Genomic DNA, 57671 nt, shown 5'->3' with positions numbered 1-57671 from the left:
ACCGCGACCAGTTGGCCGCGCGTGGGCTGACCACCGGCGATGTGGAAACCGCCCTGCGCAACGAGAACGTGGAACTGCCGGCCGGCCGCATCGAATCGGCCGACCGCGATTTCACCCTGCGCGTGGAGCGCAACTACGTCAAACCCGAAGACTTCGCCACCATCCCGCTGGGCAAGGGCGCCGACGGCTACGTGGTGCGCATGGGCGACGTGGCCAAGATCGAACTGGCCTCGGCCGAACGCCGTGCCTATTTCCGCAGCAACGGCGAACCGGGCGTGGGCCTGGGCATCGTCAAGACCTCCACCGCCAACTCGCTGGACGTGGCCCGCGCCGCGCGCGCTGAAGCAGAAAAGGTCGCCGCCACGCTGCCCGAAGGCACCCAGATCGTGGTCACCTTCGACAACACCACCTTCATCGAAGCGGCGGTGGACCGCGTGTACGCCACGCTGGTGGAAGCGATGCTGCTGGTGCTGGCGGTCATCTGGCTGTTCCTGGGCAGCTTCCGTGCCGCATTGATTCCGGCAGTGACGGTGCCGGTGTGCCTGGTGGCTGCGTTCATCGCGCTGTACGCCTTCGATTTCTCGATCAACCTGCTCACCCTGCTGGCGCTGGTGCTGTGTATCGGCCTGGTGGTGGACGATGCGATCGTGGTGGTGGAAAACGTGCAGCGCCGCATCGACCTGGGCGAGCCACCGCTGGTGGCGTCCAAGCGCGGCACCACCCAGGTCGCCTTCGCGGTCATCGCCACCACCGCCGTGCTGGTGGCCGTGTTCCTGCCGGTGGGCTTCCTGGAAGGCAATACCGGGCGCTTGTTCCGCGAACTGGCGGTGGCGCTGGCCGCGGCGGTGGCGCTGTCGGCGTTCGTGGCCCTCACGCTTACCCCGATGATGGCCTCCAAGCTGCTGAAGCCGCATACCGGGCAGGCACCGCGCGGCCTGCATGGCTTCATCAACCGCAACCTGGACCGCCTGGCCGCCGGCTATGGCCGCGTGCTGGACCACCACGTCGATCGCACCTGGATCTACCTGGTGGTGATGGCCGCTGCGCTGCTGGCCACCTGGGGGCTGGTGAAGATCCTGCCCTCGGAACTGGCGCCGGCCGAAGACCGCGGTTCGTTCCAGATCATGATCGATGGCCCCGAAGGCGCCGGCTACGACTACACCGTGCAGCAGGTGCAGCAGGTGGAAGCGCTGCTGGCCCCGCACGTGGGCGCCGACAAGACCATCGCCCGTGCCAACCCGCGCGTGCCCGGCGGCTTCGGTGCCAGCGAGGAAATGCACACCGGCCGCGTAAGCGTGTTCCTGCAGCCGTGGCGTCAGCGCAGCGAAAACACCGTGGACGTGGCCAACGAACTGCAGAAGGAACTGGACACCCTGCGTGGCGTGCGCGTGCGTACCCAGGTCGGTGGCGGCCTGGTGCGCAGTGGCGGGCAGCCGTTCCAGATCGTGCTGGGCGGGCCGGAATACGCGGAAATCGCCCAGTGGCGCGACCGCATCCTGCTGCGCATGGCCGACAATCCCGGCCTGGTCGGCCCCGATTCGGACTACAAGGAAACCCGCCCGCAGATGCGGGTGAACATCGACCGCCAGCGTGCGGCCGACCTGGGTGTGCCGGTCACTGCCATTGGTTCGGCGCTGGAAACCATGATGGGTTCGCGCCGCGTCACCACCTTCGTCGACAACGGCGAAGAGTACGACGTGCTGGTGCAGGCCGGCCGCGATGGCCGCGCCAGCCCGGCAGATCTGGCCGCGATCCGCGTGCGCGCCAACTCCGGCGAACTGGTGCCGCTGTCCAACCTGGTCACGCTGAGCGAAGTGGCCGAAGCGGGCACGCTGAACCGCTTCAACCGCCTGCGCTCGATCACCATCAGCGCCGGCCTGGCGCCGGGCTATCCGCTGGGTGAAGCCATCGCCTGGGCGCAGCAGGTCAGCCGCGAAGAACTGCCGCAGTACGCGCAGATCAACTGGAAGGGCGAATCGCGCGAGTACCAGAGCGCCGGTGGCGCGGTGCTGCTCACCTTCGCCATGGCCCTGCTGGTGGTGTACCTGGTGCTGGCCGCGCAGTTTGAAAGTTTCATCCATCCGCTCACCATCATGCTGACCGTGCCGCTGGGCGTGCTCGGCGCGCTGGTCGGCCTGTGGGTGAGCGGCGGCACGGTGAACCTGTTCAGTCAGATCGGCATCGTCATGCTGGTCGGCCTGGCGGCGAAGAACGGCATCCTGATCGTGGAATTCGCCAACCAGCTGCGCGATGACGGGCGCACCGTGCGGCAGGCGATCATTGAATCGGCCATGGTGCGCCTGCGCCCGATCCTGATGACCTCGATCGCCACCGTGGTCGGCGCCGTTCCACTGGTGGTGGCCGGTGGCCCCGGCTCGGCCAGCCGTGGCACCATCGGCATCGTGATCATCTTCGGCGTCACCCTGTCCACCTTCCTGTCGCTGTTCGTGGTACCGGCGTTCTACGCGCGCCTGGCCCCGTACACCCGTTCGCCCGAAGCGGTGAAGCGCGAACTGGAAAAGCAGGAAGCCGAATCGCCCTCGGTCGGCGGCCATGCCTGACCGGCACAGCGGCGGGGTGCCGGACGGGGTCGGATCCCTTTCCCAACGGGAAAGGGCGCTGACCCCGCACCTCGAAGGCCCAGGCTTCCGACTGCGTCCCTGGCACCCCAACGACCTGGAATCGCTGCTGCAGCACGCCAACGACCCCGAGGTTTCGCGTGGCCTGCGCGATCGCTTCCCGTACCCCTACACCCGCGACGACGGCCTGGCCTTCCTGGCCGGCCGCGTGCTGGCGGCCAGCACGCTGAACCTGGCCATTGAAATCGACGGCCAGGCCTGCGGCAGCGTGGGCGCCCAGCCGGGCAGCGCAGAACGCGGGCACAGTGCCGAGTTGGGGTATTGGCTGGGAAGGGCGCATTGGGGGCAGGGCGTGATGACCCGCGTGGTGGCCCTGTTCGTGCCCTGGGTGATGGACGAGCTGCGCCTGTTCAGGCTGCAGGCCGAGGTCCTCGATTTCAACGAAGGCTCGGCCCGCGTGCTGCTGGCCAACGGCTTCAGCGAAGAGGGCACGGCCCGTTGCGCGGTGTACAAGCGCGGCCAGCTGCACGACCTGCGCCGCTTCGCCCGGGTGCGCACCCAGCTGCCCTGAACGGCCAGGGGTCAGATCCCTTTTCGCCAGAAAAGGGCTCTGACCCCATTCCACGGCCGCGAACCGGGGTCAGAGCCCTCGCGCCCTGCGCAAGGGATCCGACCCCCTGCTTCTGCCGCTATCGCCCCGGTCCGCGATCAGGGAGAATCGGTGCTGTCCCTTCCAGCCGACGGGACGTCCCCCAACCCGCCGACTGGAGAGAGCGCGCGTGGAAGCAACCGTACATTTCATCAACAGCATCATCTGGAGCAAGGCACTGATCGTGGTGTGCCTGGGCGCCGGCCTGTTCTTCAGCCTGCGCACGCGCTTCATGCAGCTGCGCGGCTTCTTCGAGATGTGCCGCCTGACCGTGAAGGGTGAGAAATCCGACGCCGGCGTGTCGTCCTTCCAGGCCTTGGCCATGTCCATGGCCGGCCGCATGGGCATCGGCAACATCGCCGGCGTGGCCACCGCCATCGCCTTCGGCGGCCCCGGTGCGATCTTCTGGATGTGGGTGATGGGCTTCCTCGGCGCGTCCACCTCGTACGTGGAATGCACCCTGGCGCAGATCTACAAGACCAAGGATGCCGAAGGCCGCTACCGCGGTGGCCCGGCCTATTACATCGAAAAGGCGATGGGCCTGAAGTGGTACGCCCTGGCCTTCGCCGGTGCCACGATCATCGCGGCCGGCTTCCTGATGCCGGGCGTGCAGGCCAATGCCATCGCTGACAGCGTCATCAACGCCTGCCGCGGCACCGCGCTGTGCGGTCCGCTGGATGGCCAGGCCTTCGGCATGGACCAGGTGCAGGCGCTGAAGCTGGGCATCGGCATCGTGGTGGCCCTGCTGCTGGGCGTGGTCATCTTCGGTGGCGTCAAGCGCATCGCCAACTTCGCCGAAGTGGTGGTGCCGTTCATGGCCGCCGGCTTCATCCTGATGGCCATCGTCATCATGATCATCAACGCCGACCGCGTGCCGGAAATGTTCGGCATCATCTTCGACAGCGCCTTCGGTACCCATGCGGCGTTCGGCGCCATGATGGGCCTGGCCATCGAATGGGGCATCAAGCGCGGCATCTACGCCAACGAAGCCGGCCAGGGTTCGGGCCCGCACGCCGCAGCAGCCTCGGAAGTCTCGCACCCGGCCAAGCAGGGCTACGTGCAGGCCTTCGCCATCTACTTCGACACCATGATGGTGTGCACCGCCACCGCCTTCCTGATCCTGGCCAGCGGCACCTACAACGTCTATTCGCCGGTGGAAGGCGCCGCGCCGATCTTCCAGGGTCTGGCCGGCATTCCCGAAGGCGCCGGCTATGCGCAGGCGGGCGTGGAAGCGGTGCTGCCGGGCTGGGGTTCGGCCTTCGTGTCCATCGCCATCTTCTTCTTCGCCTTCACCACCATCATGGCCTATTACTACATGGCCGAAACCAACCTGACCTACGTCAACCACAACAAGAAGCGCCCGCTCACCGTGCTGCTGCTGCGCCTGGGCATCATCGGCATGGTGGTGTTCGGCGCCTTCCACAACGCCACCCTGGCCTGGGCGCTGGGTGACATCGGCGTGGGCCTGATGGCCTGGCTGAATATCATCGCCATCCTCATCGTGCAGAAGCCGGCCATGCTGGCCCTGCGTGACTACGAACGACAGAAGAAGCTGGGCCTGGACCCGACGTTCGACCCCGATGCACTGGGGATCAAGAACGCCGATTTCTGGCGCCAGCGCAAGCAGGAGACCGTGTAAGTGAACAACCCCTGGAACAACCGCCGCCCGTCCGCCCGTCCGCCGCGTGCCACACCGTTGCCGCGCCCGGAAGGGCAGGGCAGTGGCGGTGGTGCAGGCGCCGGTGGGCGTGGCAATGACGAACTGCGCCTGTACGGCCTGAATGCCGTGCTGGCGGCGTTCGAAGCCCGCCCGCAGGCACTGCGCAAGCTGTACCTGCTGGAGGCGCGCATTCCGCGCCTGCAGCCGCTGTTGAAGTGGTGCGTGGCCAACCGCGTGGGCTACCGCGTGGTGGAAGACGGCGATCTGAACAAGCTGGCCGGCACCACCCACCACGAAGGCGTGGTGGCCGACGTGCTGCGCGCACCCGCGCTGGAACTGGCGCAGTGGCTGCAGCAGGTGGGTGATGGCCCGGCGCTGGCGCTGTGGCTGGATGGCGTGGGCAACCCGCACAACCTGGGCGCGATCCTGCGTTCGGCCGCGCACTTCGGGGTGAAGGCGCTGCTGCTGCCGGCCGGCAGCACGCTGGCCCTGTCCGGCGCCGCCGCGCGCGTGGCCGAAGGCGGTGCCGAAGCCGTGCCGCTGGTGCAGTTGCCCGACGATGCGCAGGCCATGGCGCAGCTGCGTGCGGCCGGTTTCGGCCTGGCCGCCACCCTGGTGGACGGCGGCGAAGACGTGTTCCATGCGAGCCTGCCGTCGCGCCTGGTGTACGTGATGGGCGCCGAAGGCGAGGGCATGGACCGCGAGCTGGCCGGTCTGTGCGACCAGCAGGTGTCGATTCCGGGCAGCGGCGCAGTGGAAAGCCTGAATGTCGCATCTGCCACGGCAGTGCTGCTGGCGCAGTGGGCCAGCCGTCGCGGTTGACCGCTGATGGGGGCGGAGCCCGCGCCTGCGATGCGGGATCCGACCCCGCGCATCCGGGTCGGATCCCTTGCCACAGGCAAGGGCTCTGACCCAAGACCGCAGACTTGCCCCACACGCCAATGCGTCAAGCACGCATGACGTTTTGAAAGTTTCCTTATTGGTCCGCTGTTCCTGGCGACGCAGGGTGGAAGTCCATCCCACGTTGTCCAGGAGTGGCTGTCATGCATCACCCGCGTTCTACCCTTGCCGTTGCCCTGCTGCTGGCCTGCACGCTGCACAGTGCCAGTGCGCTGGCCCAGCAACACAGCCTGGAAGGCGTCAACTTCACCGGCCCGCTGATCACCCCCAATCCCGCCGGCATGGCGGCCGGGCACTGGTACATCGAACCCTATCTGGTGCGCGTGGACAGCACCGCGTACTTCGATGACAGCGGCGATCGCCACCGCAGCGATGAACGCAGCGGCGCCTGGGCGGTGGTGGTGCCCATTGCCTACGGCTTCAGCGAACGGGTCACCGGCCAGGTCAACCTGAGCGCCTCGCGCGCCGAATCGGGCAGCACCCACAGCAGCGGCTTCCGTGCCGGCGATACCACCGCGCGCCTGCAGTACCTGCTGCAGGCCCCCAGTGCCGATGGCACCACCCCGGCCGTTTCGCTGGCGCTGGTGCAGCGCTTCAGCACCGGCAGCCACGACCGCATCACCGGCAATGCACTGGATGCGCAGGGCGATGGCGTGCAGCGCACCACGCTGGCGCTGGGCATGCAGAAGGTGGAATGGATGGGCAACGACAGGCCGCTGCGCTGGCGTGCGCAGTTCAGTGCGGGACCTGCACCGTCGCGCACGGCCATTTCCGGCGCCAGCGTGTATGGCACTGAACGTGGCTTCCAGGGCCACATCGCGCGCGGCTCGGTGCTGGGCCTGTCGGTCGGTGCCGAGTACAGCTTCAATTCGCGCTGGGTCGGGGTCATGGAGTTTGCGGCCAGCCGCGAATCGGGCCAGCGCCTGACCGGCTTTGCACCCGGCGCCGATGGTCAGGTGCGGCGCATCGACGAGCGTCGCCCGGCCAGCCGCAACCTCACCCTGGCGCCGGCGGTGGAATACCACTTCAGCCCCTCGCTGGGGTTGATCGCCGGCGTGGAAATGACCGTGGCCGGGCGCAACAGCGGCCGCATCATCAGCCCCCAGGTCGCCCTGGGCATGTTCTTCTAAGAGGGCACGCCATGACTGTCGAATCCATCGTCAACAGCGTGCTGGGCGTGGTCTGGAGCCCGCTGCTGGTGGTGCTGTGCCTGCTGGCCGGGCTGTACTTCAGCATCCGCACCCGATTCATCCAGCTGCGCGCGCTGCCGGACATGCTGCGCCTGATGTTCCGCCATGAACGTTCCGACGCAGGCGTGTCGCCGTTCCAGGCCTTGTCGCTGTCACTGTCCAGCCGGGTGGGCGTGGGCAACATCGCCGGCGTGGCCATGGCCATCGCGTTCGGTGGCCCGGGGGCCATCTTCTGGATGTGGATCGTGGCGTTCCTGGGCGCCTCCAGTGCCTTCATCGAATCCACCCTGGCGCAGATCTACAAGGACCGCGACGGCAAGGGCCAGTACCGCGGCGGGCCGGCGTACTACATCGAAAAGGGCCTGGGTCAGCGCTGGTACGCGGTGCTGTTCGCGGTGGTCACGGTGATGGCCGGGGCGATGCTGGCCGGTACCCAGTCCAATGCGATCACCAGCGCGGTGAACGAAGCCTGGAATGTGCCGGTGGCCGCGACCACGGGTGTACTGCTGGTGGTGCTGGCCGTGGTGCTGTTCGGCGGCGTGCGCCGCATTGCGCGCGTGGCCGAATGGGTGGTGCCGATCATGGCCGTGGCCTATCTGGGCGTGACCGCCGTGGTCATGGTCATCAATGCGGACAAGCTGCCCGAGGTCATCCTGCTGGTGGTGCGCAGCGCCTTCGGCGTGGATGCGGCCTTCGGCGCGATGATCGGCACGGCCATCCAGTGGGGCGTGCGCCGTGGCGTGCTGTCCAACGAAGCGGGCATGGGCAGTGGCGCGCATCCGGCCGCCGCCGCAGAGGTCTCGCACCCGGTGAAGCAAGGCCTGGTGCAGTCGTTCTCGGTCTACATCGACACCCTGGTGGTGTGCAGCGCCACCGCGTTCCTGATCCTGTCCACCGGCCTTTACAACGTGTACGACCCAGCGGTGAACGGCATTCCCGATGAGGCGCGGCTGCTGCTGGGCAATCTGCCGGGCGTGGAGGCCGGGCCGCGCTTCGTACAGCACGCGGTGGAATCGGCATTGCCGGGCTTCGGCCGCTCGTTCGTGGCGCTGGCGATCCTGCCGTTCGCGTTCACCACCATCCTGGCGCTGTACTACATGGCCGAAACCAACGTCAGCTACCTGTGCCGCGACCGCCCCAGCCCGTGGGTGATGGGGGTGTTCCAACTGTTGTTCCTGGCCGCCACCGGCTATTCGGCCATGAACAGCGCCACCGTGGCCTGGTCGCTGGGCGACATCGGCGTGGGCATGATGAGCTGGTTGAACATCATCGCCATCGTGCTGCTGCAGAAACCCGCGCTGGCCGCGCTGCGCGATTACGAGCAGCAGAAGCGCAACAAGCGCGATCCGTTGTTCAACCCGCAGAAGGTCGGCGTCCGCAATACACGGGTGTGGGAAGGCTGACGCGATCGGGGTCAGAGCCCTCGCCATGGGCGAGGGATCTGACCCCACGCAATCGCCTGGTGGGTGCGAACCTTGGTTCGCACCGCTGTTGCCGCGGCGCTACCGCATCACTCGTTCGGCGGAACCGTCGCCTTGGCCTCACTGCCAAAGCTGCCATCGGCTTCCGCGGCCAGATACGCAAACACGGTGTACGCGGCCACGTTCTGCGCGAGCGCCTTCGGGTCGATCTTGTCCAGGGTGTCGTCGGCGGTGTGGTGCAGGTGGAAATAGTCCGACCCATCCTGTGCCAGCCACGCCCACGCGCCGCCCTTGGCCGCCAGCGGGCCCACGTCCGGGCCCGGGCCGCCCTTGTCGGCCTGGTACTCGATGCCCAGCGGCTTCATCACTTCGGCAATCTGCTTGGTCGCTTCGCGCGACCCTTCCGGGTTAGGCGAACCGGTGTTGAACGCATAGATGCGCCCGGCACCGAAGTCGCTCTCGGCAGCCAGCTGGTGCAGGGCCACGTCCTTGGCGTGTGCTTCGGCATAGGCCTTGCCGCCGTACAGACCCTGTTCCTCGTTGGCGAAGGCGATCACCCGGATCGTGCGTTTGGGTGCCTGCTTCAGCTGGCCGATCAGATGGCCGGCGGCCATGGTGATGCCCACGCCGGCGCCATCATCCACCGCGCCGGTACCCAGGTCCCACGAATCCAGGTGGCCGCCAATCACCACCACTTCCTTGGGCAGGCTGCGCCCGGTGATCTCACCGATCACGTTGTACGAGGTGGCAGTGCCATCCCAGCCGCAGTCCAGCGCCACCTTCACCGTGGTGCTGCCACGGGCCAGCAGACGTGCCAGCTGGTCGGCATCGGGCACCGACAGCGCGGCCGACGGCACCGGGGTCAGGCCATCGTCGAAACGGGTGATGCCGGTGTGCGGCACGCGGTGCGAATCGGTACCGGCCGAGCGCATCAGGAAGCCGACCGCACCCTTGCGGATGGCCACGGACGGGCCCTTGCTGCGGATCGCACCGCCACGGCCGTAGTCGCGGCCATCGCGGAACGGCAGCATCTGGTAATCGACGAAGGCGATCTTGCCCTTCAGCGAACCGGCTGGCGCGGCCTGCAGGGCGGCCAGGTCGGCAAAGCGCACCACCTCGGCTTCCACGGTGCCGCCGGGGCTGCCGCCCAGCGCGGTGATCTGCAGCGGCTGCGGGTTCTTGCCGGTCACCGCGGCGTGTTCACTGCGGCGTTCCCACTTGGGGAAGGTCACCGGTTCCTTCCAGACCTTGTCAAAGCCCAGCGCCTTGAACTTGGCTTCGGCCCAGGCCACGGCGCGGGCATCGGCCTCGCTGCCAGCAATACGCGGGCCGATTTCGGTGGTCAGCGATTCGACCACCTTCCAGCCGGTGTCATCGGCCAGTGCCTGGTCGCGCAGCTGCGCGGCCGTGGCCAGCGAGGCCGGGGGCAGGGTGGTGGTGCGGGGCGCGGCAAACGCAGGCGCGGCCAACAGGGCGAGGGACGATGCGATGGCAAGAATGCGGCGACGCATGGACAGCTCCGGGAAGGGTGTAAGCCTTGGAGCTTAACAGTCGTTCAGCGCCACGCATGGGTGGGAGGTCATGCCGGGGCCGAAAGCTGTTTTCCGGCCATGAGCGGCAAAGCGGTAGCGCCGGGCCATGCCCGGCGGAGGCCCACGATCCGCTTCGCTCGCCGGGCATGGCCCGGCGCTACCTTGATTATCGTCCCGCCCAGTCGAGCATGGCTCGACGCTACGGGTGGGCGGGGCGCGCGATGGCGCCCGGCGCCTTATTTCTTCAGGCTGTCGCGGATCTCGCGCAGCAGCAGCACGTCTTCCGGCGTGGCGGCCGGGGCGGCTTCCTTCTTGCGCGACAGGCGGTTGATCACCTTGATCACCAGGAAAATGGCGAAGGCCACGATGACGAACTGCACCAGCGTGTTGAGGAAATCGCCGTAGCCGATCACCACCGCCGGAATCTCCTTGCCATCCGGGCCGACGCTGGCCGGTGACAGCACCCACGCCAGGTCAGAGAAATCCACCTTGCCGATCAGCATGCCCAGCGGCGGCATGATGATTTTTTCCACCAGCGCGGTGACGATCTTGCCGAAGGCGGCGCCAATCACCACGCCCACGGCGAGGTCGATGACGTTGCCGCGCATGGCAAATTCCTTGAACTCGGTAAGCATTCCCATTGTTGTTCTTCTCCAGAGGGCGAGGGGACAGGGCGCAGGGTAACGCAGCAGATGTCAGCCAGCGATGACGCCGTGGCGCTCGGCCACGTTTTCCAGGCGTGCGCTGAAACGGTCGCCCGGCTTCAGCGCGGCCACGCCCGACGGCGTGCCCATGAACACCAGATCGCCGGCGCGCAGCTGCCACAGCTTGGACAGCTCATGCAGGATTTCCGGCACGTTCCAGATCATCTGGTCCAGCAGCGATTGCTGGCGCACTTCGCCGTTCACTTCCAGCGAAAGATTCAGGGCGGCCAGATCACCGACTTCGCCGGCATGCACGATTTCGCTGATCGGCGCGGAGGCGTCAAAGCCCTTGGCCGAATCCCACGGGTGGCCCTTTTCCTTGGCGGCGGCCTGCAGGTCGCGGCGGGTCAGGTCCAGGCCCACGGCATAGCCGTACACCAGTGCGTCGGCATCGGCCACGGCCAGCTCACCGGCCGGTGCGTCGCGGCCGATCGCCACCACCAGCTCCACCTCGTGGTGCAGGTTGGCGGTGGCCGGTGGGTAGGGAATCACATCGTCGTGGCCGACCACGATGGCATCGGCCGGCTTGGTGAAGAACATCGGCCGGCCGCGATCATCGGCGGCCGGCACCGCGGCACCCATTTCGCGCGCGTGGTCGGCGAAGTTGCGGCCCACGCAGTACACGCGGTGCACGGGGAAGCTGCCACCGCCCACCACGGGAACGCGGGGCACGGCGGGCGCGGCAATCACATCGGAAACATCGGACATGCGGACATCCAGGAAGGGCGTGCCCGCAGTCTAGAACTTAACGATACCCGCCGTCAGCGGGTGCGCACCTTCAACGCGGCGAGGACAGCGCCGATTTGCGCACCACACGGTACTCACCTTCCACCACCTTGGGGTCGGCGGCACGGCCGACGCTGCCGGGCTTGCGCGAGGCCAGCAGCTTCCACGCCAGGCCGATCAGGATCATCGCTGCGCCCACGAACACGCCCACGAACACCATGGCGGCCAGGATGGCCAGGCCCAGCAGGCCCACGGCAATGCGCACCAGCGGGTTACGCGGCTTGCGCGGCGCGAACAGGGTACGGAAGTGGTGGACGGCGGATGCGCGAGTAAACATAGCGGCTCGATAGGCTGAAATCAGCGAACCGCCAGTATCCGGAGGCGCCACTGTCATTGAGTGAAAAAGTCGTTAAATATAGCCTTGGCTTATTACCAATCAATGACTTGTGTTCATGTGAGAGCCAGTGAGCTGAGCGCGCGTGCGACAATGCCGCTTTACGTTCGAGCCTTCGCCATGACGACCCCTGCTGCCGCCCTCATTGTTCTGGAAGCCCTTGCCGATGGGGCCTTTGTCGAGGTTGAGGCGCTGGTGGACGGCGATGCCGAATCGGTGGTGCTGTACCGCGACGGCAGCCAGGTGCGTGCCTTCCTGAACATCTGCCCGCATGCCGGTCGCCGCCTGGACTGGGCGCCGGGGCAGTTCCTGAAAAGCCGCGAAGGCCACCTGGTGTGCGCGGCGCATGGCGCCTCGTTCGCGCTGGACAGCGGCGATTGCGTGGCGGGCCCGTGCAAGGGCGATCGCCTGCGCGCCGTGCCGGTGGATGTGCGCGACGGGCAGGTTTACCTGGCCTGAGGCCAGGTCCGGGGTCGGATCCGTTTTCCGCAGGAAAACGGCTCTGACCCCATCGGGCGGGCAACGGCATCCACGCATGGCGTGGATCTACTGCGGGCGTGGCCCTCAGTGGAAGCATCAAGTAGATCCACGCCATGCGTGGACCCATCAAGTAGATCCACGCCATGCGTGGATGCGCGCCCCTTCAAAACATCAGGTTGATCATCAGCACCACCACACAGGTGTAGATCAGTGACAGCGGTCCGCCCACGCGCCACATTTCGCGCGGGGTGTAGTTGGCCGGACCGGTGATCATCGAAATGACCGGGTTGGACGCGGTCATCAGGTTGTTGGACGCCGACAGCGCCACGATCAGCGCGAACGCGGTCGGGTTGCCGCCCGCTGCCAGTGCCAGGTTCACCGCAATGGGCACCATCACGATGGTCGCGCCCACATGGCTGATCACCAGCGAGAACGCGGTCGTCAGCAGTGCCAGTGCCACTTCCAGCACCCACAGCGGAATGCCGGTGGGCAGCTTGTCGATGGTGTGCCCGGCCACCCACGCGGCCGCACCACTGGAATCCATCGCCCAGCCGAGCGGAATCAGCCCAGCCATCATGAACACCGTCTTCCAGTTGATCGAGGCATAGGCCTCGTCCATGCGCAGCACGCCGGTCAGCAGCATGCCGGCCACGCCGGTCATCAGGGTCAGTGCCACCGGCAGCTTGCTGGTCAGCGCGATCAGGATGGTCAGCGCGAAGATCGCCATGGCGATCTTGAACTTGTGCGGGCGCTGTTCGCCGGTGGGGTAGTCGGTCACCACCACGAAGTCGCGGCTGCGCGCGGCCTGCGCCAGGTCGGTCCAGATGCTGTGGAAGACCAGCATGTCGCCGGCGCGAAGCTGCACATCGCGCACGTCCTCGCGGATCACCTGCTTGTCGCGGTTGATCGCCAGCAGGCTGATACCGCGTTCCTTGCGCAGGCGCAGATCGGCCGCGCTCTTGCCGATCACGTTCGAAGTGGGCGGCACCACCGCTTCGGAAATACCGGCGCGGCTGGGGTTGAACAGGTCGCCCAGGTGCTTCAGGCGCGAGGACATGCGCAGGAACTGGTTCTGCGCGAAATCGCTGATCTGCTCGCGCGGGCCCATCGCACCCAGCACGCTGCCCACCCAGATGCGCATCTCCGCCGGCGGCGCCAGGCGGGTGTCATTGCCGGTTTTCAGGGCCAGCAGCAGCGGTGCGTCGTGCAGGTTCTCGGCCTCGCCCAAGGTCATGCCCACCAGCGGGCTCTCGGCGGTCACCACCAGTTCGAAGACATCGCCTTCAATGCCGTAGGTCTTGGCGAAGTAGCTTTCGGTGCGCGCCGGGGTCACCCCGTCGTTCACCAGGTTCTCTTCCTCGATCAGCTTGCGGTCGCCGTAATAGCGGAAGTACAGCAGCGACGCGACCAGCAGGGCCACGCCGATCGGCAGCGGCGCGAACATGCGCAGCGGCTCGATGGTGGCCAGGCCGGACGGAAGATTGTTGTTGGCCGAGGCCAGCAGATCGTTCAGCAGGATCAGCGGCGAATTGCCGACCATGGTCAGCGCGCCGCCCATCACGATCGCCGCGGAAATGGGCAGCAGCAGGCGCTGCAGGGTCAGCCCGGTGCGCGCGGCCAGGCGCGAGGCCACCGGCAGGTACAGCGCCATCACCGAGGGGTTCTGCATGAACGAGGAGTTCAAGCCGGCAATGGCGGTGGTCATCATCAACAGCCGCTGCTCCACACCGTGGCCGCGCCGCAGCAGCCACGCCGCCAGCCGGTTCAGTGCGCCGGTGCGGTCCAGGCCCGCGCCCAGGATGGTGGTGGCGATGATGCTCATCACCGCGTTACCGGAAAAGCCCCCGAAGATTTCTTCAGGGGCGATCAGGCCGGTCACGCCCAGCACCACCAGCACCACCAGCGCCACCACGTCGGCGCGGATGCGCTCGAACAGGAACATCGCCATCGTGAAGCCAACCAGCCCGAGCACGAGCTTCATGTCGTTGGTCAGCGTCAGCGCGGTATCCATGTGGGGCGCAGGGTCCTCGGTGGGCGGTCAGGTGCGGTCGTACAGCAGATCCCAGACGCCGTGGCCCAGCTTCTGGCCGCGGGTCTCGAAATGGGTCTGCGGGCGCCAGTCCGGTCGCGGCACGCTGCCACGCGGGCCGGCACGGTTCACCAGCCCGGCGGTGGCGTCCAGCACGTCCCACATCTGCTCGGCGTAGTCTTCCCAGTCGGTGGCGCAGTGCAGGCGGCCACCGGGGCGCAGCTTGCGCACGATCAGCTCGGCGAACGCCGGCTGCAGCAGGCGGCGCTTGTTGTGGCGCTTCTTGTGCCACGGGTCGGGGAAGTAGATGCGCACTTCGTCCAGCGCACCGTCGGCAATCTCGTTCTGCAGCACTTCCACCGCGTCGTGGTGGTACAGGCGCACGTGGTCGGCGTTGTCATCGGCCAGCGCGTTCAGCAGGCGGCCCACACCGGGGGCGTGCACTTCAATGCCGATGTAATCGCGCGACGGATCGTGCTGGGCGGCGAAGCGCATGGCCGCACCGTTGCCGAAGCCGATTTCCAGCACCTTGTGCGCCGGGCGGCCGAAGGTGGCGTCCAGGTCGCGCGGCTGGCCGTTGTAGTCGATGCCGAAGCGCGGCCAGCGTTCGTCGAACGCGCGCTGCTGGGCCGGGGTGAAGCGGCCCTGGCGCAGCACGAAGCTGCGCACCTCGCGGCGGCCTTCGCTCACGGTGAAGGGCTTGGGCGGGGCCTTGGAACCGGCACTGTCGAAGGGATTGGTCATCAGCCGATCACCCCTTCCACCGGCGAAGACGCACTGGCATAGCGCTTGCGCGGAATGCGCCCGGCCAGGAAGGCCTCGCGGCCGGCTTCCACGGCCTTGCGCATGGCGCTGGCCATCAGCACCGGGTTGCGCGCACCGGCAATGGCGGTGTTCATCAGCACGCCGTCGCAGCCCAGTTCCATGGCAATGGCCGCATCGGAGGCGGTGCCCACGCCGGCGTCAACGATGATCGGCACCTTGGCGTCTTCGATGATCTGCAGCAGGTTGTACTTGTTCTGGATGCCCAGACCCGAGCCGATCGGCGCGGCCAGCGGCATCACCGCCGCGCAGCCGATCTCTTCCAGGCGCTTGGCCAGGATCGGGTCGTCGGAGGTATAGACCATCACCTCGAAGCCATCCTTCACCAGCTGCTCGGCCGCCTTCAGGGTCTGCACCACGTCCGGGTACAGGGTCTTCTGGTCGCCCAGCACTTCCAGTTTGGTCAGGTTGTGGCCGTCCAGCAGCTCGCGCGCCAGGCGGCAGGTGCGCACGGCGTCTTCGGCGGTGTAGCAGCCGGCGGTGTTGGGCAGGATGGTGAAGCGGTCCGGCGGCAGCACGTCCAGCAGGTTCGGTTCACCGGGGTTCTGGCCGATGTTGGTACGGCGGATGGCCACGGTGACGATCTGGGCGCCAGCGGCCTCGGTGGCCAGGCGGGTTTCCTGCAGATCCTTGAACTTGCCGGTGCCGGTGAGCAGCCGCGAGCCGTAGGTCTTGCCGGCGATCACCAGCGAATCGGGGGAGACATGAACGTTCATGCCGCGATTATCGCCTATCCGCCTGAAGATGGGGTCACGCCGGGAGCAGGGTCGGATCCCTTTGCCTGCGGCAAAGGGCTCTGACCCGTGGCGCGATGCGTGGGGTCAGAGCCCTTCGCGGTGCGAAGGGATCCGACCCCTTGGCCTCAACCACCGCCCAGAGCGTGCACGATCTCCACCACGTCGCCTTCGGCCAGGGCGTGTTCGCCGTGGCGGCTGCGGCTGACGATCTGGCCGTTTACTTCCACCGCCACCCGGCGCTGCAGCAGCTGCTCGGCGGCAAGCAGATCGTGGACGGTGGCCGGGGCGGGCAGGGTGCGGGGTTCGCCGTTGAGCTGGATGTTCATGCCCGGCATTGTCGCTTATGGCCAGGTTGGATCGGAACCGTTGCAAATCCAGCGCAACGCCACCTCCGGCACAGTTGTTCCGGGGTGGTCCGGGCGACAATTCATGCGGCGGCGCAGCGTGAGCAATCGGCGGTACGGTGAAACCATTCACCGTGCGCCGGCGTACGTGTGCCGGGTCCCCAACATCTTCCCCCAGGAGTTTTTACATGCTGCTCAGCAAACGCCCGATCCGCTCCCTCATGGCGGCCGCGATCGCGCTGGCCGCGCTGCCGGCCATGGCAGGCGAATCCGCATTCAACAGCACCGTCTTCTTCGGTGACAGCCTGACCGACAGCGGCTACTACCGTCCGCTGCTGCCGGCCGACGCGCGCCCGGTGGCGGGCCAGTTCACCACCAACCCGGGTTGGGTGTGGGCGCAGTTCGTGGCCGATTACTACGGCACCAATGCCACCCCGAATGGTCTGGGCCAGAGCGGCGACAACTACGCGGTGGGCGGCGCCCGCGTGGGCACCGACCTGACCCAGCCGGCCTTCGGCAACGTGCCGGTGCCGTCGCTGAAGACCCAGACCGCCAACTACCTGGCGGCCAACGGCGGCAAGGCCGACCCGAATTCGCTCTATACCGTGTGGGGCGGTCCCAACGACCTGTTCGCCATCACTACCCCGACCCAGGCCCCGGCCGTCATCGGCGCGGCGGTGACCGACCAGATCGGCATCGTGGCCTCGCTGAAGCAGGCCGGCGCCGAGTACGTGATGGTGCCGAACCTGCCCGACGTGGGCTCCACCCCGGGCTTCATCGACCGCGGCGCCGCTGCGCGTGCCCAGGGCACGGCCCTGTCCAATGCCTACAACAGCGCCCTGTACGGCGGCCTGAAGCAGGCCGGCATCGACTTCATCCCGCTCGATACCTACACCCTGCTGCACGAAATCATCGCCAACCCGGGCATGTATGGTTTCAGCAACGTCACCGGCCGCGCCTGCCTGGTGGCCTCGTCGCTGACCTGCAGCCCGCTGGCCTACGCGCGCCCGGACGCGGCCAGCACCTATCTGTTCGCCGATGACGTGCACCCGACCAGCGCGGCCCACCAGATGCTGGGTCAGTACGCCATTTCCATCCTGGAAGGCCCGCGCCTGCAGCAGGTGCTGAGCCATTCGGCGCAGACCATCGGCCGTTCGCGCGCCGACCAGGTCAGCCTGCACCAGAGCGGTCGTCCGGCCGATGGCCTGTCGTGGTGGGGCGGCCTGCGTGGTGACATGCAGCGCTACGACCACGCCGACGTTTACGACGGCATGGCTCCGGCCGGTCTGGCCGGTATCGACTGGGCGCGTGACGGCATGGTGGTGGGCGGCTTCGCCGGCTTCGGCCGCATGGACGCCGACTTCGGCAACAACCGTGGCGACTTCACCCAGAAGGACACCACCGCCGGTCTGTTCGCCGGCTGGTACGGCGAGCGCGTGTGGGTGAACGGCCAGGTCAGCTACACCTGGTTGTCCTACGACGTGAACCGCAAGGTGCAGCTGGGCCCGGCCACCCGCGAACACGGCGGCTCGCCGGACGGCAGCAACCTGACCGCGGCGCTGAACGCCGGCTACGAATTCGGCACCGAAGGCGGCTTCCGCCATGGCCCGATCGCTTCGGTCATCTGGCAGAAGGTGAAGATCGACGGTTACACCGAAAGCGCCACCGCCAACACCCTGGCCACTGGCTTGGGCTACGGCCAGCAGGATGTCGATTCCACCGTGGGCCGTATCGGCTGGCAGGCCCGCTTCGACGGCGGTGCCGTCAAGCCGTACGCGCAGCTGACCTACGACCACGAGTTCGAAGACACCCAGCAGGCCAGCGCCTGGGTGCAGAGCCTGCCGGACGTGGGCATGTACCGCGTGCCGGGCATGGACTTCGACAAGAACTATGCCACCGCCATCCTGGGCGCGCGCATGGAACTGTTCGGCCTGCAGAGCAACGTGGGCATCAGCGCCACCACGCTGCAGAAGCGTGCAATGGACGCCACGCTGTTCGCCAGCTTCAGCGGCAGCTTCTGATGCGACGCGGGGTCAGAGCCTTTTCCTGGCGGAAAGGGATCTGACCCCATTGCGCCGGGGTCGGCGCCCGGAAACGGCTCTGACCCCATCGCGGCAGCCACCATTGCGCAATACCGGCCGCTGCGCATAAGATTCCCCCCTGCAATGCGGGCGTAGCTCAATGGTAGAGCTGTAGCTTCCCAAGCTACTGACGTGGGTTCGATTCCCATCGCCCGCTCCAGCATTCCAACCCCGGTTGTGGCCCTGCCACTGCCGGGGTTTTTTGTTTGTGTCATGCGCCGTGCCGTCGTCGGCCGCGCACCCACACCAGCATCATCCCGCCGCCACACGCCCGCGCTATGCTGCGCGCCTGCCGCCCGATGCCCCTGCGATGAAGCTCGCCATCCTGTCCCGCAACAGTTCCCTGTACTCCACCCGTCGGCTGGTCGAGGCCGCGCGCGCGCGCGGGCATACCGTGCGCGTGCTGGACCCGCTGCGTTGCTACATGCGCATTGCCGCCGATGGCTTTTCAATGCATTACAAGGGCCGGCCGATGACCGGCGTGGATGCGGTCATTCCGCGCATCGGCGCCTCCATCACCCGTTACGGCACCGCCGTGCTGCGCCAGTTCGAACTGATGGGCGCGCGCACGCCCAACCCGTCGGACGCCATCCTGCGCTCGCGCGACAAACTGCGCGCGCACCAGTTGCTGGCGGCCAAGGGCATCGACATGCCGGTCACCGTGTTCGGCGACAACCCCGACGACACCGTGGACCTGCTGTCCATGCTGGGCCCGGCCCCGCATGTGGTGAAGCTCAACGAGGGCACCCAGGGACGGGGCGTGATCCTGACCGAAAAGGCCAGCGCCTCGCGCGGCATCGTCGAGGCCCTGCGTGGCCTGTACGCCAACTTCCTCATGCAGGAATTCATTGGCGAGGCCAAGGGCGCCGACCTGCGCTGTTTCGTGGTGGGCGACCAGGTAGTGGCGTCCATGCAGCGCCAGGCCGCCGAAGGCGACTTCCGTTCCAACCTGCACGCCGGTGGCACCGCCCAGCCGGCCAAGGCCAGCCGCGCCGAGCAGCAGGTGGCCGTGCGCTCGGCCAAGGCGCTGGGCCTGTCGGTCTGCGGGGTGGACCTGATCCGCTCACAGCGCGGGCCGCTGGTGCTGGAAGTGAACTCGACCCCGGGGCTGGAGGGCATCGAGGCCGCCTGCGGGGTGGACGTGGCCGAGCGCATCATCGTGCACGTGGAAAAGCTGAAAAAACCCTGAAATTCAATGGCTTGAGCATTCGTTCAGCTGGCAGGCGCGGGTTTAACACCGCTTTAATCGGCCGGGGCGTAGTCTCCATTTCACCGCAGCTCTGCCTCTCAGCAGGATCGGTAATCGGGATGACACTTCAAGCCCAGGCGGCGCAGCGCCGTCTGGGCTTTTTTCTTGCCGCGCAGCAACTTGCGCACGGCGGGGTCTTGGCTGAACATGCCTTGGCCACTACCGGCACACCTAAGGAGGGGAATGTGATGCGTAAGGTTGCATGTGCTGTCCTGTTCGTCCTGGCCTCGGCCAGCGCTGCGGCAAGCAGTGGCACGGCCGGCCCGCTGGATGTCAGCCGCCCGGCCGATCTGGTCAACACCCAGATTTCCACCATCCGCGCCGATCTGGCCAAGGGTGAACTCTATTCCGAGATTTCTGCCGGCGAGCAGGCCAAGGTGAGCGATGCGCTGACCCGCATCCAGACGGCCATTGACCGCAGCGGCGGCGCTGAACTTTCCAGTGGCCAGCAGGTCTCTGTCTTCAACGACCAGGAGATCGTCAACACGGTCTTGACCCGCGCCAAGGATGATAGTCGCATGATCTGCAAGCGCACCCGTGCGGTGGGCAGCAACATGGTGACCTCGCAGTGCATGACCGTGGCCCAGCGCCGCGCATTGCGCCGCGACAGCCAGCGCGAAATGAACGATATCCAGCGCAACCGACCGTTGCCGGAACGCTAAAACACCAAACATTCAAGAGGCTACAGTGAGAATTCTGGTAATCGAAGACAACAGTGACATCGCGGCCAATCTGGGGGACTACCTGGAAGACCGTGGCCACACCGTCGATTTCGCCGCCGACGGTGTGACCGGGCTGCACCTGGCCGTGGTGCATGAGTTCGACGCGATCGTGCTGGATCTCAACCTGCCCGGCATGGATGGCATCGAGGTCTGCCGCAAGCTTCGCAATGAAGCGCGCAAGCAGACCCCGGTGCTCATGCTCACCGCCCGCGATTCGCTGGACAACAAGCTGGCCGGCTTCGATTCGGGCGCCGACGACTACCTGATCAAGCCGTTCGCGCTGCAGGAAGTGGAAGTGCGCTTGAACGCGCTGTCGCGCCGCGGCAAGGGCGTGCAGACCCGCGTGCTGGAAACCGGCGATCTGGAATACAACCTGGACACGCTGGAAGTGCGCCGCCAGGGCAAGCTGCTGCAGCTCAACCCCACTGCCCTGAAGATCCTGCAGGCACTGATGGAAGCGGCCCCGGCCGTGGTCACCCGCCAGGAACTTGAAACCCGCGTGTGGGGCGAAGAGCTGCCCGATTCCGATTCGCTGCGCGTGCACATCCACGGCCTGCGTGCAGTGGTGGACAAGCCGTTTGAAGTGCCGCTGATCCAGACCCGCCATGGCATCGGATACCGCATCGCCACACCGGAAGCCTGATTCGGTGGCGGCGAAAGGGGAGCGTCGGCGCACGCCTTATCGGCGGCGCCTGCGCAGCCGCATCATCGTGTCATTCGTGTTGTTGGGCTTCTGCCTGACAACCCTGTTCGCGTTCGCCACCAACTGGGCCCGCATCCGCGTGGAAAACCAGCTGGTGGAAGACGTGATGAACCGCAACATCAACGAGTACGCGCGTCGCTTCTACGAACACCCCGGGCGCAACCCGGAAGTGCCGGTGCAGCAGATCAAGGCGTATGCGTACTCGCGCGACAAGTTCGACCGGGTGCGCGAGAACCAGCCGGATTGGGCCGCGCTGCCCAACGGCAACTACAACCTGAGCGGCACCGACGAGCAGGGACAGCCGTACGCCTACAAACTTGCGGTGCGCAAGGCCGACGACGCCTGGTTCTTCCTGGCTTATGACATGACCGACAGCGTGCGCGGTGGGCAGCAGCTCAGCCGCGCGCTGGTGTTGTCGGTGCTGGTGTTCAGCCTGCTGTCGCTGGTGCTGGGCTGGTGGTCGGCCTCGAAGGTGATGAAGCCGGTGTCCGACCTGGCCGCACGCCTGCGCGCCTATCGCGGTGGCAGCAGCGACCCCGAGCCGCTGGCGCCGCGCTTCCCCGATGACGAAGTGGGGCAGCTGGCGCAGGCGCTGGACGACTATTCATCGCGGCTGACCGAAGTGGTGCAGCGCGACCGCGAGTTCAACGCCGACGTGAGCCACGAGCTGCGCACGCCGCTGGCCGTGATTCGCGGCGCCACCGAATTGCTGCTGACCCGCCCGGGCCTGGACGACAAGGTGCTGCAGCGTCTGCAGCGCATCCAGCGTGCCGAACAGCAGTGCAGCGACCTGATTGGCGCTCTGCTGCTGCTGTCGCGCAACGAGCGCGGGCAGGGCACCAGCAACGTGGCCCGCGTGGCCGAGCAGCTGCTGGATGCACACCGCGCACAGCTGGGCGGCAAGCCGCTGGAGCTGGTGCTGGAAGGTGAGCGCGATCTGGTGATCGACGCGCCCGAGGCCGCGCTGTCGGTGGCGCTGGGCAACCTGATCGGCAATGCGGTGAAGTATTCGCAGGATGGCGACGTGCGCGTGCACGTGGGCGGCAATGCGGTGTCGGTAACCGACAGCGGTCCCGGCTTGAGCGAAGAAGATGCCGCCAAGCTGTTCCAGCGCGGTTATCGCGGCACGCATGCCGGCCATTCGCAGGGCGGTGGTATTGGCCTGTCGATCGTCAGCCGCCTGTGCGATCTGTACGGCTGGCAGGTGAGCGTGCGGCCGGGCGGCCAGCGCGGCGTGATCGCCACGCTGACGTTCTCGCCGAAGCCGCTGTAATCGGGCACACGGAAACCCGGTGGGCGCCGACCTTGGTCGGCGCTGGTGCTGCGCGCGATGTGTCGTGACTGGCGTGTGCGTGGGTGAGGCGGCGGCGTTCTCTGCGGCCCTGACACCGTGGTGATGTGATCGGTATCGCGCAGCGGCTGTGCGTGGCGGCACGAATGGGCTGCGGGGTAGGGGCAGTGGCGCTTTTGCCTCGTGATTGCCGAGGCGGGCGATGGCCTGATGGCCCGGCCGGGGCAGGTGCCTTGGCCGGGATTGGCGTCCCGAACAAACCCGACAATTCAACAGCTCCTGATGTCCCTCGTGCATCGTGGAATATGCACTGCGCTGCCGCTACGGCGGGCGGTGCGTGGGGATTCGTCAGAGTCCGCTGGAGTCTTTTTCCTGCTGTTGAGTTGTTGGGCCTCCGGTACGCCAACCCGCACCGTCCGCCACCTTGCATCCGCAGGTGGCCCCGCCGTCTGCGGAGGAGCATCGCCATGTCACAGCGCACCGCCTATCCCAACCTGCATCGCCTGGTTGGCGATTCCATCGACCAGCTTCCGGCCGAGATTGCCGAACGCATTGAAGACGTCCTCTCTGAACCCACCGACCTGCTGCCGAACCTGCTGGCCCGCATGGATGGCCGCGACACCGCCGAAGGCCAGCCGCAGAAGGCCACTGGCCTGACGCCGGCGCAGGCCGTCACCCTGGCCAGCCTGAGCCGCACCCTGGCTGGCCTGAACGCCCTGATCCAGATGCTGCACGCCGCCGAAGCCGCACGCGTACAAGGCAGCGCCGGCCAACAGCTGCCGCCCGACGTGGTGGAAGGTCTGCTGCTGGCCGCCCGCGAACTGGCCCAGTACGCCCGCCGCCAATTGGGCTGAAGGGCAGGTCACCCGAAGGGGTCGGATCCCTTTCCGCAGGAAAGGGCTCTGACCCCGCCGAGTGCCAGTGCCAGCTACGCCGTGCGGGAATGGGGGAATGCGGCTAGGGGAGGGGGCGTACTCCTCGCGAGGCTGCGCATTTCGTGAGGTCGGCCCGCTTTCCGATACGCGAAGGTTGCAGAAGGTTCAGGACCCAAATAGCCTTTCGAACATCCAAGGATGGAAGTGCTCTCGTGACAGCCCCTTGGCTTGAACTCAATAAGCTCGGGGGAAATGGTGGGCGCCGCAGAAATAATTCGTGCCTCGAAGTGGGCACTTCTCTTGGTATGTATCTTTCTCGCTCCTGTCGCCAGTAGCGCGGCCGATTTGCCGCCAAGCCTTCCTCCAACTGCGGAAAACTACTGCCCTTCCACTGGTGGCTGTTTCAAGAGTCTCCATGAGGCCGAGCAGGCGCTGAATCAGGAATACCCCGAGTATCAGGGGCTGCTCCGTCAGGGGCGTACCCGCCCCTATGGCGCTGGGTCTGATTCTCTGAGGATCGATTACTTCGTGGAAAATCAGCCGCCAAGCGAGCTTTTTCCTGCCGTATACAGAATTGCCGGTTTGCAGAATTCCAGTGATTATTGTTCTGGAAAAGTTGCTGTCGGGGATCCAAATAATCCGTTGCTGTGTCTGGACGAGTCTTTGATGATCGATCAGTACAAGGCAAAGAACTTGGTCGACACTGCGCAATGTACGTACAGCAACATCCGTGTGGTTGGTGAGTACAGTTCGTCGCCGATCTGGCACTTTCCAAGCTATCTTGGGTCCTATGGAATGGTCCATTTCGTTCCGCCGACGTACAAGGAATTTGCGTGGGATTTGTACTGCACGGGATGGGGTAATGAGCCGCCCTCCCCTAGAGCCGTTTCGCTGGCAAAGTTTCAGTCCTACGCATGTCCCGCGGGCTTTAGTGGCGAAGATACGGCTACTCCGGACATGAGTCGAGTATGTGTGCCGGCCCGCTCTATGCCTCATGTTTTCGTCAAGAAGATAACTCAGACGTTTTCCTGCCCAGCCAATCCATATCCTTGCCACCCGGATAATGGAGATAAATCTCGCATTGAGCCTGATTTCGAGTTCGCCGGGCGTCCATTCAATCGCTATTACCATTCCTTGCGCCAATTCAGCCTCGGGCGCGAATTCCCTCTTGGCTGGAGCTATTCGTATAGCTCGCTTCTAGAGTTCGCGTACGGATACATCATTTCTGATGAAGGCTACTACGCCAAGCTAACTGATGTCGGCGGCGGCTTCTTCAGTGTTGGAATGTCAACCAGTACGCTGGAAAAGGTTTCCGACTCGCTCTACGTCCTTCGAAATGGGAATGGCGAGGTGCGGAGCTATGATGGCGAAGGCCGACTGGTAAGGGTGCAGGATGTAATGGATCCTGCCAGGGATGTTGTCGTCAAGAATGAGTCGATTCCGGGCTTTGCGAGTTTGCACCGCATCGCTGCGCTCATTGATCGCTCTGGTCGTTCGGTGCACTTCCATTACAAGAATGGCCGCCTTGAGTCAGTTGAGCTACCCGACGGCCAGAGAATCAACTACATCCAGAATGATCTGGGAAACCTGTTGGCTGTTGACTATGGCACTGGGGGCGTCAAGCGCTATCACTATGGGGAAGTCGGGCTGGCAGCGAACCTCAGTGATTTTCTCCTTACTGGAATTACCAGTGAGGATGGTAGGCGCTACGCCAGTTTCGGCTACGACCTATGGAATCGGGTGATATCGAGCGAGCTGCATGGCGATAGTGGCAAAGTTCAAGGGACGTACCTTTCGTACCAAGGCGATCAGAGTGTACTGGTGAAGACCGCCGACGGAGAGGTGGTCTCCTATCAGTTTGATAGTGGGTTCTATCGTTCGCCTCTTCTTATCCAGAATTCGCAAGGCGGCGAATCGACACAGCATGATGGGCTTGGGCGCTTGGTTCAGCGGATCAATCGTCGTGGATTTGTGGAGAAGTTCTCTTATTCCGGTGCTCAGCGAGTTTCTGCGGATGAGGCTGTGGGCACAGCAGAGCATCGCAGTGAGCGGACCGATTGGCACCCGACTCTAAACCTGCCACTGGAACGTCGCGTCGTGAGTGGGCAGGGTCAGGTGGTCTCGATCTTCCGCTGGACTTACAACTCGCGGGGGCAGGTTCTGACGCAACGTGCCGTCGATCCGGTTTCGGGTGATGAGCGCCGACAGTCGTTCGCCTATTGCGAAGAAGCTGATGTTGGCGCCGGATACTGCCCCGAGTTGGGGCTCCCAAGAAGCATCGATGGTCCACGGACCGATGTGGCAGACACCGTTACTTATGCTTGGTATCACGCCGACGATGCCGGGTGCGCAACAAATGGAGCCTGTGCTTTCCGCAAAGGGGATCTCCGTAGTATCACCAACGCTCTCGGGCAGGGCGTTGAGGTGCTGTCCTACGACGCGTTTGGTCGGCCTCTGTCGGTGCGCGACGCCAATGGCGTGGTCACCGATTACAGCTACCACCCGCGCGGTTGGCCGACATCGATCACGGTGCGCGGCGCGACCACGGCTGACGACCGCTCGACCCAGATCAGCTACTGGCCCACTGGCCAGGTGCAGCAGGTCACCGAGCCTGACGGCAGCAGCGTCACCTACGTGTACGACGCGGCCCAGCGCGTGACCGATATCGCAGACAGTGCCGGGAACACCATCCACTACACGCTGGACGATGCCGGCAACCGCCTCAACGAGGACACCGTCGATGCGGGCGGCACCCTGCGGCGCACGCTGGCGCGGACCTACAACATCCTAGGCCAGTTGACCGCGCTGAAAGATGCGGGCAACCATGCCACCGGCTTCACCTACGACGCCAACGGCAACCCGCAGACGGTGACCGATGCGCTGCAGCGTGTGACCAGCCAGCAGCACGATCCGCTGAACCGGCTGGCCCAGACCCTGCAGGATGTGGGCGGCGTGGCGGCAGAGATCCGCAGCCAGTACAACGCGCTGGATCAGGTTACCCAAGTGACCGACCCCAAGGGGTTGCACACTACCTATGCCTACAATGGATTCGGCGACCTGACCGGCCAGGTCAGCCCCGACAGCGGCACCAGCAGCTTCACCGTGGATGCGGCGGGCAATCGCAAGACCCGCACCGATGCACGTGGCGTTACGGCCACCTACAGCTACGACGCGCTCAACCGCCTGATCGGTGTTGCGTACCCAGATCCGAATCTGGAAATCGGCTACAGCTACGATGTGGCGCCGGCCGCCTGTGCCGCCGATGAGCGCTTCGCCAAGGGGCGCCTGGGCCAGGTGCTGCACGCCAATGGCAGCACCCAGTACTGCCACGACCGCTTCGGCCAGATCACCCGCAAGGTGCAGACGATCAACGGTGTGGCCAGCACCTTGCGCTATGCGTACAGCAAGGCGGGCCGCCTGACCGCGCTGACCTATCCCGATGGCACTGTGGCCGACTATGTACGCGATCCCTTGGGGCGCATCAGCCAAGTTGGCCTGACCCGCCCGGGGCAGGCGCGGCAGGTGGTGGTCGACAACGTGACCTATGCCGCCTTCGGCCCCGCGACGGGATGGAGCTATGGCAATGGCCGCCAACTGCAGCGTCCGCTGGATCTGGATTACCGCCCGCAGGCAGTACACGACCCGGCCGCCGGCGGCCTGTCGCTGAGCTACGGCTATGACCCGGTGGGCTCAATCACCGAATTGAAGAATGGTGCGGGCTCAACCGTGTTGGCCACGTATGCCTACGACACGCTGGGTCGCCTGACCCAGACCCAGGACGGTACGACGGGCACGCCGATTGAGACCTACGGGTACGATGCCACTGGCAACCGCACCGCATTGACCACCGCGGCCGGTGTGGCCAACTACACCTATCCCGCCAGCAGCCATCGCTTGACCGCGGTGGACGGCGAAGCCCGCGGCCATGATGCGGCGGGCAATACCACCAGCATTGGCAGCAAGGCGTTCACCTACAACGACGCCAACCGCATGAATGCGGTGAAGCAGGGCAGCGCAGTGCTGGAAAGCTATGCCTACAACCATCGTGGTGAACGCGTGCTGCGCACCCCGACGGGCGGCACTGCGCAGATCACCTTGTACGACGAGGCAGGGCAATGGCTGGGCAACTACAGCGCCAGTGGTGACGCGCAGCAGCAGGCCATCTGGCTGGACAACTATCCCGTAGCACTGATCAACGCGCCCGCTGCGGGCGTGCCGGAGCTGGCCTACATCCAGCCCGATCACCTGGGCACACCGCGTGTGGTGATCGACCCAGTGCGTGATGTGGCGATCTGGGAGTGGAGCAACAAGAGCGAAGTGTTTGGGAACCAGATCCCGAGTGCCGACCCGGACGGTGATGGTGTGGCGTTCGAACTGGCGCTGCGCTTCCCGGGGCAGCAGGCGACGGATGCGAGTGGGATGTTCTACAACTACCAGCGGGAGTATGACCCGGCGGTGGGGCGGTACTCGCAAAGTGACCCGATTGGGTTGATGGGGGGTATCTCCACCTACGGGTATGCTGGTGCTTCTCCGGCGAGGCGGGTCGACCCACTGGGGCTCACCGACCTCAACTATATCCCACCTTATGATAATCCAGATTCATATCTGGGTAACAAAATGATTCCGTCTCCCCCGGATATGCTTACCATCAGCATTCACCACAATGGGGAGAAATTCATAGGGCCGGATGGTAACGGTATGTCTGTTGATGAACTGGCGCAATCAATTCGACGCGATGCCGATCTTTCAAAGTATCTGTATATCAGGCTCTATTCCTGTCGAACGGGTAAGTCGATCGATGGTGGGCCGATCCCCGCCCAGCAGCTATCCAAAGCGCTGGGTATGACCATCCAAGCGCCTACCGAGTACACCTGGGCAAAGAACGATCCATTGTATCCGGATCAAGGGAACTACGGAAAAACATCTGAAGGAAAGAAGGATAAGAGCAATCCTGGAGAGTGGGTGAATTTCATGAAAGAGGGTGGGGTCAAATGACGATGTTCAAGAAGACTGGTCTTCTCCTATGTCTGATGGGTGCAGGGTTTGTCGATGCGCAGGTGCCCCCTCAGCCGGAATGGCCGGTAGTTGACCTTGACGGCTCGATCGCTACGGATAGTGGCGCTGTGCTTGATGATGAGCAGCTGCTTGCGTTGACTAGTCGCGCAGATGCGGGCGACGCTGAGGCCGCGTTTCGAATCTCACGCCATTTTGAGGGAAAAGGCACGGCTGGTAGCTCCCGCATGTGGCTTGTCTATGCCGCAGCGCTGGGGCACCCGATTGCACAGTACAACTTGTTCTTCATGTTGAGGGACAAGCAGGACTGTGCGTCATCAAGCGAGGCATACGCATGGCTCAAGAGTGCCGCGTTGAAGGGGAAAGCGGACGTGGATTCTGAACTTGAGCAAGCGGCCCGCATGGCGGCTCAACGATGTCCTAGTAACCGATAGGCAGAAAAATTCGAGCTTGTTCGACCGCCCCCCGATACCCCATCACCAAAACCGATCCCGCTCCACCAACGCCCACAACGTCGTGCGCACGGCACCGTACCAGTCCATCAGCCGGCCGCCAGATGGCACCGCACACCGCTCATCCTTCGGCACCGCAGGCCCGGCCCGCCACCACGGGCGGGCCCGCCCATCGGGAATGCTGACGCCCTCAATCTGGTTGAAGGCCATCAACTGCTGCAGATCCAGATACAGCGCCTCAGTTTCCGGCGCACGCTGCAGGGCGTCCGCCGGCAGACGAAGCGCGACCGTCGGTTTTGTGCGCTCCACCCTCAGCACGGGAAAGCCTTTGCAACGCACCTGGAAAGAGGGCGCAACGGCATCCGCCGGGTAGATCGTGAAGCCCGTTGCTCGGCGCTCGGAAACAAATCCGTGCGCACTGCCATAGAGCTTCTCGAATTCCACGAATCCCATCTTCGGGTAGACCCACGTCTCTTCGGCTGCGCTCTGCGGCCAGGGCAACAAGGCAATGGCGGTCAGCGCACCGATGACCATCAGGCCAGATGCCAGGAACGACCTCACTCACGATCCCGCGCCGAGCGGCCGTACGCGTTCCTGGACGAAGACGTTGAGGGCGAGACAGGCCATGGCCAGGCCTTCCATCACGCGGTCGCCCACGTCCTGGTCAGGGTCTCCATTCTGGCGGGCGCGCTCGGCGGCCAGCAGCAGTTCCTGCACCACGCGCTGGCCAGCCAGTGCGCAATCGGCATCGGCCAGTGCAATCTGTCGGCTGCGTAGCGGGTGGCGTTCCGGCCAGGGCTGGCCGTCGGCGGCGGCACCGGCACCAATGCTGCGCAGCAACTGGGTGAGCGTGTTGGGATCTGGCGCGGGATCGTCTGCCGGCGGTTCCTGGATGGAATTCGGGGCAGGGGAATAGGGTGCGGTCATGACGGGCTCCTTGCGTGCAGGCAGAAGCCGCCACCGATAAAGGTGGCGGACGATGCGTGGTTCGAAACCCGGCGTACGATTAAACCGGCGGGCGCAAGGCCCCCACGCACCGCCCGCCATAGCCGGCAGACGGATTGCCAGCCGACACCACGCGAAGGTGGTGCCGACTGGCAAGCGCAAACATCAATCGTACAACCGGGGTTTCGAATCCCGGCCACCAATGCACGGTGGCATCGAAAGGAATACGCCCGGTCGTACGCGATGCCAAGTCAGTAGGGCCGATGCCGTCACTGCATTCAACATTTTCAGAATCGTTGCAAATTGCGTAAACAGGTAGATGCATTGGTATGCAAGGCTTTCGGCGGTATCGGTGGCTCAGGCGTGTTTGCAATTGCAGAGGTGCCTGAGGCGCAAAGGGCGGGGAATATGCGACATCCCGATGCCCCGCCAGCAGAGGTTGATGTTCTTTCATAGCGACCCTGGTCCGTTCAAGCCGGACGGCATTGCGGCTGCGCGCGTGGCGTGACCAATGATTGGCATCGTCCCGGATGCTGGCGAACAAGCGGCGGCCCTGTTCGCAGTCAGCGGGCTGTGCCATCAGCCTTCCGGCATCGATGCGCTAGGCCTCCAATCTGCAGCGGCCCGCCAAGCAGAGTTCATGCCATGCGTTTTGAGTGGGTATGTGCGCACCGCTGGATTCGTTGGGGTTCGGTCTGGTGCACGATTTGAATGCGCAGCATGATTTCGCACTGGCCGGATGGGACAGTTGGGATAATTTTGGATTGTTGGGTCGTCCCGTGCCCGCGGACAGACTACTCAGTCGAGCAAGCTCGACTCTACGCGGGCTCAGCGTGCTAGCTGCAGGTACCGCTCATGCAGCGTTTCCACCTGCGCCTGCAGCGCATCCGGGTGCCCATCATTGACCACCACGTCATCGGCCAGCGCCAACCGCTGTGCGCGACTGGCCTGGGCGGTGATCATCTGGTCGGCCAGCGCGGCATCGATGCCGTCGCGCTGCATCAGCCGGGCATGCTGCACGGCCTCGGGGGCGTCCACCACCAGTACGCGGTCCAACCACGGGTAGGCCGTGCGTCCGCCCACTTCGGTCAGCAGGGGGATGGCGGCAATCGCATAGGGGCTGGGTGCCTGCTCGCACTGCTGCTGCATCAGCCGACGGATGGCCGGATGGGTGATGGCTTCCAGCGCCGTGCGTTCGGCCGGGTCGGCGAAGATGTGGGCGCGCAGCCGCGCCCGGTCCAGGGCGCCGTCGGCCAGCAGCATGTCGGCGCCGAAGCGTTCGGCAATGCGGGCCAGGGCGGGTGCGCCGGGGGCGACCACGGCGCGGGCGGCCAGATCGGCGTCGGCCACCACGATCCCCAGCGCCTCGAAGCGCCGGGTCACTTCGCTCTTGCCGGCGGCAATGCCGCCGGTCAGGCCCACCACGTAGCGGCTCATGGCGGTGCCGTCAGCGCAGCCCGCTCATGACCAGGTACTGGTTCAGCAGCGGCTCGCCCCACATGAAGAACAGCCAGCCGGCCAGCGCCAGGTAGGGGCCGAACGGGATGGGGGTCGCCTTGTCACGGCCCCGGCTGTACAGCCAGATGGAGCCGACGAGGGCACCCAGCACCGAGGACATCAGGATGATGGGCAACACGCCCTTCATGCCGCACCAGGCGCCCAGGGCGGCCAACAGCTTGAAATCGCCGTGGCCCATGCCTTCCTTGCCGGTCAGTTGCTTGAACAGCCACCACACCGACCACAGCGACAGGTAGCCCAGAAGCGCGCCCAGCAGGGCGGGCTTGGCCGGCATGTACAGGTTGTCGATGCTGCCTATCAGGCCCAACCACATCAGCGGCAGGGTCAACTGGTCCGGTAGCAGCTGGGTGCGCAGGTCGATGCCCGACAGGGCAATCAGGAAGCAGGTCAGCACGATGGCGCCGAAGCCCTGCCAGCCGAAGCCGAACTGCCAGACGCAGGCCAGCACCATCACCGCGGTCAGCGCTTCCACCAGCGGGTACTGGATGGAAATGGGGGCCTTGCAGTGGCGGCACTTGCCGCCCTGGATCAGCCAGCTGAACAGGGGGATGTTTTCGTACCAGGACAGCTTATGCTTGCAGTGCGGGCAGTGCGAGGGCTCCACCACGATGCCCGGCGGGGCCGGTTCGTAGTAGTCCGGTTCTTCCAGAACCTCGCGCGCATCGCGCTTCCACTGCCATTCCAGCCGCTTGGGCAGGCGAAGGATGACGACGTTCAGGAAACTGCCCAGCAGCAGCCCCAGGCCGGCCGCGGCGGGGTAGCCGAGGCCGGGATGCTGGTCGAGAAATGCCATTGTTACCTTTAGCCGACGACGGCGCCGAGTTTGAAGATGGGCAGGTACATGCCGATGACCATGCCGCCGACAATGGTACCAATGAACACCATGATCATCGGTTCCAGCAGGCTGCTCAAGGCGTCCACGGCGTTGTTGACCTCCTGCTCATAGTACTCGGCCACCTTGAACAGCATGGTGTCCAGGGCGCCGGCCTCTTCGCCGATGCCGGTCATCTGGATCACCATGTGCGGGAAGAGGTTGGTCTGCTTCATGGCCATGTTGACCGGGTAGCCGACCGCCACGTCATCGCGCATGCGCAGGACGGCTTCTTCGTAGACCTTGTTGCCGGTGGCGCCGGCGACGATACCCAGCGCTTCCACCAGAGGTACGCCGGCCTTGAAGGTGACCGCGGTGGTGCGCGCGAACCGGGCAATGGCACTGTTGTGCATGATCTCGCCGATCACCGGGACCTTCAGGATGATCCGATCCACCCGGTGCTGCAGGGTGGGTGATCGTTTGAAGGCCATGATGAAGCCGACCACGCTGCCGACGGCGACGATGAGCATCAGCCACCACCAGGACACCATGAAGCGCGAGGCGTTCACGATCAGCTGGGTGAAGGCGGGAAGATCGGCGCCGAAGTTCTTGAAGACTTCTTCGAACTGCGGGACCACCCAGATCAGCAGGATGGAGCTGACGATGATGGCCACGGCCACCACCATGGCCGGGTAGAACATGGCCTTCTTGATCTTGCCCTTCAGGGCTTCGATGTTTTCCTTGTAGTTGGCGATGGTGTCCAGCACGGTTTCCAGGACACCGGCGCCTTCGCCCGCACGGACGAGGTTGCGGTAGAGCTCATCGAACTGGACCGGGTACTTGCTGATCGCCTCATGCAGCGACGAGCCGCCCTCGATGTCGGTACGGATACCGTCCACCAGCTTCTTCATGCGCGGGTTCTTGTGCCCGCTGGCGATGATTTCCAGCGACGACACGATCGGCACGCCGGACTTCATCATGGTCGCCATCTGGCGACTGAAGAAGGCGATGTCCTTCGGCGTGACGCGCTTGCCGGCCGCGCCGAACATCGGCTTCGGTTTGACCTTCACCTGCCCGGGGTTGATGCCCTGGCGGCGCAACTCGGCGCGCAGCAGGTTGGCGTTCTTCGCCAGCTGCTCGCCTTTCATCTTCACGCCCCGCTTGTCGGTCCCCTCCCAGACAAACGGCTGCAGCTCCATCGTGGCGCGGGCCACGGGCTCTTTCTTGATCGCACTGCGACTGACAGACATGTAGGCTCCCCGGCCCGCCATCCCCAGGCGGGCATCCAGTGTCCGATGTTAGCGGGTTAAACGCCGTCTGGGCAGCAGGCAGGCCGACCACAATGCGATTTCGTGTCGGCTGCCGACCAAAGGTGACGCACTGCGTCACATTGCCGCCTCCGTCGCAGAATTCTCACCGGGGGGTTCCCATCCGCGAAATAGCTGCCATCATTGGCCCCGGGGAAATCCAGGGGGAGGCGTGCCGGGGTTGGCACGCAACCTGCGTTGATCCACCCGCAGGGCGCAGGACCCGCTCACCCGGCCGCCGGCCGGACCGCTCCTGGGCACTGACATCAACCACCACTATCTTGGGGATGTACGACTATGAAGAACCAGAAGGGCTTCACCCTTATCGAACTGATGATCGTTGTTGCGATCATTGCCATCCTGGCCGCCATCGCTCTGCCGGCTTACCAGGACTACCTGATCAAGTCGCGCGTGTCGGAAGTCGTGCTGGCCGCGTCTTCGGCCCGCACCACCGTGGCTGAAGCCGCTGCTTCGGACACCGGCACCGCGATGCCGACCACCGTTGCCATTGAAACCCAGTCGTCCAAGTACGTTGCCAGCGTTGCTTACGCCAACAGCAAGATCACTGCCACCGCGCAGAACCTGGGCGGCACCGCAACCGGCGACATCACCCTGACCGGCAAGAAGGAATCCAACGGCCAGGTCACCTGGACCTGCAGTGGCTCGATCCCGGCCAAGTACCGTCCGGCCACCTGCCAGTAATCCGGCAGGCGTAACACGCCAGACGTTGTACCCGAGCCCCGCGTCTGCGGGGCTCGCTTTTTCTGGATGCGGACCTCGTTCATGCTGACGTTGCGCAGGATCGCGCCTTGGTGCTTTGCGCTGGCGCTGATCGTCTATCTCAGGCCCTACACCGGTATTCGCCATGATGCGACGCTGTATCTCGCGCAGGCATTGCGACTGATTTCGCCGGACATCTTCAACCGCGACCTGTTCTTCGTGGCAGGCAGCCAGGCCAGTTTCACCCTGTTCCCGCAGCTGCTGGCGCTTGTGCTGGCCCACGTGGAGCCGGGCAAGGCCTTCATGGCGTTGACCTTCGTCAGCCGCCTGCTGTTCTATGCGGCCAGTGCGTGGTGTGTGCACGTGCTGTTCCCGCCGCGCTGGCGTTGGCCGGCGCTGCTGGCGTTGATCGTGATGCCGACCGGCTACGGCGCGTTCAGCATGTTCTCGTATGCCGAACCCTTCCTGACCGCACGGCCGATTGCCGAGGCGCTGTGCTTGCTGGCGCTGGCGGCCCTGGTGCGGGGGCGGCTGGGTTGGGCGATGGTGGGATTTGCCGCTGCGGGGCTGCTGCACCCTCTGCAGGCCATCGCGGCGGTGCTGGTGGCCTGGTGCTGGCTGGTGCTGGGGGATCGCCGCTGGCTGTGGTCGCTGCTGCTGGCGGTACCCGTGCTGGTACTGGCGGTCCTGAAAGTGGGGCCGCTGGGTGGTCTGCTGCGGGTCATGGACCTGCAGTGGCGCGAGATGATCGATGGCGTGGGCGACCAGGTGTTCCTTGGGGCCTGGACCCCGCGGGACTGGTGCATCGTGCTGGCCGATCTCTATCTGCTGCATCTGGTGGCACAGCGCGGCGACACCTGTACGTTGTTGGGCCGCCTGGCCAAGGCCGTGCTGCTCGCCACGATCGTGGGCCTTGGCCTGAGCTATCTGCTGGCCGATGTGCTGAGGCTGATCCTGCCCATCGGACTGCAGCTGTGGCGCGTGTTGTGGCTGGCCCATTGGCTGGCCGCTGCAGCCATTCCGTTCCTGGTCTGGGAGCAATGGCAGCGCGGCGGGCGTGATTGGGTGGGGCCGCTGCTGGTCATTGCCATTGCCGTCATTGGTGCCAGTGTGCCGCGCAGCACGCTGCCCTGGGCGGTGCTTGGCCTTATCCCATTGCACATGGTCTGGCCCTTGGTTGCGGCCCGGGTCAGCACGCCCATCCGCCGCCTGCTGCTGGCCGGTCTGGCCGTCGCCCTGGCCGTCGCCTGTTTCCGGTACCAGATGCAGATGTGGGCCGTGTACGAGATGACGGGGCGCAACTCCGAAATCATCCGCCAGGACGTGATGATGTTCGCCTACCCGCTGCTGTGCGGCGGGGCCGTGGCGTTGCTGGTCTGGGGCTATCGGCGCAGTGGTGAGAAGGGCCAGGCATTGCTGGGTGTGCTGTCGGTGCTGGCCTTGCTGGCGTCGTTGTGGCTCTGGGATTCGCGTAGCCCGTGGACGCGCGTGCAGGAATCTGCGCATGGCACTCCGGTATTCACCGAGGCTGTTCCGCGCAGCGCAGTAGTGTTCTGGTATGCCAGCGAGGCGTCCCCGCGCGCCGCATGGATGGTGCTTCGTCGCGCCAATTACTTCAGTCCGCAGCAGCTGTCCGGGCAGATGTTCAATCGGCAGACCGCGTTGCTCGGAAAGCAGTTGAACATCCAGGTTGAGCCGGTGACATTGCAGGCGGAAATCTGCGACGTCCTGGCCAACGTGCAGGAGAATCCGGAACCCTGCCGGGTAAGCGAGGCAGGGATTGAACACCTGTGCACCCGGCATGGCGATCTGGCGCCGCCGGACTACTTCGTGCTGCCGTATGACCAGGAAAAGCACGTGCGCAGCCGGTGGCAGGTTCGACACCCCGGCAGCGGTGAAGTGATCGCCACCGAATATCTGTACAAGTGTTCAGATTGGGCGGCGACCGGGAGCGAGGCCACGCCATGAGCGAGCAGCCGCTGGTGGAACTGGAAGGGCCCGTCGAGACTCGGCGGGGGTGGCTGTCTGAAGGCGGCGGCTATCTGCTGGCCTCGGCGGCAGCGCTGTTGGCGGACCTGGGCGTGTTCGCGCTGATGGCCCACCTGGGCTGGGGCTGGTATGCCGCCGCAACGGGGGGCTTCCTGCTGGGCAGCGTTGTGGCCTACGTCATCAGCGTGCGCTGGGTGTTTGCGACGCGCAGTTTCCGCTCGCGATCGGCGGAATTGGCGACCTTTGTGCTGATCGGCTGCTTTGGCTTGCTGGTCGTGCAAGGCGTAATGTGGTTGTGTATCGAGTGGCTTGGCGTACCGGGGAGTATTGCCAGGCTCATTGCGGTGGGCTTTTCGTTCACCAGCAACTTCGTACTGCGTAAATTGATTCTGTTCCGGGCGCGCGCGCGCGGCCGGTCCATTGGGGAAGGGGAAGCAGCATGAACAAGCAGGTAGTAATCATCGGTGCCGGCCCGGCCGGCCTGACCGCAGCGCTGGAGCTGGTGGGGCAGCCTGGCGTGCAGGTAACCATTGTCGAGGCCGACGATTGTGTCGGTGGCATTTCGCGCACCGTCAATCACAACGGAAACCGCATCGATATCGGCGGTCACCGGTTCTTTTCCAAGTCCGATTGGGTCATGCAGTGGTGGGCCAATCTGATGCCCATCGAGCACGCCGGCGATGTGCCGTTGAACCTGCGCTACCAGGGGCAGGCTCGCGAAGGACTGCCGGTGGGTGCTGCGCGGGCGGAGGGTGCCGAGCCCACAGCGATGCTGGTGCGCAATCGCCTTTCGCGCATCTACTTCAATCGCCGCTTCTTCTCCTACCCGCTGAAGTTGAACGCGGACAGCTTCCGCAACCTTGGGCTTGGCAAGTCCATGCAGTTTGGTTTCAGCTACCTGCGCTCGCAGGTCAGCAAGATCGAGCCTGAGCGCAGCCTTGAAGACTTCCTGATCAACCGCTTTGGTCAGCGCCTGTACCGCCAGTTCTTCAAGGAATACACCGAGAAGGTCTGGGGCGTGCCGTGCAACCAGATCAGTGCGGAGTGGGGTGCGCAGCGCATCAAGAGCCTGTCGATCACCAAGGCGGTGTTCCACGCGCTGCGTGGCATGCTGGGCATGAACGGGAAAGTGGCGCAGACCTCGCTGATCGAAAATTTCCTGTACCCCAAGCACGGTCCGGGTGAGATGTGGGAAACCGCGGCACACGTGTTCCAGGCCCGTGGCGGTACGCTGTTGATGAAGCACAAGGCGGTGGGACTGGCGGTTGAGGGCGGCGAAGTGCGCAGCGTGACGGTGCAGGGCGAATCGGGCGAAGCGTTCCAGCTCGAATGCAGCCACGTCGTTTCCACCATGCCGGTGCGCGATCTGGTTGCCGCCTCGCGGCAGAGCTGGAGCGAAGATATCGCGGCGATCGCCGACAACCTGCAGTACCGCGATTTCATCACGGTGGGCCTGCTGTACCGGGCCGATGAGCTGCCGCGCGCACTCGGCGATAACTGGATCTATATCCAGGAGCCCGGCGTGAATGTGGGGCGTGTGCAGGTCTTCAACAACTGGAGCCCGTACATGGTGAAGGACGCATCCATGGTCTGGATGGGCCTGGAGTTCTTCTGCCGCGAGACGGACGATCTGTGGAAGATGCCCGACGCGGACCTGCAGGCGCTCGCCCAGCGGGAAATGCTGCAGATCGGTCTGGTCTCGGCCGCATCGGCACAGGATGCGGTCGTCATCCGGGTGCCCAAGGCCTACCCGGGTTACTTCGGCGAGGCCTACGCGAACTTTGACCGGCTGCGTACCGCGCTGGACGCAGTGCCCAATCTGTTCCTGGTGGGCCGCAACGGCATGCACCGCTACAACAACCAGGACCATTCCATGCTGACGGCCAAGGAAGCAGCCGACCAGATCCTGAGCGGCAACGTGGACAAGAGCCGTCTGTGGTCGATCAACGTGGATGACGAGTACCACGAAGAGGCCAAGGCCTGAGATCAGTCAGTCTTGATCCTGCCAGCACCTGCCCGCGTGGCAGGTGCGGCGCTGGATCGAGTTGTCGCGGTATTGGATTGTGCGTGGAGACGGGCAGATGTGGAACGTCCTGGTCTGCGGAGGGGCAGGGTATATCGGCAGCCACATGTCGCAGTGGCTTGCCGGACAGGGTCATTCGGTTACGGTGCTGGACAACTTGTCCACGGGCCATCGTGCGGCTGTGAAGTGGGGCGACTTCATCCATGCGGACCTGCTGGATGAATCTGCCCTGGAACGGGCATTTGGCGGGCGCCACTTCGATGTCGTGATGCATTTTGCAGCGACCTCGCTGGTGGCTGATTCCGTGGCGGACCCGTTCACCACCTACCAGAACAACATCACCGGCTCGCTGAACCTGCTGCGGCAGATGCGGCGCCGGGATGTTGGTCGTCTGGTCTTTTCCTCGACGGCGGCAGTGTTCGGGCAGTCTGCGACCGGGCTGATCGACGAGCAGCACCCCATGCATCCGATCAACCCGTATGGTGCGAGCAAGTTGATGGTCGAGCGGATACTGGCCGATGCCTGGGCCGCGCATGGCATGTCCTCGGTAGTGCTGCGCTACTTCAATGCAGCGGGGGCGCTTGCCGAGCACGGGATCGGCGAGGCGCATGCCTGTGAGACCCACTTGATTCCCAATGTCCTGCGTGCCGCGGCGGGGCAAGCGCCGCCGCTGAGGATATTCGGGTCCGACTACCCGACCGTCGATGGCACCTGTGTCCGCGATTACGTCCATGTCCAGGACCTGGCCCGTGCCCATGCATTGGCGGTCGAGCTGCTTGAGCGTTCGCCCGGGGCCCACGACTTCAATCTGGGAAGCGAGGAGGGATCGTCCGTGCTGGAGATCGTCGCGGCGGCTGCCGAGGTGGTTGGGCGGCCCGTGCCCTATGACCTGGTAGCGCGCCGCCCGGGCGATCCTGCGCGTCTGGTTGCCTCCAGCGGCAAGGCCCAGGAGGTGCTGGGATGGACACGTGAGTGGCGTGACCTGGGCGCAATCATCGAAAGCGCCTGGCGCTGGCACCGTGCGCAGCCCTTCTGATCGTGGCCGGGCCGCCCCGGGGCATGCGTTCACGCTGGCTGCGCGGTTAGTATGGCACCCCTATGCACAATGCCGCGTCCGCCTCGGGCGGAGCGTGGGCCCCAGTAGAGGAATCGCATGAACGCCGTCACCACCGCCAATCTCGTCGGCATCACCGGCCTGGCCCGCCGCCTCGTACAGGACGGCGCGCTAGATGAAGCCGGCGCCCGCGATGCCATGGCCAAGGCAACGGCCGCCAGGCAGCCGCTGCCGACCTGGTTCGCACAGAACAAGGTGGTGGGGGCTGCTCAGTTGGCGGCCGCCAATTCGGTTGAGTTCGGCATGCCGCTGTTCGACGTATCCACGTTCGACAGCAGCCAGAACGCCATGAGCCTGGTCAGCGAGGAGTTGCTGCGCAAACACAACGTGCTGCCGCTGTTCAAGCGCGGCGGCAAGCTGTTCGTGGGTACCAGCAATCCAACCCATTCGCTGGATGAGATCAAGTTCCACACCAACCTGGTCGTGGAGCCGATCCTGGTCGATGAAGACCAGATCCGCCGCACCCTGGAGCAGTGGCATTCCAGCCACGACACCCTGGGCGATTCGTTGGGGGGCGACGATGATGCGTTGGCCAACCTTGATATCAGCGGTGGTGAAGAAGATGCCGCAGCCGGCGACAGCGGCGTAGACGCCAAGGGCGACGACACCCCGGTGGTGAAGTTCGTGAACAAGGTGCTGGTCGATGCAATCCGTAAGGGCGCGTCGGACATCCACTTCGAGCCCTATGAAGACGACTACCGCGTGCGCCTGCGCATTGATGGTCTGCTGAAGATGGTGGCGCGTGCGCCGGTGAAGTTGAACCAGCGCATTGCCGCCCGCCTGAAGGTGATGGCGCAGCTGGATATCGCCGAAAAGCGCGTGCCGCAGGACGGTCGCATCAAGCTGAACCTGTCCAAGAGCAAGCAGATCGACTTCCGCGTCAGCACCCTGCCGACCCTGTTCGGCGAGAAGGTGGTGCTGCGTATTCTGGACGGCAGCGCGGCCAAGCTGGGTATCGACAAGCTGGGTTACGAACCGGACCAGCAGAAGCTGTTCCTGGAAGCCATCCACAAGCCCTACGGCATGGTGCTGGTGACCGGCCCGACCGGTTCGGGCAAGACGGTTTCGTTGTATACCGCGCTGGGCATCCTGAACGACGAAACGCGCAATATTTCCACCGCCGAAGACCCGGTGGAAATCCGTCTGCCCGGCGTGAACCAGGTGCAGCAGAACAACAAGCGCGGCATGACCTTTGCAGCGGCCCTGCGCTCGTTCCTGCGACAGGATCCGGACATCATCATGGTGGGCGAAATCCGCGATCTGGAAACGGCGGAAATCGCGATCAAGGCGGCGCAGACCGGTCACATGGTGCTGTCCACGCTGCATACCAACGATGCGCCGCAGACCATCGCGCGTCTGATGAACATGGGCATTGCCCCGTACAACATCACTAGTTCGGTCACCCTGGTGATCGCCCAGCGACTGGCGCGCCGGCTGTGCAACAACTGCAAGCGGCCGGCCGAACTGCCGGCGCATGCGCTGCTGGCCGAAGGCTTCACCCAGGCACAGTTGGATGCGGGTATCCAGTTGCACGAAGCGGTGGGCTGCGATGAGTGCACCGAGGGCTACAAGGGCCGTACCGGCCTGTACCAGGTGATGCCGATGACCGACGAGATTTCCACCATCGTGCTGGCCGGCGGTAACGCCCTACAGATTGCCGAAGCCGCGCAGGCGATCGGCGTGAATGATCTGCGCCAGTCGGCGCTGAAGAAGGTAGCGGCGGGTGTGACCAGCCTGGCTGAGATCAACCGCGTTACCAAGGATTGATGCGGTTGGCCCGGTAGATCCACGCCATGCGTGGATAACGCAGGCCCGATGGGGTCAGAGCCCTTTCCTACGGAAAGGGATCCGACCCCGGTAGATCCACGCCATGCGTGGATAGCGCAGGCCCGAATGGGGTCAGAGCCCTTTCCTGCGGAAAGGGATCCGACCCGGTAGATCCACGCCACGCGTGGATAGCGCGGGCCCGATGGGGTCAGAGCCATTTCCTGCGGAAAGGGATCCGACCCCGGTAGATCCACGCCATGCGTGGATAGCGCAGGGCCAATGGGGTCAGAGCCCTTTCCTGCGGAAAGGGATCCGGCCCCGGGGCCTTCCGGCCCTTATTCCATTCCCAGCTTTTTCAGCTTGTAGCGCAGCGCGCGGAAGGTGATGCCCAGCTGCGCGGCGGTGCGGGTCTTGTTCCAGCGGTTTTCTTCCAGCGCACGCTGGATGGCGCTGCGTTCCAGCTGCTCGATGTACGAGGGCAGGGCGGCATTGCCGGGCTGCAGGTCGGCCACGGCTTCGGCCACTACGGCCGGTTGGCCGCCGCCGGCGGTGCGCGGGGCGTGCTGCGGCAGGCGCAGGTCGTCGGCGCCAATGCGGTCTTCTTCGGCCAGCGCCAAGGCGCGCTCCAGGATGTTTTCCAGTTCGCGCACGTTGCCGGGGAAGCCGTACTGGGCCAGCGCGTCCAGCGCCGACGGTGCCAGCAGCGGGGTGCCACGGCCGTGGCTGCGGGCCAGCCGCGCCAGGATGGCACCGGCCAGGTCGGGCAGGTCCTGGCGGCGCTCGCGCAGCGGCGGCACCTTCAGTTCGATCACGTTGATGCGGTAATACAGGTCGTGGCGGAAGCGGCCGTCTTCGACCAGTTCGGCCAGGTCCTTGTGGGTGGCCGACAGGATGCGCACGTCCACCGGTTCTTCGTTGGATGCACCGACGGCGCGCACCGATTTTTCCTGGATGGCGCGCAGCAGCTTCACCTGCATCTGCAGCGGCAGTTCGGCCACTTCATCCAGGAACAGGGTGCCGCCATGGGCGGCCTGGAACAGGCCCGGCTTGTCGGCGTGGGCGCCACTGAAGCTGCCCTTGCGGTGGCCGAAGAACTCGCTTTCCATCAGCTCGCTGGGAATGGCGCCGCAGTTCACCGGCACGAACGGGCCGGCCGCGCGGGCGCCCTGTGCGTGGATGGTGCGTGCCACCAGTTCCTTGCCCACGCCCGATTCGCCCAGGATGTAGACCGGGGCCTGGCTGCGGGCCACTTTGCCGATGGTGGTGCGCAGCACGTCCATGGCCGGCGAACTGCCCAGCAGGCGCGCGGCCTGTTCGGCGGCCGGGCCGGTGGCGGGGCGCTCGGCGTTGTTCAGTTCCAGCGCGTGCTTCACCAGCCCGCGCAGCACCGAAATGTCCACCGGCTTGCTGACGAAATCGAAGGCGCCGGCCTTCAGTGCTTCCACCGCCAGATCCATGCTGCCGAAGGCGGTGATCATCGCCACCGGGGTGCGCGGGTAGTGGTGGGCGATCTCGCTCACCAGCTCAATGCCGTTGCCATCGGGCAGGCGCATGTCGGTGATGCACAGATCGTAGGGATTGCTGGCCAGCAGCTCGCGCGCTTCGGCAAGGTTGGCGGCGGTGCTGATGCGCAGGCCCATGCGGCCAAGGGTCAGCACCAGCAGTTCGCGGATGTCGCGTTCATCGTCGACGATGAGAGCGCTGCGGGTTTCGTTCATGGGCGGAAAGATAGCCGAGGGGGGCGGAAGCGACAAATACTTGACGCGCTGGATCAGGTCGGAAGCAGGGTGTGCGGGCCCGGCAGGACCAGGCGGAAGCACGAGCCGCCGGCCGGCACCGGGATGTAATCCAGGCGTGCCTGGTTGGCGCGGCACAGCTCACGGGCGATGTACAGGCCCAGGCCGGTGCCGTGCTCGGACGTGGTGAAGAACGGGCGGAACAACTGCGCGGCCACCGCTTCAGGAATGCCGGGGCCACGGTCCATCACGTCGATCACCGCGTTGCGCTCGTGCAGGGCCACGCGCAGGCGCACGCGCGCTGGCTGCTGGCCCACGCGGCCATACTTCAGCGCGTTGTGCACCAGCACGGTCAGCACCTGGTACAGGTGGCGGGTGTCCACCTGCGCCGGCACCGAGGTGTCGGTGATGATTGGTTCGATGCTGTCCGTTTCCAGCGTCTGGCCCTGCTTGTACTCCAGCACGAAGCGGCGCACGAAGGCGGCCAGATCGACGTTTTCCGGGGTGGCACGTTCACGCCGGGCCAGGCCCAGCACGCTTTCCACGATGCTGTTGGTGCGCTGGCACTGCTGGTGGATGATCTGCAGCAGGCGGCGGTCGCTTTCGTTGAAGCCGGTGCCTTCTTCCAGCAGCTGCACCGCGTAGTTGATGGCGGCCAACGGGTTGCGGATCTCATGGGCCAGGCTGGCCGAGAAGCGGCCCATGGCCGACAGGGTGAGCGATTCGGCGCGGCGCGAGACCACGCTGGAATCGTCCAGGAACACCAGAGCCAGATCGCTGCCGGCCAGCAGGCGGGCGAAGCGCGGCTGTACTTCCGGCTGGTCGGGGTTGAGCTGCAGCGGCAGTTCGTCCTGGGTCCAGCCGTTGCGCCAGCGGTTGAGGCGGCGTGCCAGTTCCGGGGCGATGCTGGTCAGGTCCAGTCGACCGGTTTCGCCCACGCCATCGTTGTCGCCCAGCAGCAGCGAGGCCGCTTCGTTGGCCAGGGTGATGCGGTTTTCGCCATCGACCACCAGCACGCCGGTGCGCATGCGGCGGATGATCAGTTCGTTGATCTGGAACAGGTTGGCCACTTCGTCGCCGCGCTGGTTGGCCAGCTGCTGGTTGCGACGGGCGCGGTTGCCCACCTGGTAGCTGATGAAGGCCAGGGCCAGGTAGCTGGTGGCGAACATGGCCAGTTCGGCCAGGGTGCGGGTGGGGTCGCCACCTTCCAGCACCTTCCACAGGTATTCGGCGGCGGTGGCCACGCTGGCGGCCAGCGCCAGGCACAGACCCCAGCTGAGCGGCAGCAGGGTGGCGGCCGCGGCGATGTTGAACAGCAGCGACATCGAGATGCCGGCGCTGGCGCCGGGCAGGGCGTGCGCAAGCAGGCTGGCGGCGACGATATCCAGCAGCACGCCACCGACCACGGTGGGGCGCAGCCAGCGTTCGCTGCGGCCGATCAGCAGCCACAGCAGCGACAGGCCCAGGTAGGCGCCGCCCACGGCATAGGCCAGGCGCGGGTGGTGGGCTTCGCCGACCATGGCCGACAACGGGCTGTAGAGCAGGGCGGCGATGACCGACGCGATCAGCACCCGGTACAGGGCGAAGAAGTACAGCTCACGCCGCGGTATCGATTCGATGCGGTCGATCAATGAAGCACTGGGTGACACGCCGGAACTCCCCTTCTGGCTGCCTGGAACTGGGTTTTGACGGCGGTGGCCTGCAGCGTAGCCGATGTTCCCCCGATCATCGGAACCGCTTTGGCACGGCCGCCCCCAGTATAGGCCTGTGGAAGCGATTTCCTGCGCAATCGGGCCCGGGTGGGCGCCTGGCCGCGCCGGCTCGGCGTCCGCAACTGCCTGAATGACGGCGGAAATCTGCCCGGGTCTGGCCATTTGTCCATACTTCTTTGCGCCCCGGCGCCGGCTCGGCCACAATAGTGGGCCCGCCGCGGTCCATGCCGGCGCCCCGCCGGGGCCCCTGAGGAATTGCGTGCGGTCGTTCCTATTCCCACGGTGACGCATGAATTTCCACGAATACCAGTCAAAACAACTGCTTGCCGAATACGGCATTCCGGTCCCGGCCGGCAAGGTCGCTGCGACCCCGGACGAGGCGGTTGCCGCTGCCAACGCTCTGGGCCAGGGCCCCTGGATGGTCAAGGCGCAGATCCACGCTGGCGGCCGCGGTAAGGCTGGCGGCGTCAAGTTCTGCAAGACCACCGACGATGTGAAGGCCGCTGCGGCCAAGATGCTCGGCACCAAGATGGCCACCTACCAGACCGCTGGCGTTGAACTGCCGGTCAACCTGGTGCTGGTGACCACCGCCGGCGAGATCGTCAAGGAACTGTACCTGTCGGTGCTGGTTGACCGTGGCACCAAGACCATCACCTACATCGCTTCTTCGGAAGGCGGCGTGGAGATCGAGCAGGTTGCCGCTGAAACCCCGGAGCTGATCCACTCGCTGAACGTCGACTTCGTCGAAGGCGTGCAGGGTTACCACGGCCGCGATTTCGGCTTCAAGCTGGGCCTGACCGCCAAGCAGGCCGGCCAGTTCGCCAGCATCATGGTGAACCTGTACCGCCTGTTCAACGAAAAGGACCTGGCCCTGGTTGAAATCAACCCGCTGGCCATCCTGGACGACGGCAACCTGTACGCGCTGGACGGCAAGTTCGACAGCGACGACAACGCCGCGTTCCGCCAGAAGGCCCTGGTCGCCATGCGCGACAAGACCCAGGAAGATCCGACCGAAGTGATCGCTTCGGAACTGGACATCAACTACGTCACCATGGACGGCAACATCGGCTGCATGGTGAACGGCGCCGGCCTGGCCATGGCCACCATGGACGTCATCAAGCTCAACGGCGGCGAGCCGGCGAACTTCCTGGACGTGGGCGGCGGTGCCAACAAGCAGCGCGTCATTGAAGCCTTCAAGCTGATCCTGTCCTCGGACAAGGTCGAAGGCATCTTCGTCAACATCTTCGGCGGCATCGTCCGCTGCGACATGATTGCCGAAGGCATCATCGCCGCCGTGAAGGAAGTGGGCGTCAAGGTTCCGGTCGTGGTGCGCCTGGAAGGCACCAACGTGGAAGAAGGCAAGCAGCTGCTGCGTGACAGCGGCATGGCCATCATCCCGGCTGACAACATCAACGATGGCGCCAAGAAGATCGTTGAAGCTGTCAAGAACGCCGCCTGATACCGACACCAAGGAATTACCATGTCTGTTTTGATCAACAAGAACACCAAGGTGATCGTGCAGGGCTTCACCGGCCAGCAGGGCACCTTCCACGCCACTCAGATGATCGAGTACGGCACCCAGGTCGTTGGCGGCGTGACCCCGGGCAAGGGTGGCACCACCCATATCGACCTGCCGGTCTTCAACACCGTTGCTGACGCCGTGCAGAGCACCGGCGCCAACGCGTCGGTCATCTACGTGCCGCCGCCGTACGCGGCTGACGCGATCCTGGAAGCCGCTGCTGCCGGCATCAAGGTCATCGTCTGCATCACCGAAGGCATTCCGGTGCTGGACATGCTGCGCGTGAAGAACGTGCTGACCCGTTCGCATCCGGACACCGTGCTGATCGGGCCGAACTGCCCGGGCGTCATCACCCCGGGCGAGTGCAAGATCGGCATCATGCCGGGCCACATCCACCAGCCGGGCAAGATCGGCATCGTGTCGCGTTCGGGCACCCTGACCTATGAAGCGGTCAAGCAGACCACCGAAGTCGGCCTGGGCCAGTCCACCTGCATCGGCATCGGTGGTGACCCGATCAACGGCCTGAACTTCGTCGACTGCCTGAAGCTGTTCAACGAAGATCCGCAGACCGAAGGCATCATCATGGTTGGCGAAATCGGCGGTGACGCTGAAGAAGCCGGCGCCGAGTACATCAAGAACCACGTGAAGAAGCCGGTTGTCGGTTTCATCGCCGGTGCGTCGGCTCCGGCCGGCAAGCGCATGGGCCACGCCGGTGCGATCGCCTCGGGCGGCAAGGGCACGGCCGAAGGCAAGTTCGCCGCCATGGAAGCTGCCGGTGTCGTCACCGTCCGCTCGCCGGGCGACCTGGGCGCCGCCATCGCCAAGCTGGTCAAATAAGATTGTTGCCGGCCCCGGCCGGCGCGATCGGTAGAGTCGACTGTCAGTCGACTGCTTGAAACAGAAAAGCCGCCTCCGGGCGGCTTTTCTGCATCTGGCGGTGTGCCGGTCGGCCCCATCCACGCATGGCGTGGATCTACTGGGGATGGCCCGGCGCGGGCATGGCCCGGCGTTACAATGGGCGCATTAGCAACCACAGGCTGGACCCCCATGGCTTCGATCCGTATCGCGATGGCGCAGTTCGATTTCCCGGTCGGCGATGTTGCCGGCAATACCGAACGCATCATCGAGATGATCGGCCAGGCGCGCGATGAGTACGGCGCCGAGCTGGTGATGTTCCCCGAGCTGGCCGTCAGCGGCTACCCGCCGGAAGACCTGCTGCTGCGCCCGGGCTTCCTGTACGAATGCGAGCAGGCCATGGCCCGCATCGCCGCCGCCTGCCGTGGCATCACCGCCGTGGTGGGCTGGCCGCAGGCCGCCGGCGCGGTGGTCTACAACGCCGCCAGCGTGCTGCGCGATGGCCTGGTGGAACAGACCTACCGCAAGCGCGAGCTGCCCAACTACGCCGTGTTCGACGAGCGTCGCTACTTCGATGTCGATCCCGATGGCGGCAGCTGCGTGTTCGAAGTGAACGGCATTCCGGTGGGCCTGCTGATCTGCGAAGACCTGTGGTTCGCCGAGCCGATGGCCGACACCGTGCAGGCCGGCGCGCAGCTGGTGGTGGTGCCCAACGCGTCGCCCTACGAGCGCGGCAAGCATGCCCAGCGCGACGCCGTGCTGGCCGCGCGCACCCGCGAGAGCGGGGCGGCCATTGCCTACCTGAACGTGGTGGGCGGCCAGGACGCCCTGGTGTTCGACGGTGCGTCGGTGGTGGCCGATGGCGATGGCACGGTACACCCGGCCGCGGCGGCCTTCATGGACCAGTGGCTGGTGGTGGACTACGACGGCGCCAGCCGCCGCTTCCTGCCGCATGTGTGGATGGACGATGGCGACGAGAGCATGGATGCGCTGGCCTGGCGCGCGGTGACCCGCGGTATCCAGGATTACTGCCGCAAGAACGGTTTCAAGAAGGTGTGGCTGGGCCTGTCCGGCGGCATCGATTCGGCGCTGGTGCTGGCCCTGGCCGTGGATGCGCTGGGCGCGGAGAACGTGACCGCCGTACGCCTGCCCTCGCGCTACACCGCTGGCATGTCCAATGACCTGGCGGCCGAGCAGTGCCAGGCGCTGGGCGTGAAGCTGGAGGCGGTATCGATCGAGCCGGCCTTCAAGGGCCTGATGGAATCGCTGGCGCCGATGTTCGAAGGCACCACGCCGGATGTAACCGAAGAGAACCTGCAGTCGCGCAGCCGCGGCGTGATCCTGATGGCGCTGGCCAACAAGTTCGGCGGCCTGCTGCTGACCACTGGCAACAAGAGCGAATACGCGGTGGGTTACGCCACGATCTATGGCGACATGTGCGGTGGCTATGCGCCGCTGAAGGACCTGTACAAGACCGAGGTGTTCGGGCTGTCGAAGTGGCGCAACACCGTGGGCGGCGCGCCGGTCATTCCGCCGGCGGTGATCAGCCGCCCGCCGTCGGCCGAGCTGCGCGAGAACCAGCTGGACCAGGATTCGCTGCCGGCCTACGACGTGCTGGACGGCATCCTGTACCGCTACGTGGACCAGGAGCAGTCGCGCGCGGAGATCGTGGCGGCCGGCTACGACGCGGCCGTGGTGGACCGGGTGCTGCGCCTGGTGCGCATCAGCGAGTGGAAGCGCCACCAGGCCGCGCCGGGCCCGAAGGTGTCGCGCCGGGCATTCGGCCGCGAGCGCCGGTACCCGATCAGCAACGGGTTCAAGGGGTAAGGGCGGCCCGCGCCTCCCGGGTAGGTGCGGACCTTGGTCCGCACGATGTTCGACGAGGATCCCTGGTAGGTGCGGACCTTGGTCCGCACGATGTTCGACGAGGCTCCCTGGTAGGTGCGGACCTTGGTCCGCACGGTGTTCGACGATCATCCACGCATGGCGTGGACCCACCAACCCATCATCGTGCGGCGTCGAGCTGTTGTTCCAGCCCCGCCAATTCGGCTGCGGGGTCGAAGCGGGCATCCTCCAGCCGTGCGCGCACGAACGCCAGCCCATCGGCTGCGGCCGCATCCAGCGTGCCGCGGTGGTCGACCGGGTACTGCCGGAAGGCCACCGGCTCGCCACGCAGGGCCAGACCGGCGGCGTACAGCAGCGTGGTCAGGTAGGGCACATCCTGGTCGCCGGTGCCGTGGGCCAGCATCAACGGCTGGGTGAAACCACGCCGTGGCACGCCCAGATAGTCATGCAGCAGCGGCCAGATGCCCGGCACCGTGGTCAATGGCGCGCTGAACATCTCACCGGTGCTGGCGCCGTCCAGCTGCGCGGCCAGATCGGTCAGGCAGTGCTGGCGGGCCAGCGCGACGCGGGCCCTTCCCTGCGGGCTCAGCACGCGGTCGATGTGCGGCGCCACCTGCAGCAGGCCATCGAGCAGATAGGCGTGATAGGCGTTCAGTGCCCCGGGGTTGGCGGTGCGGTTGTCAGGCCGCATCACCAGCGCGGTGATCTCCACGGCCGTGGGCGTGCCAGCGGTGAAGCTGCCCTTGAACTGCAGGGCGGGGCCGGCGTAGTCGGCCGCCAGGTGGCCGGCGCTCAGCGCGGCCGACGCCCCCTGCGAATAGCCCACCGAGACCCAGCGGGGCGACAGACGCCCGCCGTCCAGGAACTGGTGGCTGGCCTTGACCATGTCGATGCTGTTGCGCGCGGCGGTGCGCACGTGCAGGTAGGTGTGCTGGCCCGGAGTGCCCAAGCCCTGGTAATCGGCAGCGACCACGGCATAGCCCTGGCCGAGGAAGTGGTCCAGGAAGCGCCCGTCGCGCTCGGGATGGGTGGGGCCGGACACCGACGGCGCGCAGTGGTTGGCAATGCCCTGGGTGCCATGCGCCCAGGAAACCACCGGCCAGCCGCCCGCCGACGCGGTGCCGGCAGGCAGGTAGAGCAGCCCGGTGCCCCGGGCCAGGCGGCCGCTGTGGTCGGGGGTGAGATAGCGCAACAGGTAGGCCTGGGCCGCCTTCGAGGGCACCCACTCGGCGCGGTAGGGGGCGGCGGAGAGCAGATCGCCGGGCTCGGCCGCCTGGGCAGCCACGGGCAGGCCCAGCAGGGTGGCAGCGACGGCGGCCAGCAGCGGGCGGGTGCGGGAAACGATTGAGGTCATGCGGACTCCAGGCAGGCGGGGATGGCCGTGCACGGGAGTGTGGAAGGCGGTGCGGGTTGGGTCTGGGAACAGGATCGCAATGGCTGCGGATTCGTAGAATTCCTAATCCCGCCATCCACGCATGGCGTGGATCTACAGTAGATCCACGCCATGCGTGGATGGGGTATTCCCAACGCCCAAAAGGAAAGGGCCCCTTGCGGGGCCCTTCGCTTTCTTACTTCTTTTCCAGCCGTGCGTTGCGCTGGCCGGTGCTGGCGGACTTCTCGCCGGCGAACGGGTTCAGCTTGCGGATCATCCACGGGTACTTGGGCCACTTGCCTTCCAGCCACGGGTGGGTGGGCTGGTTCAGGGTCAGCACGCGGCGGGCATCGTCGGCCAGCGTCTTGTTGCCCAGGTGGGTGTAGGCTTCGCCCAGCACCGCCACGGCGTCGTACTGGTACGCGCTCTGCGGGTAGGTTTCCAGCAGGAAGTTGGCGCGGCCGGCGGCGGAAACATAGGCTTCGCGGCGCAGGTAGTACAGGGCGTTGTCCAGCTCGTGCTGGGCGAACACGTCACGCAGCACGATCATGCGCTGGCGCGCATCGGCGGCGTAGCGGCTGTTCGGGTAACGGTCCACCACGATGTTGAAGTCGGCATAGGCCTGGTGCGGGGTCGACAGATCGCGGCGGCTGGGATCCAGCGACCATACGCGGCGCAGGAAAACCGTATTGCGATTGGAGTTGGCCAGGCCGCGCAGGTAGTACAGGTAGGCGATGTTGCGGTGGGTCGGGTAGGTGCGGATGAAGCGGTCGATGCTGGACACCGCGTCATCGTGCTTGCCGGCCTTGTACTGGGCGTAGGCGGTCTCGATCATCGCCTGTTCGGTGTACGGGCCGTACGGGTACTGGGCCACCAGACGGCGGAAGCTGGCTTCGGCGCCGCTCCAGTTGCCGCCCTTCATGAGCGCGTGGCTCTTGTCGTACAGCTGTTCGACAGGCGTGCCTTCATCGGGGCGATCCCCCTTCTTGGCACCGCGGTGGCAACCGGTGGCGGCGATGACCAGCACCAGCAGCAGGGCGGTGAGGCGGACGGGCGCGGAGAGCATGGCGGAGCGTCGGATCATGGGGTCAAGGCGGGACGCGTCTGGAATACGAAGGGTCGATGATAGCCTAGTGTCCTGTCCTGCGACTGAAACCGGCCGCCCGGACCCCAAAATTTCAAAGATCCCCCTTGCCATGTCTGAACAAACTTCCGAATCGGCCCGCCAGGCCATCGTTCCCGATACCGCCGCCGGCCGGCGTTTCGACGCCGTTGTGGCCGAGCTGTTCCCCGAATATTCCCGCTCGCGCCTGACCGAGTGGATCAAATCCGGCGATGTGCTGCTGGACGGCGCCCAGGCCCGCCCGCGCGACCCGCTGCGCGGCGGCGAGGTGGTGAGCCTGACCGTCGTGCTGGACACCCAGACCGACGCCCAGCCCGAAGACATCCCGCTGGACGTGCTGTTCGAGGATGAGCACCTGCTGGTGATCAACAAGCCGGTGGGCCTGGTGGTGCACCCCGGCGCCGGCAACCACAGCGGCACCCTGGTGAACGCCCTGCTGTACCGCGACCCGTCGGTGGCCGTGCTGCCGCGCGCCGGCATCGTGCACCGCCTGGACAAGGACACCAGCGGCGTGATGGTGGTGGCCCGTACCCTAGAAGCGCAGACCGCGCTGGTGGAACAGCTGGCCGCGCGCGATGTGCACCGCCAGTACCTGGCCGTGGTGATGGGCGCGCTGGTGGCCGGCGGTACCGCCGATGCCCCGATCGACCGCCACCCGCGCGACCGCCTGAAGATGGGCGTGCGCGAAGATGGCAAGGAAGCGGTGACCCATTACCGCCTGCGCGAGCGCTTCCGCGCCCACACCGCGCTGGAGTGCCGCCTGGAAACCGGCCGCACCCACCAGATCCGCGTGCACATGGCGCACCTGCGCCACCCGATCGTGGGTGACCCGCTGTACGGCGGCGCGCTGAAGCTGCCCAAGGGCGCCAGCGACGAACTGGTGGCCGCACTGCGCGGCTTCAAGCGCCAGGCGCTGCACGCTGAAACCCTGGAGTTCGTGCACCCGATCACCGGCCAGCCGGTGCGCAACAGTGCGCCGGTGCCGGCCGACATGCTGCACCTGATGAAGGTGCTGCGCGAAGACAGCGAAGCCTTCGCTGCGCGCGAGCGGGACCGCTGGTAATGGCCGCCGCACTGCCGCTGCTGCAGGCTGACTGGCCGGCACCGCCGGGAGTGCGGGCGCTGACCACCCGTCGCCACGGCGCAGGTATTTCGCCGGCGCCGTTCGACCAGTTCAACCTGGGCAACCGGCATGCTGCCGATGGCGATACCCCGGCCAACGTGGAGCACAACCGCCAGCTGCTGCAGCAGGGCCTGGCGCTGCCGTCGGCGCCGCACTGGCTGCGCCAGGTACACAGCAGCACGGTGCTGCGCTTCAACGCGCCGCCGCAGGCAGGCGCCAGCGAGCCGGTGGCCGATGCGTCGGTCACCTCTGAACGGGGCGTGGTGCTGGCCATCCTGACCGCCGATTGCCTGCCGGTGGTGTTTGCCGCCGCCGATGGCAGCGAAGTGGGCGCCGCCCATGCCGGGTGGCGCGGGCTGGCCGACGGCATGCTGGAACACACGGTGGCGGCGATGAGCACCGCCCCGGCGCAGCTGCGCGCCTGGCTGGGCCCGGCGGCCGGGCCGCAGGACTACGAAATCGGCGAAGAGGTGTACCACGCCTTCGTCGGCCACGACCCGGTGGCCGCGGCCGCATTCGTGGCCACCCGCCAGGGGCACTGGAAGGTGGACCTGTTCGCGTTGGCGCGGCAGCGCCTGCAGAGCGCGGGCTTGGATCCGGCCAACATCCATGGTGGCACGGTGTCCACCATGGCCGACCCGGATCTGTATTCGCACCGCCGCGATCGCCGTACCGGGCGCATGGCCACCCTGGTGTGGATGGCATGAGCCGGGGTGAGCCCGTTACGGGGTCAGAGCCCTTCCCTGGCGGGAAGGGATCCGACCCCTTGGTCGCGGCGGGGTCAGATCCCTTTTCGGCAGAAAAGGGCTCTGACCCCATCCCGCCAGCCGTGATCGTCTTCGACGGCGTCTGCGCGCTGTGCAGCCGCTGGGTGCGCTTCCTGCTGCGCTTCGACCGCCACGGCCGCTACCGCTTCGCCGCCATGCAGGGCGCGCACGGCAGTGGCCTGTTGCGCGCGCACGGGCTGGACCCGAACGACCCGCTGTCCTTCCTGCTGGTGGACGCACAGGGCGCCTGGACCGACACCAACGCGATCCTGCGGGTGTTGGCCGGCCTGGGCGGGCCGTGGCGGCTGGCCGGCGCGCTGCGCGTGCTGCCGCAGGCGTGGCGCGACCGCGCGTACCGCGTGTTGGCGCGCAACCGCTACCGCTGGTTCGGGCGCCACGAGGCCTGCTTCCTGCCCAGCGCGGAACAGGCCGCGCGCTTCCTGGATTGACCGCCCATTCCCGTAGAGTCGAGCTTGCTCGACTGCTCTGTATGTAGAGTCGAGCCATGCTCGACTGGCCTGTCTGTAGAGTCGAGCTTGCTCGACTGGTTGTGCAGCAGTCGAGCAAGCTCGACTCTACCAACGGTGCGGTCACCCCTCCAGCGCTTCCAGATAGCTGCGCCGCCAGTGGTTGATATCGTAGGTGCGCAGGTGCTCCATCATGGCGTGCCAGCGTTCCTTGCGGCGGCGCAGCGACATGGTGGCGGCGGTGGCGATGGCGTCGGCCATGCCATCCAGGTCGTAGGGGTTCACCAGCAGTGCCTGCTTCATTTCGTCGGCGGCGCCGGCCAGCAGTGACAGCACCAGCACGCCAGGATCTTCCGGGTCCTGCGAGGCCACATATTCCTTGGCTACCAGGTTCATGCCATCGCGCAGCGGCGTGACCAGGCCGACCGCAGCGGCGCGGTAGAAGCCGGTCAGGGTGGCATGGGTGAAGTTCTGGTTGACGTAGCGCAGCGGGGTCCAGTCCGGCGCGGCGTGGCCACCGTTGATGTGGCCGGCAATCTGTTCCAGCGTGCTGCGCAGCTGGCGGTACTCGCTCACATCGCCGCGCGATACCGGCGCGATCTGCAGGTAGGTCAGCGAGCCGCGCTGGTCGGGGTGGCGTTCCAGGTAGCGTTCGAAACCGCGGAAGCGCTCGGGCAGGCCCTTGGAATAATCCAGGCGGTCTACGCCGATGGCCAGCTGGCGGTCGCGCAGGCTGCTGCGCAGGTCCTTCACTGCGGCCTTGCTGGCAGCGGTGCCGGCCTGCCGGGCAATCAACGCGGTATCGATGCCGATGGGGAAGGCGGCCGCACGGAAGCGTCGGCCGCCGGGCGCTTCAAGCTGGCCATCGCCCAGCACCTTGCCGCCGCCGAACAGGCGCAGGTAGGTCTGGAAACGGTCGGTATCGCGCTGGGTCTGGAAGCCGACCAGATCGTAGGCGTACAGCGCCGAGAACAGGCGCAGGTGGTCGGGCATGGCCTGCAGCAGATCCGCCGATGGCATCGGAATGTGCAGGAAGAAGCCGATGCGGCAGCCAATGCCACGTTCGCGCAGCAGCGCGCCCAGCGGAATCAGATGGTAGTCGTGGATCCAGACGATATCGTCTTCGCGCAGCAGCGGTGCCAGTTTGTCGGCAAACAGGGCGTTGACCTTCTGGTAGGTCTCGCGCGTGCCGCGGTCGTAGTCCACCAGGTCAAGGCGGAAGTGCAGCAGCGGCCACAGCGTGCGGTTGGCGAAGCCGTTGTAGTAGCCATCCACCTCGCGCTTGCTCAGGTCCAGGGTGACGAATTCGATATCGCCGTCTTTCTGCCGGTGCAGGGTGCCGCTGCCTTCGCGCACGCTCTTGCCGCTCCAGCCGAACCACAGGCCACCGCGCTCCTTCAGTGCGGCCAGCAGGCCCACCGCCAGGCCGCCGGCGCGGTTTTCGCCAGGCAGGGCCACGCGGTTGGAAACCACAACCAGACGACTCACGAGGCCTCCTGCCAGGACCGCGACAGGCGCATGGCGGCGGTGATCAGCCCCACGTGCGAGTACGTCTGCGGGAAGTTGCCCCAGGCTTCGCCGCCATCGAAGGCCAGGTCTTCGGACAGCAGGCCCAGGTGGTTGCGCTGCTTCAGCAGCAGCTCGAACATCTCGCGTGCTTCGTCCATGCGGCCGATTGCAGCCAGCGCATCGATGTACCAGAAGGTGCAGATGGTGAAGCTGGTTTCCGGTTCGCCGAAGTCATCCGGCGCCACGTAGCGGTACAACGAATTGCCGTGCTTCAAGTCGCGGCCGATGGCTTCCACGGTGGCGATGAAGCGCGCGTCCATTGCATCGATGAAGCCGATATCGGCCAGCAGCAGCAACGAGGCGTCCAGGCGGTGGCCACCGAAAGTGTCGGTGAAGTGGCCGTGTTCATCACTCCAGGCCTCGGCCATGATGCGCGCGTGGATGGTGTCGGCGCGCTCGCGCCAGTACTGCGCGCGGTCGTCGCGCTTCAGGCGCACGGCGATCTTGCACAGGCGGTCGCAGGCGGCCCAGCACATGGCGCTGGTATAGGTGTGTACTTCGGTGCGGCCGCGGAATTCCCACAGGCCCGCATCGGGCACGTCGTGCAGGGCGAAGGCCTGTTCGCCCAGCGGTTCCAGCCGAGCGAAGGTGTGGGCATCGCCCGGGTCCTGCAGGCGGCGGTCGAAGAACAGCTGTGTGGAGGCCAGCACCACGCTGCCGTAGACATCGTGCTGGCGCTGCACCCAGGCCAGGTTGCCGCGGCGCACCGGGCCCATGCCACGGTAACCGGACAGTGTGGGCACTTCATCTTCGTCCAGCTTGGCCTCGAAACCGATGCCGTACAGCGGCTGCAGCGTGCCGTCGGTGGTGGCCAGGTTGAAGATGTAGCCCAGGAACTGTTCCATGGTGCGGGTGGCGCCCAGGCGGTTCAACGCGCGCACCACGAAGGCCGCATCGCGCAGCCAGCAGTAGCGGTAATCCCAGTTGCGCACGCTGCCGGGCGCTTCGGGAATGGAGGTGGTCATGGCCGCGATGATCGCGCCGCTGTCTTCGTACTGGCACAGCTTCAGGGTGATCGCACTGCGGATCACCGCGTCCTGCCATTCCAGCGGAATGGACAGGTAGCGCACCCATTCGCGCCAGTAGTCGCGCGTGCGCTGGAAGGCTTCCTGCACGTAGCCGCTGATGGAGCGGTTCAGCGATTCGTCCACGCCCAGCACCAGATGGATGGGGTGGTTGAGCACGAACGGCAGGCCATCGCGCACGAAGCGCACCGGCACGTCGGTGGTCAGGCGCAGCACGTGATCGGGCAGGATCCAGCGCACGTGGTTGCTGCCCCAGGTCGATTCGGGCACGCGCGCGCCCCAGTCGGCCAGCGGCCGTGCGCGCACCACGATGCGAGGGCTGCCGGCCAGCGGGCGCACCTGGCGGATCAGGCTGACCGGTCGGTAGAAGCGGTCGTTCTGGCGCCAGCGCGGGGCGAAATCGAGGATTTCCAGCGCGCCACCATGGTGGTCGTGCAGCACGGTGCGCAGGATGGCCGTGTTGGTCAGGTAGCTCTGCTCGCTGCTGGCGAAATCCTCCAGTTCGATGGCGAAATCGCCACCTTCCTGTTGGTTGGGCGACAGCAGTGCACAGAACGTGGGGTCGCCATCGAAGGTGGGCAGGCAGCTCCACACCACGCGGGCCTGCTTGTCGACCAGGGCGCCGAAGCTGCCGTTGCCGACCACGCCCAGATCAAGATCGGGTTGGGTCATCACGCAGAAATATCCGGTTATGGCCGTGGGGGCCGGGGGTCAATAGGCATTCTCACGCAGCCAGGCGTGCACGCTGCGTATGTCGGGCAGGGCGAACACCGCGGCACTGGGCTCGCGTTCGCCAATCAGCACGCTCCAGCCGTGTTGGCCGTTGGCGGCTTCGAAGCCGTATTCGTCGGTCAGGTCATCGCCCAGGAACACCGGCAGGCGGCCGCGGAAGGGCAGGTACTGCATCATGCGGCGCAGGGCGCGGCCCTTGTCGGTGCCCACCGGTACGAACTCGACCACATGGTCGCCGGGTTGCAGGCGGTAGCTGGCCCGGCCGCGCACATGGCGTTCGGCGAACGCACGCACGTCGTCACCGGCATGCGGTGCGCCACGCCAGTGCAGGGCCAGGCCCACGCCTTTTTCCTCCACCAGCACGCCGGGGTAGCCGTGGGCGAAGCGCATGGCCTGCTGGTGCAGGGCATGCAGCCATTCGCCGGTGTCGTCGTCGTGGTCATCGCGCAGCACGCGGCCATCGGCGCCGCGCATCTCATGGCCATGCAGGCCGGCGGCGGGCAGTTGCAGCGGTGCGAACAGCTGGTCCAGTTGTTCCAGCGGTCTCCCGCTGACAAGGGCCACGGCGCCCTCCAGGCGGTCGCTGATGCGGCCGATGGCCTCACGCACGTCGGGTAGCAGGTGCACGGCATCGGGCCGTGCGGCGAATTCGATAAGCGTGCCATCCACGTCGAGGAACAACGCGCAGGCGTCGTCCAGCAACGGCGGTGGCGGACGCAGGGGGAGCGGTTCAGCCATGCCCCGCAGGGTGCCAGCGGCGGCGTGTAGGCCAGGTCGAGGGCAGGCTACGGCCCTGCCATGGTGGGTGCCGACGGTTGTAGCGGGGGACGGGGGCGGGGGACGATGGGGGCCGATGGGGGCCGATGGGGGCCGATGGGGGTAGAGTCGACTGTCAGTCGACTATCGCGCGTAGCGCGGGATTTTCGCGGGGTGCCAAGAGCAGTCGACTAACTGTGTAAACCCACTACGTTATTCAGCGGCACTCTGGAGATAGGTGGCTGGCCGCCGATCCCCATATGGGGACGGTGCCAGTTGTAGTGGTGCAGCCATTGGGTCAGCACGGAATTGCGTTGGTCCGA

The 57671-nt window shown here is 65.8% G+C and carries 48 protein-coding genes and 1 tRNA gene (1 of these 49 only partly in view); 28 read left to right on the top strand and 21 right to left on the bottom strand.

The features are described 5' to 3' along the window. The 6 genes from C1930_RS15840 to C1930_RS15815 all read left to right on the top strand — a co-directional run. A protein-coding gene (locus tag C1930_RS15840; RefSeq protein ID WP_108772159.1) for an efflux RND transporter permease subunit crosses the window boundary here: on the top strand, positions 1–2561 show its 3' portion. 565 nt of this gene lie to the left of the window's left edge; only the last 2561 of its 3126 coding nucleotides appear in the window; the start codon falls outside the window, past its left edge; it ends in the stop codon at positions 2559–2561. Then, positions 2554–3150, top strand: a complete 597-nt coding sequence (locus C1930_RS15835) for a GNAT family protein (protein ID WP_108757026.1) — start codon at positions 2554–2556, stop codon at positions 3148–3150. The genes C1930_RS15840 and C1930_RS15835 overlap by 8 nt, the downstream gene beginning before the upstream one ends. Positions 3151–3358: 208 nt before the next feature. Beyond that, positions 3359–4867: an alanine/glycine:cation symporter family protein gene (locus C1930_RS15830; RefSeq protein ID WP_108757025.1), complete on the top strand. Its 1509-nt coding sequence runs from the start codon at positions 3359–3361 to the stop codon at positions 4865–4867. After that, entirely contained in the window at positions 4868–5710 is an 843-nt protein-coding gene (locus tag C1930_RS15825) for a TrmH family RNA methyltransferase (protein ID WP_108757024.1), read from the top strand. A gap of 221 nt (positions 5711–5931) precedes the next feature. Continuing rightward, positions 5932–6918: a hypothetical protein gene (locus tag C1930_RS15820; protein WP_108757023.1), complete on the top strand. Its 987-nt coding sequence runs from the start codon at positions 5932–5934 to the stop codon at positions 6916–6918. An 11-nt stretch (positions 6919–6929) separates the two neighbouring features. After that, the gene (locus C1930_RS15815) at positions 6930–8381 is read left to right on the top strand and encodes an alanine/glycine:cation symporter family protein (protein ID WP_108772158.1); all 1452 of its coding nucleotides are present in this window, start codon (positions 6930–6932) and stop codon (positions 8379–8381) included. A gap of 107 nt (positions 8382–8488) precedes the next feature. On the opposite strand, the gene C1930_RS15810 is transcribed toward C1930_RS15815, so the two are convergent. The 4 genes from C1930_RS15810 to C1930_RS15795 all read right to left on the bottom strand — a co-directional run bounded on the left by C1930_RS15810 (position 8489) and on the right by C1930_RS15795 (position 11698). Beyond that, on the bottom strand, positions 8489–9910 hold the full coding sequence (locus C1930_RS15810) for a M28 family peptidase (RefSeq protein ID WP_108772157.1): 1422 nt from the start codon (positions 9908–9910) through the stop codon (positions 8489–8491). Between the two features lie 257 nt (positions 9911–10167). After that, positions 10168–10572 (bottom strand): large-conductance mechanosensitive channel protein MscL, encoded by a 405-nt coding sequence (gene mscL, locus C1930_RS15805; protein WP_108772156.1) that lies wholly within the window; start codon positions 10570–10572, stop codon positions 10168–10170. A gap of 54 nt (positions 10573–10626) precedes the next feature. Next, a complete protein-coding gene (locus C1930_RS15800) occupies positions 10627–11343 on the bottom strand; it encodes a fumarylacetoacetate hydrolase family protein (RefSeq protein ID WP_108750915.1) in 717 nt (238 codons plus the stop codon). Between the two features lie 70 nt (positions 11344–11413). Further along, entirely contained in the window at positions 11414–11698 is a 285-nt protein-coding gene (locus C1930_RS15795) for a hypothetical protein (protein ID WP_108772155.1), read from the bottom strand. A gap of 177 nt (positions 11699–11875) precedes the next feature. On the opposite strand from C1930_RS15795, the gene C1930_RS15790 reads away from it, so the two are divergent. After that, a complete protein-coding gene (locus C1930_RS15790; protein ID WP_108772154.1) occupies positions 11876–12214 on the top strand; it encodes a Rieske (2Fe-2S) protein in 339 nt (112 codons plus the stop codon). A gap of 184 nt (positions 12215–12398) precedes the next feature. Here the strand turns inward: C1930_RS15790 and C1930_RS15785 are convergent, their stop codons facing one another. From C1930_RS15785 to thiS, 4 genes are all read right to left on the bottom strand, one after another. Beyond that, positions 12399–14246 carry an SLC13 family permease gene (locus tag C1930_RS15785; protein WP_108757018.1) on the bottom strand — a complete coding sequence of 616 codons (1848 nt, stop codon included), beginning with the start codon at positions 14244–14246 and terminating at the stop codon, positions 12399–12401. 27 nt (positions 14247–14273) lie between these two features. Beyond that, positions 14274–15008, bottom strand: a complete 735-nt coding sequence (gene trmB, locus C1930_RS15780) for a tRNA (guanosine(46)-N7)-methyltransferase TrmB (RefSeq protein ID WP_006387461.1) — start codon at positions 15006–15008, stop codon at positions 14274–14276. Then, positions 15008–15802, bottom strand: coding sequence for a thiazole synthase (locus C1930_RS15775; protein WP_108750910.1), 795 nt, complete (start codon positions 15800–15802; stop codon positions 15008–15010). Before C1930_RS15775 ends, trmB begins: the two co-directional genes overlap by 1 nt. A 146-nt stretch (positions 15803–15948) precedes the next feature. Then, the gene (thiS, locus tag C1930_RS15770; protein WP_108753977.1) at positions 15949–16149 is read right to left on the bottom strand and encodes a sulfur carrier protein ThiS; all 201 of its coding nucleotides are present in this window, start codon (positions 16147–16149) and stop codon (positions 15949–15951) included. Positions 16150–16355: 206 nt separating this feature from the next. Here thiS and C1930_RS15765 point away from each other — a divergent pair, with 206 nt between their 5' ends. From C1930_RS15765 to C1930_RS15725, 9 genes are all read left to right on the top strand, one after another. Further along, positions 16356–18188 (top strand): autotransporter domain-containing protein, encoded by a 1833-nt coding sequence (locus C1930_RS15765; RefSeq protein ID WP_108772153.1) that lies wholly within the window; start codon positions 16356–16358, stop codon positions 18186–18188. A gap of 146 nt (positions 18189–18334) precedes the next feature. After that, positions 18335–18408: transfer RNA gene (locus tag C1930_RS15760), tRNA-Gly, on the top strand. 150 nt (positions 18409–18558) lie between these two features. After that, entirely contained in the window at positions 18559–19437 is an 879-nt protein-coding gene (rimK, locus tag C1930_RS15755) for a 30S ribosomal protein S6--L-glutamate ligase (RefSeq protein ID WP_108750907.1), read from the top strand. A 248-nt stretch (positions 19438–19685) separates the two neighbouring features. Beyond that, a complete protein-coding gene (locus tag C1930_RS15750) occupies positions 19686–20159 on the top strand; it encodes a hypothetical protein (protein ID WP_108772152.1) in 474 nt (157 codons plus the stop codon). Between the two features lie 25 nt (positions 20160–20184). After that, complete coding sequence (locus C1930_RS15745) at positions 20185–20862, top strand: response regulator transcription factor (RefSeq protein ID WP_005410804.1); 678 nt, start codon at positions 20185–20187, stop codon at positions 20860–20862. Beyond that, positions 20825–22195 (top strand): HAMP domain-containing sensor histidine kinase, encoded by a 1371-nt coding sequence (locus tag C1930_RS15740; RefSeq protein ID WP_108750905.1) that lies wholly within the window; start codon positions 20825–20827, stop codon positions 22193–22195. Before C1930_RS15745 ends, C1930_RS15740 begins: the two co-directional genes overlap by 38 nt. A gap of 485 nt (positions 22196–22680) precedes the next feature. Beyond that, positions 22681–23067 carry a hypothetical protein gene (locus tag C1930_RS15735; RefSeq protein WP_108753968.1) on the top strand — a complete coding sequence of 129 codons (387 nt, stop codon included), beginning with the start codon at positions 22681–22683 and terminating at the stop codon, positions 23065–23067. 273 nt (positions 23068–23340) lie between these two features. Further along, complete coding sequence (locus C1930_RS15730; RefSeq protein WP_234412680.1) at positions 23341–28083, top strand: RHS repeat-associated core domain-containing protein; 4743 nt, start codon at positions 23341–23343, stop codon at positions 28081–28083. Then, on the top strand, positions 28080–28535 hold the full coding sequence (locus C1930_RS15725) for a hypothetical protein (protein ID WP_108757014.1): 456 nt from the start codon (positions 28080–28082) through the stop codon (positions 28533–28535). The genes C1930_RS15730 and C1930_RS15725 overlap by 4 nt, the downstream gene beginning before the upstream one ends. Before the next feature lie 42 nt (positions 28536–28577). On the opposite strand, the gene C1930_RS15720 is transcribed toward C1930_RS15725, so the two are convergent. The 5 genes from C1930_RS15720 to C1930_RS15695 form a co-directional block, all read right to left on the bottom strand. Then, a complete protein-coding gene (locus C1930_RS15720) occupies positions 28578–29087 on the bottom strand; it encodes a hypothetical protein (protein WP_108757013.1) in 510 nt (169 codons plus the stop codon). Between the two features lie 27 nt (positions 29088–29114). Beyond that, complete coding sequence (locus C1930_RS15715) at positions 29115–29480, bottom strand: hypothetical protein (RefSeq protein WP_108757012.1); 366 nt, start codon at positions 29478–29480, stop codon at positions 29115–29117. 846 nt (positions 29481–30326) lie between these two features. Then, positions 30327–30935: a dephospho-CoA kinase gene (gene coaE / locus C1930_RS15705; protein ID WP_108772150.1), complete on the bottom strand. Its 609-nt coding sequence runs from the start codon at positions 30933–30935 to the stop codon at positions 30327–30329. Positions 30936–30945: 10 nt separating this feature from the next. Beyond that, the gene (locus C1930_RS15700) at positions 30946–31809 is read right to left on the bottom strand and encodes an A24 family peptidase (RefSeq protein WP_108772149.1); all 864 of its coding nucleotides are present in this window, start codon (positions 31807–31809) and stop codon (positions 30946–30948) included. 8 nt (positions 31810–31817) lie between these two features. Continuing rightward, positions 31818–33077 carry a type II secretion system F family protein gene (locus C1930_RS15695; protein WP_108772148.1) on the bottom strand — a complete coding sequence of 420 codons (1260 nt, stop codon included), beginning with the start codon at positions 33075–33077 and terminating at the stop codon, positions 31818–31820. Between the two features lie 354 nt (positions 33078–33431). Between C1930_RS15695 and C1930_RS15690 the strand changes: the two genes are divergently transcribed. The 6 genes from C1930_RS15690 (at position 33432) to pilB (ending at position 40747) form a co-directional block, all read left to right on the top strand. Next, positions 33432–33836 (top strand): pilin, encoded by a 405-nt coding sequence (locus C1930_RS15690; protein ID WP_108772147.1) that lies wholly within the window; start codon positions 33432–33434, stop codon positions 33834–33836. 81 nt (positions 33837–33917) lie between these two features. Next, positions 33918–35822 carry a hypothetical protein gene (locus tag C1930_RS15685; protein WP_159093625.1) on the top strand — a complete coding sequence of 635 codons (1905 nt, stop codon included), beginning with the start codon at positions 33918–33920 and terminating at the stop codon, positions 35820–35822. Beyond that, on the top strand, positions 35819–36286 hold the full coding sequence (locus tag C1930_RS15680; protein WP_159093624.1) for a GtrA family protein: 468 nt from the start codon (positions 35819–35821) through the stop codon (positions 36284–36286). The genes C1930_RS15685 and C1930_RS15680 overlap by 4 nt, the downstream gene beginning before the upstream one ends. After that, a complete protein-coding gene (locus C1930_RS15675; RefSeq protein WP_108772144.1) occupies positions 36283–37827 on the top strand; it encodes an NAD(P)/FAD-dependent oxidoreductase in 1545 nt (514 codons plus the stop codon). The genes C1930_RS15680 and C1930_RS15675 overlap by 4 nt, the downstream gene beginning before the upstream one ends. A gap of 97 nt (positions 37828–37924) precedes the next feature. After that, positions 37925–38902: a UDP-glucose 4-epimerase GalE gene (gene galE / locus C1930_RS15670; protein ID WP_108772143.1), complete on the top strand. Its 978-nt coding sequence runs from the start codon at positions 37925–37927 to the stop codon at positions 38900–38902. 117 nt (positions 38903–39019) lie between these two features. Beyond that, complete coding sequence (gene pilB / locus C1930_RS15665) at positions 39020–40747, top strand: type IV-A pilus assembly ATPase PilB (protein WP_108772142.1); 1728 nt, start codon at positions 39020–39022, stop codon at positions 40745–40747. A 335-nt stretch (positions 40748–41082) separates the two neighbouring features. On the opposite strand, the gene C1930_RS15660 is transcribed toward pilB, so the two are convergent. Both C1930_RS15660 and C1930_RS15655 read right to left on the bottom strand, forming a co-directional pair. Continuing rightward, complete coding sequence (locus C1930_RS15660; RefSeq protein WP_108772141.1) at positions 41083–42465, bottom strand: sigma-54 dependent transcriptional regulator; 1383 nt, start codon at positions 42463–42465, stop codon at positions 41083–41085. Positions 42466–42518: 53 nt separating this feature from the next. Then, positions 42519–44132 carry an ATP-binding protein gene (locus tag C1930_RS15655; RefSeq protein WP_108753961.1) on the bottom strand — a complete coding sequence of 538 codons (1614 nt, stop codon included), beginning with the start codon at positions 44130–44132 and terminating at the stop codon, positions 42519–42521. A 352-nt stretch (positions 44133–44484) separates the two neighbouring features. Between C1930_RS15655 and sucC the strand changes: the two genes are divergently transcribed. From sucC to C1930_RS15640, 3 genes are all read left to right on the top strand, one after another. Beyond that, positions 44485–45654: an ADP-forming succinate--CoA ligase subunit beta gene (gene sucC, locus C1930_RS15650; RefSeq protein ID WP_108750894.1), complete on the top strand. Its 1170-nt coding sequence runs from the start codon at positions 44485–44487 to the stop codon at positions 45652–45654. A 21-nt stretch (positions 45655–45675) separates the two neighbouring features. Beyond that, the gene (gene sucD, locus C1930_RS15645) at positions 45676–46551 is read left to right on the top strand and encodes a succinate--CoA ligase subunit alpha (protein WP_005410793.1); all 876 of its coding nucleotides are present in this window, start codon (positions 45676–45678) and stop codon (positions 46549–46551) included. A gap of 210 nt (positions 46552–46761) precedes the next feature. Then, on the top strand, positions 46762–48396 hold the full coding sequence (locus C1930_RS15640; protein ID WP_108772140.1) for an NAD+ synthase: 1635 nt from the start codon (positions 46762–46764) through the stop codon (positions 48394–48396). 178 nt (positions 48397–48574) lie between these two features. Here C1930_RS15640 and C1930_RS15635 read toward each other — a convergent pair whose 3' ends face one another. Continuing rightward, a complete protein-coding gene (locus tag C1930_RS15635; protein WP_108772139.1) occupies positions 48575–49768 on the bottom strand; it encodes a lipase family protein in 1194 nt (397 codons plus the stop codon). A 214-nt stretch (positions 49769–49982) separates the two neighbouring features. After that, the gene (locus tag C1930_RS15630; RefSeq protein ID WP_108750891.1) at positions 49983–50870 is read right to left on the bottom strand and encodes an outer membrane protein assembly factor BamD; all 888 of its coding nucleotides are present in this window, start codon (positions 50868–50870) and stop codon (positions 49983–49985) included. A gap of 112 nt (positions 50871–50982) precedes the next feature. On the opposite strand from C1930_RS15630, the gene rluD reads away from it, so the two are divergent. From rluD to C1930_RS15615, 3 genes are all read left to right on the top strand, one after another. Further along, complete coding sequence (rluD, locus tag C1930_RS15625) at positions 50983–51972, top strand: 23S rRNA pseudouridine(1911/1915/1917) synthase RluD (RefSeq protein WP_108753958.1); 990 nt, start codon at positions 50983–50985, stop codon at positions 51970–51972. Then, positions 51972–52739 (top strand): peptidoglycan editing factor PgeF, encoded by a 768-nt coding sequence (pgeF, locus tag C1930_RS15620; protein WP_108772138.1) that lies wholly within the window; start codon positions 51972–51974, stop codon positions 52737–52739. Before rluD ends, pgeF begins: the two co-directional genes overlap by 1 nt. Positions 52740–52849: 110 nt before the next feature. Next, a complete protein-coding gene (locus tag C1930_RS15615) occupies positions 52850–53248 on the top strand; it encodes a thiol-disulfide oxidoreductase DCC family protein (protein WP_234412793.1) in 399 nt (132 codons plus the stop codon). Positions 53249–53389: 141 nt separating this feature from the next. On the opposite strand, the gene otsA is transcribed toward C1930_RS15615, so the two are convergent. From otsA to C1930_RS20575, 4 genes are all read right to left on the bottom strand, one after another. Beyond that, a complete protein-coding gene (gene otsA / locus C1930_RS15610) occupies positions 53390–54754 on the bottom strand; it encodes an alpha,alpha-trehalose-phosphate synthase (UDP-forming) (protein WP_108772136.1) in 1365 nt (454 codons plus the stop codon). Further along, positions 54751–56532, bottom strand: a complete 1782-nt coding sequence (locus C1930_RS15605) for a glycoside hydrolase family 15 protein (protein ID WP_108772135.1) — start codon at positions 56530–56532, stop codon at positions 54751–54753. The genes otsA and C1930_RS15605 overlap by 4 nt, the downstream gene beginning before the upstream one ends. 39 nt (positions 56533–56571) lie before the next feature. Next, on the bottom strand, positions 56572–57330 hold the full coding sequence (gene otsB, locus C1930_RS15600) for a trehalose-phosphatase (protein WP_108756998.1): 759 nt from the start codon (positions 57328–57330) through the stop codon (positions 56572–56574). A gap of 209 nt (positions 57331–57539) precedes the next feature. Further along, a partial coding sequence (locus C1930_RS20575; RefSeq protein ID WP_234412792.1) for an integrase core domain-containing protein occupies positions 57540–57671 on the bottom strand: 132 nt, incomplete at its 5' end.

The organism is Stenotrophomonas sp. SAU14A_NAIMI4_8, assembly GCF_003086695.1.
Lineage (GTDB): Bacteria > Pseudomonadota > Gammaproteobacteria > Xanthomonadales > Xanthomonadaceae > Stenotrophomonas.
The sequence above is the reverse complement of the archived record's forward strand: the minus strand, read 5'-3'. Positions and strand labels throughout refer to the sequence as shown.

What these genes read in the sequence shown, in the direction of transcription:
- C1930_RS15835 (WP_108757026.1), top strand. Translation starts at nt 2,554, where the DNA reads ATGCCTGACCGGCACAGCGGCGGGGTGCCGGACGGGGTCGGATCCCTT.
- C1930_RS15785 (WP_108757018.1), bottom strand. Translation starts at nt 14,246, where the DNA reads ATGGATACCGCGCTGACGCTGACCAACGACATGAAGCTCGTGCTCGGG.
- coaE (WP_108772150.1), bottom strand. Translation starts at nt 30,935, where the DNA reads ATGAGCCGCTACGTGGTGGGCCTGACCGGCGGCATTGCCGCCGGCAAG.
- C1930_RS15715 (WP_108757012.1), bottom strand. Translation starts at nt 29,480, where the DNA reads ATGACCGCACCCTATTCCCCTGCCCCGAATTCCATCCAGGAACCGCCG.
- C1930_RS15820 (WP_108757023.1), top strand. Translation starts at nt 5,932, where the DNA reads ATGCATCACCCGCGTTCTACCCTTGCCGTTGCCCTGCTGCTGGCCTGC.
- C1930_RS15765 (WP_108772153.1), top strand. Translation starts at nt 16,356, where the DNA reads ATGCTGCTCAGCAAACGCCCGATCCGCTCCCTCATGGCGGCCGCGATC.
- C1930_RS15810 (WP_108772157.1), bottom strand. Translation starts at nt 9,910, where the DNA reads ATGCGTCGCCGCATTCTTGCCATCGCATCGTCCCTCGCCCTGTTGGCC.
- C1930_RS15730 (WP_234412680.1), top strand. Translation starts at nt 23,341, where the DNA reads ATGGTGGGCGCCGCAGAAATAATTCGTGCCTCGAAGTGGGCACTTCTC.
- pilB (WP_108772142.1), top strand. Translation starts at nt 39,020, where the DNA reads ATGAACGCCGTCACCACCGCCAATCTCGTCGGCATCACCGGCCTGGCC.
- C1930_RS15740 (WP_108750905.1), top strand. Translation starts at nt 20,825, where the DNA reads ATGGCATCGGATACCGCATCGCCACACCGGAAGCCTGATTCGGTGGCG.
- C1930_RS15700 (WP_108772149.1), bottom strand. Translation starts at nt 31,809, where the DNA reads ATGGCATTTCTCGACCAGCATCCCGGCCTCGGCTACCCCGCCGCGGCC.
- rimK (WP_108750907.1), top strand. Translation starts at nt 18,559, where the DNA reads ATGAAGCTCGCCATCCTGTCCCGCAACAGTTCCCTGTACTCCACCCGT.
- C1930_RS15735 (WP_108753968.1), top strand. Translation starts at nt 22,681, where the DNA reads ATGTCACAGCGCACCGCCTATCCCAACCTGCATCGCCTGGTTGGCGAT.
- otsB (WP_108756998.1), bottom strand. Translation starts at nt 57,330, where the DNA reads ATGGCTGAACCGCTCCCCCTGCGTCCGCCACCGCCGTTGCTGGACGAC.
- C1930_RS15790 (WP_108772154.1), top strand. Translation starts at nt 11,876, where the DNA reads ATGACGACCCCTGCTGCCGCCCTCATTGTTCTGGAAGCCCTTGCCGAT.
- thiS (WP_108753977.1), bottom strand. Translation starts at nt 16,149, where the DNA reads ATGAACATCCAGCTCAACGGCGAACCCCGCACCCTGCCCGCCCCGGCC.
- C1930_RS15795 (WP_108772155.1), bottom strand. Translation starts at nt 11,698, where the DNA reads ATGTTTACTCGCGCATCCGCCGTCCACCACTTCCGTACCCTGTTCGCG.
- C1930_RS15660 (WP_108772141.1), bottom strand. Translation starts at nt 42,465, where the DNA reads ATGAACGAAACCCGCAGCGCTCTCATCGTCGACGATGAACGCGACATC.
- C1930_RS15750 (WP_108772152.1), top strand. Translation starts at nt 19,686, where the DNA reads ATGCGTAAGGTTGCATGTGCTGTCCTGTTCGTCCTGGCCTCGGCCAGC.
- C1930_RS15690 (WP_108772147.1), top strand. Translation starts at nt 33,432, where the DNA reads ATGAAGAACCAGAAGGGCTTCACCCTTATCGAACTGATGATCGTTGTT.
- C1930_RS15605 (WP_108772135.1), bottom strand. Translation starts at nt 56,532, where the DNA reads ATGACCCAACCCGATCTTGATCTGGGCGTGGTCGGCAACGGCAGCTTC.
- C1930_RS15640 (WP_108772140.1), top strand. Translation starts at nt 46,762, where the DNA reads ATGGCTTCGATCCGTATCGCGATGGCGCAGTTCGATTTCCCGGTCGGC.
- C1930_RS15800 (WP_108750915.1), bottom strand. Translation starts at nt 11,343, where the DNA reads ATGTCCGATGTTTCCGATGTGATTGCCGCGCCCGCCGTGCCCCGCGTT.
- mscL (WP_108772156.1), bottom strand. Translation starts at nt 10,572, where the DNA reads ATGGGAATGCTTACCGAGTTCAAGGAATTTGCCATGCGCGGCAACGTC.
- C1930_RS15680 (WP_159093624.1), top strand. Translation starts at nt 35,819, where the DNA reads ATGAGCGAGCAGCCGCTGGTGGAACTGGAAGGGCCCGTCGAGACTCGG.
- sucD (WP_005410793.1), top strand. Translation starts at nt 45,676, where the DNA reads ATGTCTGTTTTGATCAACAAGAACACCAAGGTGATCGTGCAGGGCTTC.
- pgeF (WP_108772138.1), top strand. Translation starts at nt 51,972, where the DNA reads ATGGCCGCCGCACTGCCGCTGCTGCAGGCTGACTGGCCGGCACCGCCG.
- C1930_RS15775 (WP_108750910.1), bottom strand. Translation starts at nt 15,802, where the DNA reads ATGAACGTTCATGTCTCCCCCGATTCGCTGGTGATCGCCGGCAAGACC.
- rluD (WP_108753958.1), top strand. Translation starts at nt 50,983, where the DNA reads ATGTCTGAACAAACTTCCGAATCGGCCCGCCAGGCCATCGTTCCCGAT.
- galE (WP_108772143.1), top strand. Translation starts at nt 37,925, where the DNA reads ATGTGGAACGTCCTGGTCTGCGGAGGGGCAGGGTATATCGGCAGCCAC.
- C1930_RS15725 (WP_108757014.1), top strand. Translation starts at nt 28,080, where the DNA reads ATGACGATGTTCAAGAAGACTGGTCTTCTCCTATGTCTGATGGGTGCA.
- trmB (WP_006387461.1), bottom strand. Translation starts at nt 15,008, where the DNA reads ATGACCAATCCCTTCGACAGTGCCGGTTCCAAGGCCCCGCCCAAGCCC.
- C1930_RS15695 (WP_108772148.1), bottom strand. Translation starts at nt 33,077, where the DNA reads ATGTCTGTCAGTCGCAGTGCGATCAAGAAAGAGCCCGTGGCCCGCGCC.
- C1930_RS15635 (WP_108772139.1), bottom strand. Translation starts at nt 49,768, where the DNA reads ATGACCTCAATCGTTTCCCGCACCCGCCCGCTGCTGGCCGCCGTCGCT.
- C1930_RS15720 (WP_108757013.1), bottom strand. Translation starts at nt 29,087, where the DNA reads ATGGTCATCGGTGCGCTGACCGCCATTGCCTTGTTGCCCTGGCCGCAG.
- C1930_RS15630 (WP_108750891.1), bottom strand. Translation starts at nt 50,870, where the DNA reads ATGATCCGACGCTCCGCCATGCTCTCCGCGCCCGTCCGCCTCACCGCC.
- C1930_RS15675 (WP_108772144.1), top strand. Translation starts at nt 36,283, where the DNA reads ATGAACAAGCAGGTAGTAATCATCGGTGCCGGCCCGGCCGGCCTGACC.
- sucC (WP_108750894.1), top strand. Translation starts at nt 44,485, where the DNA reads ATGAATTTCCACGAATACCAGTCAAAACAACTGCTTGCCGAATACGGC.
- C1930_RS15815 (WP_108772158.1), top strand. Translation starts at nt 6,930, where the DNA reads ATGACTGTCGAATCCATCGTCAACAGCGTGCTGGGCGTGGTCTGGAGC.
- C1930_RS15685 (WP_159093625.1), top strand. Translation starts at nt 33,918, where the DNA reads ATGCTGACGTTGCGCAGGATCGCGCCTTGGTGCTTTGCGCTGGCGCTG.